The organism is Providencia sp. 21OH12SH02B-Prov (assembly GCF_027362595.1).
Taxonomy (GTDB): Bacteria; Pseudomonadota; Gammaproteobacteria; order Enterobacterales; family Enterobacteriaceae; genus Providencia; species Providencia zhejiangensis.
On the sequence record NZ_CP114797.1, the window covers coordinates 57,672 to 114,947 of the forward strand.

Annotated in this window: 56 protein-coding genes and 4 pseudogenes (2 of these 60 running past the window's edge); 20 read left to right on the top strand and 40 right to left on the bottom strand. The window is 49.5% G+C overall.

The window, feature by feature from the left end; genetic code table 11:
• Positions 1–4: the 5' end (the start) of a hypothetical protein gene (locus O7C57_RS20325; RefSeq protein WP_000849069.1), read on the bottom strand. Its footprint begins 605 nt before the window's first position; the window shows 4 of its 609 coding nt (coding positions 1–4); it begins with the start codon at positions 2–4; the stop codon falls past the left edge of the window.
• A gap of 267 nt (positions 5–271) precedes the next feature.
• On the opposite strand from O7C57_RS20325, the gene O7C57_RS20330 reads away from it, so the two are divergent.
• Both O7C57_RS20330 and O7C57_RS20335 read left to right on the top strand, forming a co-directional pair.
• On the top strand, positions 272–1,387 hold the full coding sequence (locus tag O7C57_RS20330) for a phosphoadenosine phosphosulfate reductase family protein (RefSeq protein WP_000946104.1): 1,116 nt from the start codon (positions 272–274) through the stop codon (positions 1,385–1,387).
• Between the two features lie 17 nt (positions 1,388–1,404).
• Entirely contained in the window at positions 1,405–1,839 is a 435-nt protein-coding gene (locus O7C57_RS20335) for a hypothetical protein (RefSeq protein WP_004201092.1), read from the top strand.
• An 85-nt stretch (positions 1,840–1,924) separates the two neighbouring features.
• On the opposite strand, the gene O7C57_RS20340 is transcribed toward O7C57_RS20335, so the two are convergent.
• The 4 genes from O7C57_RS20340 to mobI form a co-directional block, all read right to left on the bottom strand.
• Positions 1,925–2,089 (bottom strand): hypothetical protein, encoded by a 165-nt coding sequence (locus tag O7C57_RS20340; RefSeq protein ID WP_032427622.1) that lies wholly within the window; start codon positions 2,087–2,089, stop codon positions 1,925–1,927.
• A gap of 786 nt (positions 2,090–2,875) precedes the next feature.
• Entirely contained in the window at positions 2,876–3,976 is a 1,101-nt protein-coding gene (locus tag O7C57_RS20345) for a RepB family plasmid replication initiator protein (RefSeq protein WP_001348532.1), read from the bottom strand.
• Positions 3,961–4,248, bottom strand: coding sequence for a hypothetical protein (locus O7C57_RS20350; RefSeq protein ID WP_000127321.1), 288 nt, complete (start codon positions 4,246–4,248; stop codon positions 3,961–3,963). The genes O7C57_RS20345 and O7C57_RS20350 overlap by 16 nt, the downstream gene beginning before the upstream one ends.
• A gap of 4 nt (positions 4,249–4,252) precedes the next feature.
• On the bottom strand, positions 4,253–4,792 hold the full coding sequence (mobI, locus tag O7C57_RS20355; RefSeq protein ID WP_001447712.1) for a conjugative transfer protein MobI(A/C): 540 nt from the start codon (positions 4,790–4,792) through the stop codon (positions 4,253–4,255).
• Positions 4,793–5,013: 221 nt separating this feature from the next.
• Between mobI and O7C57_RS20360 the strand changes: the two genes are divergently transcribed.
• The 4 genes from O7C57_RS20360 to O7C57_RS20375 are packed head-to-tail and all read left to right on the top strand — an operon-like array spanning position 5,014 to position 7,005.
• Complete coding sequence (locus O7C57_RS20360) at positions 5,014–5,355, top strand: hypothetical protein (protein WP_131728116.1); 342 nt, start codon at positions 5,014–5,016, stop codon at positions 5,353–5,355.
• On the top strand, positions 5,291–6,274 hold the full coding sequence (locus O7C57_RS20365) for a ParM/StbA family protein (RefSeq protein WP_000077457.1): 984 nt from the start codon (positions 5,291–5,293) through the stop codon (positions 6,272–6,274). Before O7C57_RS20360 ends, O7C57_RS20365 begins: the two co-directional genes overlap by 65 nt.
• A 16-nt stretch (positions 6,275–6,290) precedes the next feature.
• Positions 6,291–6,584: a hypothetical protein gene (locus O7C57_RS20370; protein WP_000919078.1), complete on the top strand. Its 294-nt coding sequence runs from the start codon at positions 6,291–6,293 to the stop codon at positions 6,582–6,584.
• Between the two features lies 1 nt (position 6,585).
• Complete coding sequence (locus O7C57_RS20375) at positions 6,586–7,005, top strand: H-NS family nucleoid-associated regulatory protein (protein ID WP_213899780.1); 420 nt, start codon at positions 6,586–6,588, stop codon at positions 7,003–7,005.
• A gap of 59 nt (positions 7,006–7,064) precedes the next feature.
• Here O7C57_RS20375 and O7C57_RS20380 read toward each other — a convergent pair whose 3' ends face one another.
• The 4 genes from O7C57_RS20380 to O7C57_RS20395 are packed head-to-tail and all read right to left on the bottom strand — an operon-like array spanning position 7,065 to position 9,037.
• Entirely contained in the window at positions 7,065–7,616 is a 552-nt protein-coding gene (locus tag O7C57_RS20380; RefSeq protein ID WP_001020646.1) for a FlhC family transcriptional regulator, read from the bottom strand.
• Positions 7,613–8,221 (bottom strand): hypothetical protein, encoded by a 609-nt coding sequence (locus tag O7C57_RS20385; protein ID WP_000891157.1) that lies wholly within the window; start codon positions 8,219–8,221, stop codon positions 7,613–7,615. The genes O7C57_RS20380 and O7C57_RS20385 overlap by 4 nt, the downstream gene beginning before the upstream one ends.
• A gap of 10 nt (positions 8,222–8,231) precedes the next feature.
• Positions 8,232–8,765, bottom strand: coding sequence for a transglycosylase SLT domain-containing protein (locus O7C57_RS20390; RefSeq protein WP_000790610.1), 534 nt, complete (start codon positions 8,763–8,765; stop codon positions 8,232–8,234).
• Positions 8,765–9,037: a helix-turn-helix domain-containing protein gene (locus tag O7C57_RS20395; RefSeq protein ID WP_000356489.1), complete on the bottom strand. Its 273-nt coding sequence runs from the start codon at positions 9,035–9,037 to the stop codon at positions 8,765–8,767. Before O7C57_RS20395 ends, O7C57_RS20390 begins: the two co-directional genes overlap by 1 nt.
• A 715-nt stretch (positions 9,038–9,752) precedes the next feature.
• On the opposite strand from O7C57_RS20395, the gene O7C57_RS20400 reads away from it, so the two are divergent.
• Positions 9,753–10,115: a hypothetical protein gene (locus O7C57_RS20400; RefSeq protein ID WP_000683483.1), complete on the top strand. Its 363-nt coding sequence runs from the start codon at positions 9,753–9,755 to the stop codon at positions 10,113–10,115.
• Between the two features lie 37 nt (positions 10,116–10,152).
• Here the strand turns inward: O7C57_RS20400 and O7C57_RS20405 are convergent, their stop codons facing one another.
• The 8 genes and pseudogenes from O7C57_RS20405 to O7C57_RS20440 form a co-directional block, all read right to left on the bottom strand.
• Positions 10,153–13,767 (bottom strand): conjugal transfer protein TraG N-terminal domain-containing protein, encoded by a 3,615-nt coding sequence (locus tag O7C57_RS20405; RefSeq protein ID WP_000534551.1) that lies wholly within the window; start codon positions 13,765–13,767, stop codon positions 10,153–10,155.
• 12 nt (positions 13,768–13,779) lie between these two features.
• Positions 13,780–15,213, bottom strand: coding sequence for a conjugal transfer protein TraH (locus tag O7C57_RS20410; RefSeq protein ID WP_000256129.1), 1,434 nt, complete (start codon positions 15,211–15,213; stop codon positions 13,780–13,782).
• A gap of 1 nt (position 15,214) precedes the next feature.
• Positions 15,215–16,255, bottom strand: coding sequence for a conjugal transfer protein TraF (gene traF / locus O7C57_RS20415; protein WP_001326396.1), 1,041 nt, complete (start codon positions 16,253–16,255; stop codon positions 15,215–15,217).
• Positions 16,256–16,365: 110 nt separating this feature from the next.
• Positions 16,366–16,518, bottom strand: a pseudogene (locus O7C57_RS21765) (hypothetical protein); the annotation flags it as partial.
• A gap of 228 nt (positions 16,519–16,746) precedes the next feature.
• Complete coding sequence (gene tyrS, locus O7C57_RS20425) at positions 16,747–18,000, bottom strand: tyrosine--tRNA ligase (protein WP_048822804.1); 1,254 nt, start codon at positions 17,998–18,000, stop codon at positions 16,747–16,749.
• Positions 18,001–18,087: 87 nt separating this feature from the next.
• The gene (locus O7C57_RS20430; RefSeq protein ID WP_048822805.1) at positions 18,088–18,891 is read right to left on the bottom strand and encodes a LuxR C-terminal-related transcriptional regulator; all 804 of its coding nucleotides are present in this window, start codon (positions 18,889–18,891) and stop codon (positions 18,088–18,090) included.
• A 176-nt stretch (positions 18,892–19,067) separates the two neighbouring features.
• Positions 19,068–19,997, bottom strand: a complete 930-nt coding sequence (locus O7C57_RS20435) for a DMT family transporter (RefSeq protein WP_114139812.1) — start codon at positions 19,995–19,997, stop codon at positions 19,068–19,070.
• A 104-nt stretch (positions 19,998–20,101) separates the two neighbouring features.
• On the bottom strand, positions 20,102–20,821 hold the full coding sequence (locus O7C57_RS20440; protein WP_213899779.1) for an AraC family transcriptional regulator: 720 nt from the start codon (positions 20,819–20,821) through the stop codon (positions 20,102–20,104).
• A gap of 27 nt (positions 20,822–20,848) precedes the next feature.
• On the opposite strand from O7C57_RS20440, the gene O7C57_RS20445 reads away from it, so the two are divergent.
• Both O7C57_RS20445 and O7C57_RS21770 read left to right on the top strand, forming a co-directional pair.
• Positions 20,849–21,037, top strand: coding sequence for a hypothetical protein (locus O7C57_RS20445; protein ID WP_215941799.1), 189 nt, complete (start codon positions 20,849–20,851; stop codon positions 21,035–21,037).
• 163 nt (positions 21,038–21,200) lie between these two features.
• Complete coding sequence (locus tag O7C57_RS21770) at positions 21,201–22,352, top strand: GGDEF domain-containing protein (protein WP_048822807.1); 1,152 nt, start codon at positions 21,201–21,203, stop codon at positions 22,350–22,352.
• A 13-nt stretch (positions 22,353–22,365) separates the two neighbouring features.
• Here O7C57_RS21770 and O7C57_RS20455 read toward each other — a convergent pair whose 3' ends face one another.
• Together O7C57_RS20455 and O7C57_RS20460 are read right to left on the bottom strand one after the other, a co-directional pair.
• A complete protein-coding gene (locus O7C57_RS20455) occupies positions 22,366–23,427 on the bottom strand; it encodes an ATP-binding protein (RefSeq protein ID WP_065800145.1) in 1,062 nt (353 codons plus the stop codon).
• Positions 23,424–24,161, bottom strand: coding sequence for a response regulator (locus O7C57_RS20460; RefSeq protein ID WP_048822864.1), 738 nt, complete (start codon positions 24,159–24,161; stop codon positions 23,424–23,426). Before O7C57_RS20460 ends, O7C57_RS20455 begins: the two co-directional genes overlap by 4 nt.
• Positions 24,162–24,289: 128 nt before the next feature.
• Here O7C57_RS20460 and O7C57_RS20465 point away from each other — a divergent pair, with 128 nt between their 5' ends.
• From O7C57_RS20465 to O7C57_RS20495, 6 genes are all read left to right on the top strand, one after another.
• The gene (locus O7C57_RS20465) at positions 24,290–25,450 is read left to right on the top strand and encodes an efflux RND transporter periplasmic adaptor subunit (RefSeq protein ID WP_048822808.1); all 1,161 of its coding nucleotides are present in this window, start codon (positions 24,290–24,292) and stop codon (positions 25,448–25,450) included.
• A 5-nt stretch (positions 25,451–25,455) separates the two neighbouring features.
• Positions 25,456–28,602, top strand: a complete 3,147-nt coding sequence (locus O7C57_RS20470) for an efflux RND transporter permease subunit (RefSeq protein ID WP_048822809.1) — start codon at positions 25,456–25,458, stop codon at positions 28,600–28,602.
• The gene (locus O7C57_RS20475; RefSeq protein WP_048822810.1) at positions 28,602–30,005 is read left to right on the top strand and encodes an efflux transporter outer membrane subunit; all 1,404 of its coding nucleotides are present in this window, start codon (positions 28,602–28,604) and stop codon (positions 30,003–30,005) included. The genes O7C57_RS20470 and O7C57_RS20475 overlap by 1 nt, the downstream gene beginning before the upstream one ends.
• Before the next feature lie 5 nt (positions 30,006–30,010).
• Positions 30,011–31,282: an MFS transporter gene (locus O7C57_RS20480; protein ID WP_065800143.1), complete on the top strand. Its 1,272-nt coding sequence runs from the start codon at positions 30,011–30,013 to the stop codon at positions 31,280–31,282.
• A 143-nt stretch (positions 31,283–31,425) separates the two neighbouring features.
• Entirely contained in the window at positions 31,426–34,443 is a 3,018-nt protein-coding gene (locus tag O7C57_RS20485; RefSeq protein WP_021740570.1) for a Tn3-like element IS3000 family transposase, read from the top strand.
• A gap of 198 nt (positions 34,444–34,641) precedes the next feature.
• On the top strand, positions 34,642–34,833 hold the full coding sequence (locus tag O7C57_RS20495) for a hypothetical protein (RefSeq protein WP_000951934.1): 192 nt from the start codon (positions 34,642–34,644) through the stop codon (positions 34,831–34,833).
• 481 nt (positions 34,834–35,314) lie between these two features.
• On the opposite strand, the gene O7C57_RS20500 is transcribed toward O7C57_RS20495, so the two are convergent.
• The gene (locus tag O7C57_RS20500) at positions 35,315–35,857 is read right to left on the bottom strand and encodes an AAA family ATPase (RefSeq protein ID WP_257697249.1); all 543 of its coding nucleotides are present in this window, start codon (positions 35,855–35,857) and stop codon (positions 35,315–35,317) included.
• Positions 35,858–35,869: 12 nt separating this feature from the next.
• Positions 35,870–36,730 (bottom strand): aminoglycoside N-acetyltransferase AAC(3)-IId, encoded by an 861-nt coding sequence (gene aac(3)-IId / locus O7C57_RS20505; RefSeq protein WP_000557454.1) that lies wholly within the window; start codon positions 36,728–36,730, stop codon positions 35,870–35,872.
• Positions 36,731–36,872: 142 nt separating this feature from the next.
• Here aac(3)-IId and O7C57_RS20510 point away from each other — a divergent pair.
• A pseudogene (locus O7C57_RS20510) lies at positions 36,873–37,559 on the top strand (IS4-like element ISVsa5 family transposase); the annotation flags it as partial.
• Positions 37,560–37,612: 53 nt separating this feature from the next.
• On the opposite strand, the gene O7C57_RS20515 reads toward O7C57_RS20510, so the two are convergent.
• The 10 genes and pseudogenes from O7C57_RS20515 to O7C57_RS20560 form a co-directional block, all read right to left on the bottom strand.
• Complete coding sequence (locus O7C57_RS20515; RefSeq protein WP_001067858.1) at positions 37,613–38,317, bottom strand: IS6-like element IS26 family transposase; 705 nt, start codon at positions 38,315–38,317, stop codon at positions 37,613–37,615.
• Positions 38,318–38,935: 618 nt separating this feature from the next.
• Positions 38,936–40,300 (bottom strand): annotated as a pseudogene (locus O7C57_RS20520) (UvrD-helicase domain-containing protein); the annotation flags it as partial.
• A gap of 8 nt (positions 40,301–40,308) precedes the next feature.
• Positions 40,309–40,587 (bottom strand): hypothetical protein, encoded by a 279-nt coding sequence (locus O7C57_RS20525; RefSeq protein ID WP_000101263.1) that lies wholly within the window; start codon positions 40,585–40,587, stop codon positions 40,309–40,311.
• Positions 40,587–41,627, bottom strand: coding sequence for a DNA-binding protein (locus tag O7C57_RS20530; RefSeq protein ID WP_000101568.1), 1,041 nt, complete (start codon positions 41,625–41,627; stop codon positions 40,587–40,589). Before O7C57_RS20530 ends, O7C57_RS20525 begins: the two co-directional genes overlap by 1 nt.
• A 152-nt stretch (positions 41,628–41,779) precedes the next feature.
• Positions 41,780–42,655, bottom strand: a complete 876-nt coding sequence (locus O7C57_RS20535; protein WP_001097010.1) for a DNA replication terminus site-binding protein — start codon at positions 42,653–42,655, stop codon at positions 41,780–41,782.
• 316 nt (positions 42,656–42,971) lie between these two features.
• Complete coding sequence (locus O7C57_RS20540; RefSeq protein WP_000139717.1) at positions 42,972–43,463, bottom strand: hypothetical protein; 492 nt, start codon at positions 43,461–43,463, stop codon at positions 42,972–42,974.
• Complete coding sequence (locus tag O7C57_RS20545) at positions 43,460–44,329, bottom strand: 3'-5' exonuclease (protein ID WP_000997323.1); 870 nt, start codon at positions 44,327–44,329, stop codon at positions 43,460–43,462. The genes O7C57_RS20540 and O7C57_RS20545 overlap by 4 nt, the downstream gene beginning before the upstream one ends.
• Before the next feature lie 4 nt (positions 44,330–44,333).
• Positions 44,334–45,344 carry a tyrosine-type recombinase/integrase gene (locus O7C57_RS20550; protein WP_000543934.1) on the bottom strand — a complete coding sequence of 337 codons (1,011 nt, stop codon included), beginning with the start codon at positions 45,342–45,344 and terminating at the stop codon, positions 44,334–44,336.
• 2 nt (positions 45,345–45,346) lie between these two features.
• Positions 45,347–45,883, bottom strand: coding sequence for a hypothetical protein (locus tag O7C57_RS20555; RefSeq protein WP_000949433.1), 537 nt, complete (start codon positions 45,881–45,883; stop codon positions 45,347–45,349).
• 298 nt (positions 45,884–46,181) lie between these two features.
• Positions 46,182–46,463: a hypothetical protein gene (locus O7C57_RS20560; protein ID WP_000575657.1), complete on the bottom strand. Its 282-nt coding sequence runs from the start codon at positions 46,461–46,463 to the stop codon at positions 46,182–46,184.
• A 261-nt stretch (positions 46,464–46,724) separates the two neighbouring features.
• Between O7C57_RS20560 and O7C57_RS20565 the strand changes: the two genes are divergently transcribed.
• Entirely contained in the window at positions 46,725–47,327 is a 603-nt protein-coding gene (locus O7C57_RS20565) for a hypothetical protein (RefSeq protein WP_000278322.1), read from the top strand.
• 15 nt (positions 47,328–47,342) lie between these two features.
• On the opposite strand, the gene O7C57_RS20570 is transcribed toward O7C57_RS20565, so the two are convergent.
• From O7C57_RS20570 to O7C57_RS20610, 9 genes and pseudogenes are all read right to left on the bottom strand, one after another.
• Positions 47,343–47,795: a hypothetical protein gene (locus O7C57_RS20570; RefSeq protein WP_000791469.1), complete on the bottom strand. Its 453-nt coding sequence runs from the start codon at positions 47,793–47,795 to the stop codon at positions 47,343–47,345.
• A 170-nt stretch (positions 47,796–47,965) separates the two neighbouring features.
• A complete protein-coding gene (locus O7C57_RS21775) occupies positions 47,966–48,388 on the bottom strand; it encodes a hypothetical protein (protein ID WP_001165345.1) in 423 nt (140 codons plus the stop codon).
• On the bottom strand, positions 48,378–52,523 hold the full coding sequence (locus O7C57_RS20580) for an RHS repeat-associated core domain-containing protein (RefSeq protein WP_011872905.1): 4,146 nt from the start codon (positions 52,521–52,523) through the stop codon (positions 48,378–48,380). Before O7C57_RS20580 ends, O7C57_RS21775 begins: the two co-directional genes overlap by 11 nt.
• Positions 52,524–52,763: 240 nt before the next feature.
• On the bottom strand, positions 52,764–53,489 hold the full coding sequence (locus tag O7C57_RS20585) for a hypothetical protein (protein ID WP_000988731.1): 726 nt from the start codon (positions 53,487–53,489) through the stop codon (positions 52,764–52,766).
• Between the two features lie 113 nt (positions 53,490–53,602).
• Positions 53,603–53,977: a hypothetical protein gene (locus O7C57_RS20590; protein WP_000868820.1), complete on the bottom strand. Its 375-nt coding sequence runs from the start codon at positions 53,975–53,977 to the stop codon at positions 53,603–53,605.
• Between the two features lie 120 nt (positions 53,978–54,097).
• Entirely contained in the window at positions 54,098–54,214 is a 117-nt protein-coding gene (locus O7C57_RS20595; protein WP_000338626.1) for a hypothetical protein, read from the bottom strand.
• A gap of 9 nt (positions 54,215–54,223) precedes the next feature.
• A pseudogene (locus O7C57_RS20600) lies at positions 54,224–54,343 on the bottom strand (permease); the annotation flags it as partial.
• 276 nt (positions 54,344–54,619) lie between these two features.
• Complete coding sequence (locus O7C57_RS20605) at positions 54,620–55,624, bottom strand: IS110-like element IS4321 family transposase (RefSeq protein WP_000427623.1); 1,005 nt, start codon at positions 55,622–55,624, stop codon at positions 54,620–54,622.
• Between the two features lie 99 nt (positions 55,625–55,723).
• Positions 55,724–56,158, bottom strand: a complete 435-nt coding sequence (locus tag O7C57_RS20610; RefSeq protein ID WP_000414383.1) for a mercury resistance transcriptional regulator MerR — start codon at positions 56,156–56,158, stop codon at positions 55,724–55,726.
• Between the two features lie 71 nt (positions 56,159–56,229).
• Here O7C57_RS20610 and O7C57_RS20615 point away from each other — a divergent pair, with 71 nt between their 5' ends.
• The 3 genes from O7C57_RS20615 to merA form a co-directional block, all read left to right on the top strand.
• Positions 56,230–56,580 carry a mercuric transport protein MerT gene (locus O7C57_RS20615; protein WP_001294666.1) on the top strand — a complete coding sequence of 117 codons (351 nt, stop codon included), beginning with the start codon at positions 56,230–56,232 and terminating at the stop codon, positions 56,578–56,580.
• Positions 56,581–56,595: 15 nt separating this feature from the next.
• Positions 56,596–56,871, top strand: coding sequence for a mercury resistance system periplasmic binding protein MerP (merP, locus tag O7C57_RS20620; RefSeq protein ID WP_000732290.1), 276 nt, complete (start codon positions 56,596–56,598; stop codon positions 56,869–56,871).
• A gap of 71 nt (positions 56,872–56,942) precedes the next feature.
• Positions 56,943–57,276, top strand: partial view of a mercury(II) reductase gene (gene merA, locus O7C57_RS20625; protein ID WP_000149288.1) — the start only. It continues 1,352 nt past the right edge of the window; only the first 334 of its 1,686 coding nucleotides appear in the window; it begins with the start codon at positions 56,943–56,945; its stop codon lies beyond the right edge, outside the window.

Genomic DNA, 57,276 nt, shown 5'->3' on the forward strand with positions numbered 1-57,276 from the left:
TCATGTGCGGCCCCCTTTAACCGTGCAACGTTCCCACATACTCACCCCCTCAAACCGTAACCACACCAAAAAACCACTTCTTGATGATTTTCAATCAGCAAGACAGGTTGCCCCTGAACTAACCTCACCGAAAAACCACCTTTAGATTGCTTTCTGGTGCTTATCAAGTTCTCCTGAGTGACTGGTCGTTCTGAAAACTTTACTTTTCACAGCATCATTTTATAATACTGTAAATCATAAAAACAACCCAGTAAAGAAAAAAGAGCGACTTATGTTGAGACGAGAAAACCAAGGAGATTTGTTCGATGACCAGGTGGTGTTGCCATCACTGGAGTCGGTTCTTACCGGTATATCTTCCAGTCAGCGTTGTGACGATAGAACAACGTACTTCTCAGCGCCGGATGTGGACTTGAGTTTGTACGACCACATCATTGTTTGCCTGTCTGGAGGCAAGGACTCGATTGCTGCGTACTTGCGGCTGGTGGACATGGGTGTTGATAAGTCAAAGGTGGAGTTCTGGCACCATGATGTTGATGGTCAGGAAGGTAGTTCGTTGATGGATTGGGCCTTCATGCGTGATTACTGTCGTCAGCTCGGGGAAGAACTGGGTGTCCCAATGTACTTCTCGTGGCTTGAGGGCGGCTTTGAGGGCGAAATGCTCAAAGACAATGCCTATAGCCACCCCCATCGTGTAGAGACGCCTGAGGGGCTTCTGGTGCTGCCTAGAGACCATAAGCGCTCTAAGCCTGGTACACGCCTTCGTTTCCCTCAGCAATCGCCATCACTCCAAACAAGGTGGTGTTCATCAGCCTTGAAGATCGATGTTGGCCGCAGAGCTCTTAATAACCAGGAGCGCTTCAAGGGGAAGAAGATCCTTTTCATCACTGGTGAGCGCCGGGAGGAAAGTGCAAACAGATCCAAGTACAACCAGCTTGAGGCTCATGCCTGTGACAGAAGATATGGGAAGACTGCACGGTTAGTTGATGCCTGGAGGCCCGTTCTTCATTGGACTGAGGAAGAGGTATGGGAAGTAATCGAGCGTCACCGCATTCTGGCCCCAGTCCCTTATCGCCTTGGTTGGAGCCGGTCTTCGTGTATGACCTGCATCTACAACTCACAGCGTATCTGGTCCACTATCCGTCACTACTGGCCTGAACGAGCTGGGAAGATTGCTCAGTATGAACAAACCTTTGGTGTGACGGTATCAAGAAAAAAAATCGACGTAATAGATTTAGGTTCTGCTGTTGCGCCGATACAGATTAGTGATGTTGAGGCATTGGAGCAGGTATCCAGAGAGGATTACACGCTCCCGATTTTTGTGCCGGAGGGGCAGAAGTGGGTTCTCCCTGGTGGCGCATTTGGCCGAGAGGCCTGTGGTTCTGATTGATTTGTGCAGAGGTGGTAATGTTGGATTTTGTTTTTTTGGTGTTTTTGGGGCTGGGCATATCTATGGTGCTGGTGCGTCGGTCTTCCCGTAAGGGGATGGATCTTGAACTGACATGGCTCCAGTCGTTGAAGGTTGTGCTGGTTCGTGGAGCTGTTGCATTGGGTCTGGGGTTTGGCATTGGCAGGCTTGTATTGATGGGGATGCAGTATGGTTTCCTTAGTGAGTCTGTCCTGAGGGAACATGCACTTGTCTCCGTAGCGGTGGTGCTGATCTGTGGGCTTGGTTCGTTCGTTGCGTTTCACTGGATCATCGGGAGGATCTCTGGAAGATCGATCAGCGTCGTTTCTGTGATCAAAGCTGTGGTGTACGAGTCTGGTTACTTTGTGCTGTCGATGCTTATCTTGTTAGTGATACTCGTCCTGTTCGGCCTTGCATACGAGACTTTTCTCTAAAAAACAGTGTTGATTATTTTTTGCTCAGCGATCAAAAGGATAAATATAAAGATCTTTAGATCTTTGTATAAAGGATTAAAAGCGGTTAAAAACAGGTTAGGCGCTCTGAGTTGTCATTCAACGCATTGATATTGCTGGCATTTTCATATTTATTCCGTGCAACGAACCCATAGGTTGCCGTGCAGCGAACCCATAGGTTGCCGTGCAACGCCCCCACATACCCTTGGATCTTATCCACTGTTATCCACACGGAACCCCTTTTTTTTCCACAAAATCCTTACAAAACAGAGCTTTCGTGCAGCGTTCCCACATATCAGAACTGGTGTTCGTGCAGTGTTCCCACATGTCTAAGGTTATACGTGCAGTCAGCCCATATATTCTCTTCTTAACGTGCAACGTTCCCATATATCAATTTTGGTCGTTTTTTGCTCCGTGCAGCGTACCCACATGTGATCGTGCAGCGCTCCCACATACCAAAACCCCGTTTATGCACAGGAAATGTGGATAACTTTTGGCCTCTTTTTATGTGAGCACGATCACTTTATGGACTATTGGAGTCATTTTGACTGCCTTTTTAGGTTTGTCCTGATCTGTCAATCTTTGTTCTGCTTCGTCAATCGTGCAGAGTTCCCATATATCGAGAGGTTCAGAACCTGCTTTCGTGCAACGTACCCACATATCAAATCTCATAACGTGCAGGTCCCCCACATCCTCACCCTTTAACTATCAATACCTTACGGGAACCACTCTACGGGAACCACTGGAGCAGCATGGCACTTATCCTTCGTCGTGGCTTACGCTTGCACGATACTGAGACTCGGCTTGCAACTACCGTGCAACGTTCCCATATATCGAGCCTCAGCCCACGAAGCATCTGGGGTCACGTTCGCTCTATCCGTGCAGCTCCCCCATATGCGGAGGCATTCCGTTTCCGGTCTTTCCTTGTGGGCGTACCTTGTGCGCTTTCTTCTGGCATAAAAAAAGGCGCTGACGCGCCTATCTTTCTTTTCCCTGGGGTATTGGGAGCTTCTGGTGGCTACCTCCCCTTACGCTGGGGTTCATCAATGATGTCGTGGTCGATCATGCCTTGCTTGATGGCCCGTAGCTCTGTCTGCTGCTTACGCTTGTTGGACGCCATCACCTGCTTCACGAAGTTCTCATGAGGCCTTATGACGTACCGCACGTCGATGACTCTGCGGCCATCCTTGATCTGGTTCGCGTCGTAGTCGCTTATGACCTCTTGTTTGATGAGGGCCTCCAGAGCGAGCTTCATAGCTCTGACGTTCTCCGGCATCCGTGGGCTCAATTCACGAGGGCTCTGTGTCAGGAAGCTGATAAGCGATGGCGTGTACGGCGAATCTGGCGATGCTTGAGTCCAGTAGTGGCTCATTCGCTTGTAGATGTACCGTGCAAGAGGGGAGCGGATTTGCATTCCGATTTTGTAGTTGTACTGACGAAACGACAGATTCATGATCGATTCGTTTACCAGCGGGTTGAACTGCACATAGCACCTGGCGTTCCCGCCTTTCTTGCGAAACTCACCTCTGGTGGTAAGTCCCACCATCGGGAAGAAGCTGGAGCTGATGAAGGCTTCGCCGTCATCACTGATACATTCGAGTGTTGCGCCACGACAAACCTGGATTGCTTCCTTGATTTCGTTCAGGTTGTAACCGTGACCCATCTTCGAGAGCTCTTTCTGGAGTTCGTACAGAGTGAACATGACTCCAGCCTTGCCCTCGATGATATGGCCTTTCCCGTTCACTGCGAGCTTGCGTAGAGCATCCTCAAGGATTTCCTCTCGCTGTCCCGCGTAGATCAGCACGGTTCTTCCGTCATCCTTCTCGATGATGGCTGGCTTCACCTTCACCGTGAAATGCTGGCCTCTGATGGTGCATTGTCGTGTCACTACAGCGTTGGATAAATCTTCATGCTCACGCTTTTGGTCCCAAATGTACTTCGGCAGCGCATCGTAGATCTCGATGGTGTTGGAGTAGTCGTCTTTCTTGGCCGGAGATTCAATGATCTCAAACAGGCTCATTTGCGGTGAGTCTTTGATTACGTCGAGTTTCTCCAGGTCTTTGTCTTTGGTTCTCTTGCTCATGATTGTTCCGTCGATACTTTCTAGCTGGTGGTCCATGCCGCCAGCATTGTCAATGCTCCCGCTGCTACCGTCGCTGAAAACACTAGCTGGTAGATGCGACGCTTAGCCCCCGCAGTGCCGCTCATAAAACGCAGGGCTGCCGCTTCATATCGGAAATGAGCGAACTCACCCCGAAGGGTGCTATCTGTCCCCTGTGGCGATTGTGGGCGCTTTGACAGGGCAGGGCGAGGATGGCTGGCGACTTTCTTGATCATCGCTTCACATTTCCCCAGTTTCGCCAATTCAGTGGCCGCTACAGATGCTGTCATGTTGTCACACCTCGTCGCTATGTGTCTTGTTTAGCTGGCGCTCGTACTCGTTTAGCGCCCGGCGAATTTTTGCTAAGGCAGTGGCGCGTTGTCTTAACACGGCATACCTGGTTTCAACTTGCTGGATCAACTCTTGTGCCCAGACAGGCTCTTTCTTGAAGTGCGACATGCTGTAGGCATGACCGCGACCCTTCTTGATATGTGTCGATAGAACCCTTTTCTTTTGTCCGGGAACTTGTTCGACAAATCTGTTGCGATACCACTCTGCAACGAGTGATACGCCTAGAATGCGAACCCGTGTACCGACACGCCCTTGTTCGTCCTCTGACGCTTCTTCACGCGCTGATTTGTGCGCGTTCCAGTACATGTCCGCTTCCTGCTGCGCCTCGACAGCAAGAACCGCTAAGGCGTGATCCAGTTTGCTCCGTACCTCTGCAACAAACTCTCGTCCCTCTGCCTCTAGCAGATCCTCTGTTATCTCGGATCGTTCTTCTTCGAGCTTCGGATCTAGCAGATCTAGCCATCGCTCTGTTGGTAGACTCACCTCAATACCCTCCCAATTCCTATCCAATTCCTATCCACATAACTATCTATCTGGAATTTAAAGCTGATTATTCCAATACTGGAATCTAGTTCTGTCACTAGGCTAACCCATCTTTGGAATTTGTCAAATTTCCCTCTATCTATCTGGAATCTTGATGCTCTTATTCTTTCACAGCCTCTTTAAATATGAATCTATATGTAAAGATTCCAGATATATTGGATATGGCATCAAAGATTCCAAATGCCTCTTTACCACCGTCTCTCGATGCTGGAGGGCAAGCGGTTCTCGATGCGAGGGTAAGGTCTGTTTATCTGAGCCTATCCGTGCAGCGTTCCCATAGGTTCCCTTACTCAACGATCAAAAAGCCACCGAAAAGCAACCTATATGCCCCTTTTGGGCAATTACACAGGCCATCTGTCCCCGCTTTTAGCCTTATTCTCTATCCAACACGCGGCAAGCAATCGAAAAGCAATCTAAAAGCAATCTTTGGAGGATTTCATGAGTCAATTTGTTCTGGGTTTGGATATTGGTTACTCCAACCTGAAAATGGCAATGGGGTATAAAGGTGAGGAAGCTCGCACAGTCGTCATGCCGGTGGGGGCAGGTCCATTGGAACTGATGCCACAACAGTTAACTGGCGGTGCAGGGACCTGCATTCAGGTTGTGATTGATGGAGAGAAATGGGTTGCAGGCGTCGAGCCTGACCGATTGCAAGGATGGGAGCGTGAGCTTCACGGCGACTATCCTTCGACCAATCCATACAAGGCTCTTTTCTACGCTGCACTCCTGATGTCCGAGCAGAAGGAGATCGATGTGCTGGTGACTGGCCTGCCTGTTAGTCAGTACATGGACGTAGAGCGCAGAGAGGCGTTGAAAGCTCGGCTTGAGGGCGAACACCAGATCACGCCAAAACGATCGGTAGCGGTTAAGTCTGTCGTGGTTGTACCTCAACCTGCCGGTGCTTACATGGATGTTGTAAGTTCAACCAAAGATGAAGACCTCCTGGAGATTATCCAGGGAGGAAAAACCGTTGTAATTGACCCTGGGTTCTTTTCTGTAGACTGGGTAGCTCTTGAAGAGGGAGAGGTCCGCTATCACTCATCTGGCACCAGCCTCAAGGCGATGTCGGTGTTGCTACAGGAAACGGACCGGCTAATTCAGGAAGACCACGGCGGTGCCCCTGGCATCGAAAAGATCGAGAAAGCTATTCGTGCCGGTAAGGCCGAAATCTTCCTCTACGGTGAAAAGGTATCGATCAAAGACTACTTCAAGAAAGCCTCAACCAAAGTCGCTCAAAACGCCTTGATCCCTATGCGGAAGTCAATGCGTGAGGACGGGATGGATGCTGACGTAGTTCTGCTGGCTGGCGGCGGTGCCGAGGCTTACCAAGATGCGGCCAAGGAGCTTTTCCCTAAGAGCAGGATCGTACTGCCCAACGAATCCGTGGCATCCAATGCCAGGGGCTTCTGGTTCTGCGGCTGATAGATAGGAGGTCGTTGTGGCTGGTAGCAAATGGGATGGAAAAATATCTAATCTGAACATATCGGAGCAAGCCTTTCCGGAGCTCTATCGTGAACTGTCCCAGATGCAGCATAAGGCGCGTAGTGATCGGCTCCGCGCCCTTGCTCTATTGGGTCTTTATTCTCTTCGATTTTCTGGCAACATTGGGTCTTTTGAGCAACAGAGTTCAGAGAGTCAACCTGCACAGCATCAAAATTCGCCAGTGCAGACTGACGCAAAACTGAACTCTCAACGTGATTCACTTAAAGGAAAACTGATGGGCTCCGTATGACATGAAAGACCACGAGGAGTCCTCTACGCTATCAGCGGCTGAACGTAGAGAGTTAATAATCGCAGAGTTAAAGCGTAAAAGCCGCATTCGCACCCTGTTGCGAGGACTCCCGTTAGATGAAGTTCGGGAGATCATTGACAGAATGAAGGGCGTTCTCAATGAACTGGAGGAAGAGTACAAAAAGCGAGAAGAAGAAGAAAAAGAAAAGCGAGCTCAGGCTGAGCGAATAATGAGCGACATGGAATCCTGCGGTGTGGACATCGGCTTGCTCAACGAAATGTTCACGAGCAGATCAGAACCTGATAATGCTAAATATTCAAAAGACGGAGTTTCGTGGAGTGGGCAAGGACGTCGCCCGGATGCTTTCAAGGGGTTGGGAGCTGTCGAGCTGGAGCGCTACCGTATCCCACAGAAGAAGTAAAAAAATGAGCGCCGCAAAGTTTGGGCGCTCATCTTCTGGTCCGAAATGTCATAGTCTACTCAAGCACACTCTTTCTCCCCACCACCATGCCTTCCTTGTTCTTTGCAGAACGGACATTCAACGCAGGTTCTTTGATTAACAGAGGTGAAGTACGTACACTTGCAGTTGTCGCACACCTCCAGCATTGCGTCCCCACTTCTCAGCTCCGAAGCAAGACACCAGGCATCAGTAATATCAAACGGAGCCCACCGAGCACCTTTCATTCCGGGCACTTCTTTGCGGATTGCGTGATACATTCTAAATGCCTTGTTCAAGGCTTTGATGTTCACAGACCGCAACACGGCTTCTCCACCAATGTTGAAGTAGAGCTGCATTAGAAGAGAGGCCTGTATCTTGGATGTGTGACTATGAATCAGTGTCGCACCACCCCGGAAAGTTCTGGATTTTCGTTCCAGAGTATATCCGTCCCTCTCCAGATCCTGGTAAAGCCGTCTGACCTGTTTGTAGGTCAGGCCAGTCTCGATCATGATGATTTTTGTGATGTACCCAGCAAGGGCCATGTGTCGAGCTGTAACCCAGCGACCCAATGTACCAGAGTTGCCAATGTTCATCTCCACCTCCCACGTCCCTGTAGAGACTGTTGCAGTTTTTTCAATACCGGGTGTGTTAACTCTTCCCGGCTGTCATCGAGAATTTCTTCAATGATGCTCGGAGCAAAACGAAGCGTAAAATGCGTAACCGTTGTTCCAGACATGTGGCGCAACTGGCTGTCTGTTGCCTTAGCCACCAGCTCCGCAAGCTCTCTCGAAACCCCGAAAACTTCCTTTGCCATCTCCGGGTCTCTCGATGCGACGCGGTTAAATAGCAACCAGTAGGCAGCATCAAATTCATCAACACTATGGTTGATAAAAACTACAGGGTCGTAGTCGCCAGAGAGTCGCGTGATGATGTTCTGCTCTGCTGTTTCGAGTTTGAAAGAGATCAACACGCCAGAGGCCAGAGCTTCCAATTGGGAAGGTGTTGCCAGTGACAGCTTTTGAACGGTGTCCATGCCCAAAGAAAATTGTGAGGCCGCATCATCTGGACGTTCTTTTGCCAGAGTGGATAGCAGGTTCCACAATGTCAGATCGAACTCGTAGACGTTTCTATCAGCTTCTTCTTGATCGAGGTTGACGGCTCTTGCATCCCACGCACCAATAATATCCAGTTCCAACATTCCGCCCCCCTCACAAATCACGAAGGTTGCGATAGATAGCCAAGACTCGGCTACCATAGTTTCTGGCTCGGATTTCGTCTTCCCAGGCGTGATAGCGGCCAACGCCAAGCTCCAAGTCATTTGGAGATGACTGAATGGCTTCTGATAGCACCTCTGCCCCAACCATGACGTTGGTCTCTGGGTCGAGAAGATCTGCTGGAGAAGAAACTCTATGACCATTCCACCGGATGCTCACTTGCATAAACCCGACATCAATGGCACGACCGTACTGCTGCTGAAACTCAGCGAGCTTAGCCTTTGCCTGATCTTCCGACTTAGCATAGAAAGGAAGCCCAGGAACGCGAAGCGTCCAAGGCCAAGGACTTATAGAGCCATTACCTCTCCCTGATGCAGATTCGGCCAATGCGACCGAATACACTAGAAGAGGGTCGAGGTTATATGCTTTCGCTGCTTTGTCGAAGATGGTTCCGCTCAGGTCAATAGCATTCGCTGTTGATGAAAGGAGAGCCGCAGACAGAACTAGCGCCTTGGCTTTGTTCTTCATCAGCTTGCCTCCTTATGTCTGAGGGGTATTTCGTGTTCTTCGTCGTACCGCTCCGGCCAAATCTCAGACGGCTTCACACCCAAAGCTGTAGCTATCTCATGTTCCCAGCGTGGACTGGGCTTATAGAGTGCCGTAGACACCACCTGCCGAGATGTTTTGTGTTTTCTGCCCAATGCGGCCAGAGAAAGCCCCTGGATCTTGAGTTTGTACTTGATCCACTCACGTTTCTTCTCTGGGTCGCTTGGGATGTCTATCAATTGGCATTTATCCATTGTTTGCCACCCTTTAAACTGCGTTGTTAGCCATACAAAAAGTGCGTTATTCGATGAACGCTTTTAGAGTTCTTCTATTGTCACAAACTGACACATTTTGCGCCTTTACAAGCCCAAATAATGATGCTGTCAACAATAAAAAACCTTTAAAAACATGCACTTAACTTTGTACCGACGGAACAAAGTTACAATACTTTTAGTAATCAATGGGATACGGATATTTTTGCGATAGCAATGGAAAGTGCGCCAAAAGAATGGCGGAAATAGCGCACGGGGAGTGCGGTATTTTGTGATATTAAATAGCGTTTAGGTATAAGTGATTTTAGGGATACAGCGAGGGCTGAAATTGCGAATACAGCAGGAGCTGAGGAGGGCAGGGAAGGCAAAGGCGCATCCCGACCACACAAGGATGATGGTGTTTACAGAAAGAGATATTTGAGAAAGAGAACTCTGCGGTGTTGCAGATGGGGACCAAAGCGTTAGCAATGGCCTATTCCATAGTGTATGCGATTTGTTTGACATGTTCAACTATGTAATGCTTTGTCAATAAACGCCTTGTTCCGTAAGGGCAAACTTTCACATGTGAAAGTTTGAGGGCAAATTCTAATCGAAGAAGTTGCCAATGGAATGGTTGTTTAGCAAAAAATAGTCAAATTTTCACAGTTGCATTTTTTGATGCCGTGGTAAACTGGAGGTAAAGAGTAAGGGGGTTGATATGAAACATGTGGTCAATATTCTTCTGCTGGGAATGGTGCTTCTGGGAATAGCCATGATGGCTGACACACCTTGGGGACTTGGTGTGGCGCTGGCTCCCTTCGGCGTTTGGGGTGCTCGTTTCCTATTTCTGGTTCACAAAAGCCTTTGGGCTGCTGTTATCTTTTGGGGAGGGATCGCTTACTTCCAGTGGCAAGTTGCTTTGGTTGTCGGGGCTCTGTTTGGACTAACGTGCTTTATCCGCGTTGCGCGGTCAGCATATAAAGAGGCACCACCTACCCGGCGCAGAAAAAAACAAACTGGTGGGTTTCAAGATTCCTATGATTTTGACCAGCGCTTCCATATTGGAGCTGGAGACGAATAAGGGGGCCTGCTGGCCCCCTTATTATTTGGTTGGTCTTTTAGAACCTTTGATTTGCTATGTTGTACCCCCTGACGGCAGTCAAATAGCTACCTGAACGGTCTCCAGCTTCCGTCGAGTTCTGCAATACGTTTACCAGCTTGTCCGTAAACTCTTCGTTTTGCTGAGAAAGAACAGGCTGACCTCCTTGCATCATCGGTGAGCCATCCGGGTTACGTTCTGCATACTCCATTTTCAGATTCTGAACAGCCTGGTTCATGCGACCTTCGTTTGTGTCAAACGATTCGGCATAAACAGCGGCTTGGGATTCAGTCAGCCCATAACGGCTTTGAGCGATAGACTGCATCGTTTCTTTGAACTCATCACCGTACTGGTTCATAAACTGCTGCGCGGCTCCACCACCAGCTTCTGCGGCAGAGGATAGCGCTGCTGCATAGAACGCGCCGCGTTCCTCAATGCTCATCCCTTTAGCGGCTTCCGATAGATCAGATTTACCAGTTAACCACTCCTTCGCTGCATCATAGCCGCTTGCAGCAGCTCCCATGACGTTGCGGCCAAGTTTAGCCATACCGACCATCGCATCACCGGCCCAGCCAAACTCCTCTTGCACGGCCTGGTCGCCGCGTTGAGTGGCCGCGATGAATTGGTCGCGTTGTTCAGGTGTCATCGTTCTCATTTGATCCATCGCTCTTGAGAACGCATCAGCGCCAGCTTGACCACCAGCAATGAGAGCTCCACCTGCTTGTTCAGCTCTGCGGCCCATCCAATCACTGGAGTTGTCCCACGCTCCCCACGCCGAAGCGCTCCAAGACATTTCCGGAAGCGAGTTCATAAGGTTATCTTGGGCTTTTTTCAGTTCAGGAGCAGATACATTTCGCTCTGTTTGCTGTGCTTGGTTATGAAGAGCTGACGTACCGGCTGCATGTTCATTTTGAACAAGGGGGCTATTCGTTGGTAACTGCCCAGCTTCTGATGCCGGATTAGTTCCAGCCATCCCAGCCACATTCTCCCGGAATCCGGTTGGGATGTTAGGTCCACTGCCTACAGCCCCTTGAACCTGACCTGGTAGGCCTTGAACATTCGGGCCTTCAATGCCGTTATTTCCGTAAGCATCACCACTAAATGCTCCGTTGCGACCGGACGCGGTATTGATCGCCTGTAGTGCGGCTTGATACCCGCCAAGCTCCTTACCCTGTTCGTAATTTTTGGAGTTGGTCATTGCTGTCATTCGCGCTGCTGCCTGGGCCACTTGAGGAGACATTCCGTAGGCTTGGTATCTTTGCTGTAGTGAAGCCGCCTCGTCTTTAACCGATTGCGGCGCGGCATTTCGGAAATAGTCATTCAGTTGGTTCATGGCCGCAGGGGTTTGTGCTACTGCACCACCGAGAGTTTTAAAGTCGGTATTAGTCATGGAGCCCATTTGGTTTTGGAGCTGACTCATTGTTGTGAAGGTGTCCGATGCAGACACCAGTTCCGAAGCGGACTTGGATAGGTTCTGGGATAAGCTATCGCCCCAGGTTTGCTTGAATGACTCGCTTCCAGAACGGCTGAAACCCTGCGCTAATTGATTTGTCAACGCCTGGCTATCGGTTTGCGAATAGCTCACACCCTTCATGAACTGGGACACATCACTCGCTGACCAGCTTGAAGAGTCTTGAGTTGATGACTCTGTTGCTCCCTTCGCTTGCGCTTTGATGTCCAGGACATCACTGCCGCCGCCTGATTCGCCATTACCACCAGCAGGAACTAGGGCTGTACTGTTTGATTTCACACCAGCAGCGGCCTTCATTGCTGCCCTGGCCTTGCCAACCATAGGCATAAGCATGGACGCAGCTTCGTCAACATCGAGTGTGCCCATAGCCTGCATGGCAAAAGCACCTTTGACAGCATCAGAGTGGCTATCATCCACCTGGAACTTATCCATGAAGTTCTTGGCTTGCTGGTTGATCAATTGGCTTTGAGCTGTGTTTTGCGACGAAACGTTGCGCCCGACATTGGAGAGTCTTGAATAGGCTTGATCCTGACTTACTCCATCAGAAAAACCTCGACCAAGAGTGCTTTGGAAAGCCTCCGATTTCTGACTTTGTAATGCCTGTGCGGAGCTCACGCCTGATGCTAAGGTGGAGCCAAGCGAGAAGGTACTGATCATGCTTTCTGCGCCGTTTGCAATCGCACCACTGAACTGGTTGTGATTGTACGCTGGCTGACTTTGCATAACCGGACCTTGCTTGAGTAGATCTGGCGTTTGCATCTTTTCGTCAACGTGGTCAGAACCACTTATTCTCGATGCCAAGCTGGTGAAGGCGTAGGTGCTACCTGTGACGATAAACAGGGAAATCACCGGAGTGGCCGCAGCCAACATGCCGCCGGTTGCAATCCAGTGTTGCAGAACATCTCCAGTTGAGGAAAGAGCGTACATGGAGTTGAGACCACCAGCACTGAGGCTAGACATCTCATTTGACGCGGCGGTATGAACAAACAGGTTTATAATTGAGAGGACTGGCATCCATAGCTGAATCCAGAGGATGGTTTGTACATATTTCCCGGCTAACTGGAGGCCGAAGCTGCCCATCACGATAATAAAAGCAATGATCGGGGTTATAGCATAAATAAAGCCTTCAAAGAACGTCAGCATTGGTCGGACGACGGTCATGAACATCGACTGCTCTGCGGCCCACTGTGTGTTCCGTTGCTGAATAGCCTGGTTGACCATCAATGCAGAGCCATAATCCTGGAGGTCCTGATAACGTCCTGCTGCGGCTTCATAATAGAGGGGCTCCAGAACGGCGGCTTTCAGATAGTCGATTGATGACGTAGTTGTGGCACCCATCGCTTGAAGCGAATCGGTCAGCTTCGTTAGAGCGTTGTCTCCAGTTGACGTGTCAATACCCAGTAGGCTGTTAAGAGCATCAACAACAACCGGGCTGCTTAGGTTGGCGGTTGCAGTGCTAATAGCCACCCATCCGTCAGTACATGTGTAGTCAGCGCCGTCAGGGTTTGCTGTAGACAAATACAACCTAGTTCCGTAGAGCTGTGAGTTGAATCGCAAAGCTGAGTCAGTTGAACGGTTCATCAACTCATCAAGGGACATTAGGTTGAGATCGACTTTGGTTAACGTGCATTCCCGAATGTAATTGTTCCAGGAACGCCTCACGTCAACATAGCCGCCTCCATTTGCTGAGTTAAGCGCAGTAAAAACTCCTGTGTCATAGGCTCGCCGTCTGACGTCATTCAACAGTTTCAGTGTTTCGGAAAAGTGGCTTTCCGTGACATTGGGTACGATTACCCCATATCCAGTTTCAAACAAATTGGTGATGGTGTATCCCACGTTGGATATGACACCTCCAGCAAAGCCTACCCCAATAGGGACATTGGCGACGACTCGAACCTGCCCTGTATAAGCGTCCTCGATAGTCACAGTTGTGGTTGGGCCGAAGAAACAGGCATATAGAATCCAACCTACCAGCACTTGCTGGAGGTTGATTTGCTTTGCGCCCTGAAAGACGGACTGAATACAGATCATCAAGACCCCAAGAAGCAGGCCAATACTGACCATCTTCTCGAAATCCCCGGTGCCGGTGATCATTGATACTGCAATCAGGATTTGCTCCAGAAAAGCAGAGTCACCGATAGAGTGGATTGAAAAAGATCCCATTCCAATAGCTCCTTAGTTCGTGCTAGGAGGATTGGACAAAGTTGCCAGCATGTATTTTTGCTTGCGGATGTTGTCCAGTAGGTTGTTGTATTTCTCAATTTGGCTTGCCAGATCGCCGTATTGAGAGGACAGGATTGTGTATTCAGCACGGATTTGCTGTTGCGATTGCGCGAGAAGCTCTAGTGCCTCTTTCTTGTAGGGTGATTTGCTGTTAGCCATCGCAATGCGAGCTGCGCGGAAGAACTCTTCCGAGAAGCTATACATCATGGTCAGGGCTATCGCTCCTGATGACTCTGTTGCGAACAGGTTAGCGCCGTCCTGTGAAAGGACAGACAAGTTACGAACAATGGTGCCAATCCCTCCGGGGAGGTTAGAAACAAAGGCCTTTTCTGGGTCGGTTAAGGTTCCAGAGTTCGTTGCGTATTTGTAGATCACACCAGGTGTAGAGCTTGTTCCTAACAGCATATCGGTGATCTGGTTCTTGATACCTTTGAGCACGACAGTTTTATTGCTGGAGCCAGCACTCAGGCAGTTGGTCGTATCAGAATCACAGGAATAGATCTCAACAGAACCGCCTGAAATCAGGTCTGACAAGGTGATCTTGTTACCTGGTAGGGTCGTCAGAGGGGTTGTTTTCGCACCAGTGCCGGTTGAGTTCGGGTCGTTTACCAGATCACCAATGATGACTGTGCCGGTTAAAGACATGATCGCTTCAAGAAGGGTGTTATCCCCGTACTGGAACCAGGTGTTGGCGTTGTTGCTCTTGAGTTGCTTCCAGACGATGTTGCCAATCATCTTGTTGTATTCGTCAGGTTTGTTGGCTTTCAGTTCTTCCAGAGGACTCTTGCCGCTGGTTTCCTGCTTGGACCCGAAGAAGTCTTCATACAGGCCGGAAGTTGTCGCGGTTATAGAAGCATCAGTTTTGTGTTTAAGGTCCATGCCGCTGGTTAGGTCGTTCACGAAACCTTGAGCGAGCTGGCAGGAGTTGCCCAGATGTTGGTTGAGCGCTTGCACTTTCTTCTGGAAGTTCTCTATCCACTTCGCTCCGTCCGGGAAAACGTTATCGAGCGCAAGCTGGAAGGCATAGCCCTTGGCGTTGGCTGCTACAGCCCGAAGGAGTTGGACAATTTGATCCGCGTTAATGAAGGAAAGCGAACCGCCGAACAGATCTACACCACCGCAACCAGCTTTCCATGATGGAGGGGCAAAGCTCACCAGGTTCTCGTCGAAGATTCGTGTCTTTGCAGTGAACCGGCCACCAGCTAAAACGCCACGTCGTTGGCTTTCATAAACCCCAGGTGGTGTTGTGTTGCTCATTTCATTGAAGAGTTTGTCCATCTGTGATTGGAGGCCGTTAGCGGCTATCGCCCCTGTCGGTGCCATGACGAGACTGGCCGCCACACTCAGGGCAAGCAGGCTCCTTTTTAATGTCTTGTGCGTGACCATCTTAGTTCTCCTGTAATTTGTCCCGGATGTACTTCATGAGTTGTTCCGGTGGCACAAAGTTGTCTTTATCGCCGCTCGCTTGAGATAGTTGTTTGAGGTCAGAGCCCAGCTCTGGTGAGGCCAAGCGTTCGGCTATGTTGTTTTCTAGGTTGAGTACCGGACGTGTACGGTTAAACTCTTCGTCTGTGACCCAACCATTGCGTTTTGCTGCGACCAAAATCCTGTGATTCAGCTCAGGAAGAGACATTGGCCCTTGTCCTATAGGAGCGAACTGACCGTCTGGAGATGCGAGGTAAACAGCAGGGAAAGTTACGATACCAAGTTGTTTGGCATGGCCTTCATCGGTTTTGTAATGGGGGAAAAGCCCACTGGGGAGTGGTTTGCCGTCCATAGATACAGGAATGATCGAGAATCCTTCTCCTTGTTCCAACATCTTGATGAGCGGTGCTTGCAAGTCACTGTAGTCATCGTCGGACTTGTAGAAGAAGAATATCCCTACGCGTTCGGCTACGCTTTTGAGTAGCATGTTTTTGGCGTTACCAGCGTCACGATCAACTTGTTGTGAGGCAAACGTGGCAGCAGGACGTCGAGTAATTTCATCCAAGAAAGGATCACCTACGACCGCCAGCTCTGTAGCATCGGAAAATTGTTCAGAGCGATCTATCGCAAATCGTTGCAAGTAGAGAAACGTCCTGACGTTTTCAACGGTAGGATTGTTCCAAGCAAGGTCTTTGTACTTGGGTAAGTTTTCCCGGAACCATTCCGCTGAGAACATTTCTGGGCCGCTCGGAAGCGGAGCAGCAGGCTTAGGCTGTGTAGGCTTCGCTTCTGCCACAGGCTTTGGTTTGGGCTTTTCGGGTTTTTTCTCTGGTTCTTTGGGCTCTTCCTTGTACCAGAACCAACCCTCTTCCTTTCGCTCATAAAAACCAGGTCTTGTGCCATCTTGAGCCCAAGCCTGGTGTGATGCCCCCAGCGTGAGCGCTGCAAGGAGCAGTAAATTCAAAGGTGATTTTTTCATAGTCTCACGCACGTATTTTCCCATGCTCGATATGGTAGAGGTGGGAGGCGTGAAATTAGGCAGGTGTAAGCGCCCATTTAGGGCGCTTAGAGCGTTTTATTTGTCAACTTTCACATGTGAAAGAATTGACCAAACTATTTGGTCGTGTCCTCTTCAACTTCTGTCGCTTCTGCGGCCATCTTCATCTGCTTCTCGACCATGCGTTTTTGGGTGATGTAGCGGATAACCATCTCGACAGCGCTGTTCAACGCAAGGATTCGCATCGCTCTGGTGGATGCAACGTAGAGTGTAAAACGGCACCCGAATTTACCACCGCGATCACTGGTTGATTACCACCCGTTGCATTTTCACGGAACCACCATGTTCAGCAATCATCCAGTTACTTGATCGTCTGTTATGAGCGAATAGCTGACGAAGAAAGAACTAAATGTCGTAGAAAAATAACTGTCCGCAACGTCTTAATTGCGGACATTGATGCAGATCAGACCTGCAATGCATGCCCTGAATTTGCTGTTTTAACGTTTAAGCAACGCAAAGTGTTTTTTACCTTTTTGCAGGATCCAGTACTGGTCAAAGAGCGCAAATCCCAAATCGTTTTGCTCAGCCGTAACTTTTTCACCATTGACTCGAATCGCATCACTTGCTAACAATTCTCTCGCGGCACGTTTTGACGCTGCCAACCCACTTTTTATCAGGGCTTCGGTTAAATCATGGCTACTTATATGCCATGTTGGTAAACCATCCAGTTCCAACTGCTTTAACTCGCTGAGTTGAAGCTGCCGAACCCTACCTGTGAACAGGGCTTCAGTGATCCGTTGCGCATGCAGGAGTCCGTTTTCACCATGCACAAATTGAGTCAGTTCTTTCGCCAGAATATATTGGGCCTGAGGCTTCTGGTGGTTAGCTTTATCCTCATTTTCAATACGGTCAATTTCATCGCAGCTCAAAAAGGTGTAGTACCGTAGAAAACGATAGACATCGGAATCTGCTGTGTTTAACCAGAACTGATAAAACGCATAGGGCGAAGTTTTGGCTGCATCAAGCCAAACAGTTCCGGTTTCAGATTTTCCGAACTTTGTGCCGTCGGATTTTGTGATCAAAGGCAAAGTTAAGCCATGAACTTCACGCCCATTTCTGCGCCGGGTGTAATCAATACCACTTAAGATATTACCCCACTGATCATTACCACCTATCTGTAAGCGACAATCATACCTTTCATTGAGTTCAGAAAAATCGAAAGCTTGTAGCAAGCTGTAACTGAATTCTGTAAATGAAATCCCTTGATCTGGTCGCAGCAAACGTTGTTTTACTGAGTCGCGGTTAAGTAAGTTATTGACCGAAAAATGCTTGCCTACATCACGAAAGAAATCGACCACGTTCAGTTGATGGATCCAATCGGCATTATTAACAAGTTGCAAAGGTTGATTTAGCCGTGGTTGTAGTAAATTCAAAATTTGCACAGATAAATCGTTGACCCAGCCCGCAACTGTCGAAGTACTGTTGAGGCTGCGTTCAGAGGCTTTAAAACTTGGATCACCGATAAGGCCTGTAGCACCGCCGATTAAAGCAATAACTTTATGCCCGGCGTCTTGAAATCTCTTCAGGAGCAATAGCGGCACTAAGTGACCAATATGCAAGCTTCCCGCTGTCGGATCAAAGCCACAGTAAAGGGTTTGCGGTGAGCTTAATAATACTTTTAGTGAATAGATATCTGTCGATTGCGCTATCAAACCACGCCGTTCTAAATCGCTCAAGAGTGCCGTATCCATAATTTTTCCCGCTTAGTTCTGTTAATACGGCAACACTAATGAGTGCACTTTGATATGCCTATGTCCCTTTAGGGATGGTTTCGAAAATTAATCAGGGGCATGTGTCAGGAGATGATTGAGGAATAATTGGAAAAGCTCACCTAAAGAATTGATATGTAATTGAGCGTAGATCTGTTTGCGATAATTTTTCACAGTGCCAATTGATAGCCCAAGCTGTGCTGAAACTTCACTGCTATCCAAACCCTGTACCAGCAGGCTAGCAATTTGTTGCTGTCGTTTCGTCAATACAGATTGAGCGAATGTCTGTATTGATTCATCCACATAGCTTCTCATTGTGGCTCGGCTGATAACTATCTCGTTGAATGATTGCGCCAAATTAAAGGCAGCATGTTGCCAGTGTTGTTGGCATAAAGCTTTGATCACAGCAAAGTGTTGTTTGAAACAAACGAGCTGGTCAGCTGTAAAACGACTCTTTTCATTGGTAACGCCGAGAAATATCAACACATCGCGTTCTGCACCGATGTTAATCAAAAGACATAACTCATCCTGCCAGCCTGTTTGCAAATAAAATTGATGCAAATAATCCTGATGTTCCCTTTGTTTGATGACCTGCTTAAGGCTGAAAACACCTTCTTGGCGCGTTAGTAATTGGTGATAAAACGGGTCTTGTTGAAAAGTGCTCGTGAGGTACTGCTGAAACAGCAGGTGTCTGTTGGATTCAAGGGAATCAAATAGGTATACCGGATGTTTACCAGCTGCATATCCCAGAATCACAGCGTTATCGTAGGAGCCTAGGAGCTTTAAAAATCGCATCAGACTTAACGTAAATCGTGTCGAACTTATAGATGAGATCGCTTCCGCGAGTAAGGTATTTAGTTGCGATTCGGACATAAGACAAGGTTCGCAATCAATAGTTGTAAAACGTCGTCTTAATTTATCACCTTAATCACTGGCTGCACTATCTCATAATCACAAGTTTGAAAGGTCGTTAAGTCAATCGATCGTTTTCTTAGATAAAAAATGGGAGTCAGTAGATTAAAGGATATTTACAACCAAATTATAAATCTTTAACCAACCTTTCTTAGTTGAGTGTTTTGATGTTTTAATTTTACATTAACAGATTGAATTAACAGGCATACACAAACAAGCCCCATGCCCATCCAACCTATTGGTTTAAACTCCTCTCCGATAATCCATACTGCCAGAATCGAAGCAATTAAAGGCTCAATTAAAGTGATGATTGTTGCAGTACTTGCATCAATGGTGCGAAGGCCGAATCCGTATAATAAATAACCAAGAAACATCGGGACCACAGCCATGTAGATAGCAACCATGGAATTTTCTACGGTGGTAAATAGGTTTTTTCCGGTGATAAATAGAGATGGCAGCAAAATTATTGCTGCAATACCAAATAAGCTAGCCATGGCAGATCTAGAGTTCATTCCTTTGCTTATCATGTTTTTCACTGCAAATGAGTAACCAGCATAAGTCAGTCCAGCTATAAGCCCCAAGAATATTCCTAATTGCTGAGTTATTTCATCTGCTTCGAGAGCATCTATTTCAGCTCTACCTATACTTAGCAATACAATTCCACTTGCACCAAATACAAAGCTCAATAGCCATTTCAAAGAGAACGTCTTTTTACAAAAAAGACGTTCGATGATTGCGGCAAATAGAGGCGCACTCGCAATCGAAACGACAGTACCAATAGCAACACCGGACCAACGCATAGAGGTATAAAATGCCAAAGGATAAAGTACGACACACAAGCTTCCTAGCATGAGGCTCAAAGGAGTTTTTCGAATACGGGATAAGTCTTGAGCTAATCTCTCTCTAGCATTAACACACAGTAAAATACCGCCAAATCCCATAGAAAATGCACCAATAGCAAAAGAACTGATATCAGGCGCAAAGCTAGCAGCAGTGCCAGTTGTTCCCCACAAAAAACTCGCAATAACAATTGCTAGCATTCCGTTTGCACGCGTTGTCATAAACATCTTCATCACCTGCATAGACTGACTATCAATTCAGATAATGGTATAGATATCCGTCTGGGAAAAATTGACAAAAAGGACGCATTTGTTAGAGATATAGACGCAAGTTATTTTTTTGATAACAGCGGCGAGAGTCCGTAATACTGGGAGAATTTGCGACTAAATGTCGAGCTTTCTGGGTAACCCACCATCTCACCAACTTGCTGAACGGAGAAATCTGTATGTCTAAGGAGCGCCTGTGCTTTCTCCATACGTAATTTGGTAACATAATCATGAACAGTAAAACCAAGCTGCTTCTTGAACAGAAGTTTAAACTGAGTACTGCTTAAACATGCAATTTTAGCAAGCTGATTTACAGTTAAAGTCTCTTGTATGTTCTGTTGAATGTGATGCACAGCTTTGGCAATTCGATTATCCAGTCTCGGCAGTAGCTCTTGTTCAGCGAGCAAAAGGTAAAAAGTACTGAACATCGCATATTCAAGGTCACTATTGAGTTGGTGTTGTAATTGCTCCTCTACAAAAGTCAGATAACAAGACAAGGATTTTGAAATTGCGAAAACACTACTTCCATCAAGCTCAATATTTTCTGGAAGTTTGTCCATATCCGCGACAACAAACAGAGCATCAGGATGAGCATTAAAAAGATGCGCTTCGTGTTTTCTAACGACAACGCATTCACCTGCAACAACTTTCCCGCTGAATTGGCCTACCTCAATTACAATTCCGCCACGTAATGGTAGAACTAATTGGTAATAACCATGTGAGTGATTGGTCGACTTAGTGCTGTATGAGCGTATAGATAAAAGGTTGGGCATAGGCGTAGACACATATTTAGCACCGCACTGCTATTATGCATGGAAGGAATCATCAAACAATACCAAGCGACTATTAACTTAGTTTGGGTTAGCTTTTGGTGTATTGCGACGATCCATACTTTAGCCTCAAACCCACGATGCAAAAAAATGGTACTTTCTGAAAGTGATGATTCTACTCATGTCAAGGCTGGAAGCTGGTATCGCAATCGAATGGTACATAAAGTGTAATTAATGAGTGATAATTAGTTAAGGATGACACAACCAGATTTGAGCTAACGTCTTCGTCGCATTTGGCATGACACCTTAAAATCAGTTTATGCCCACAATCACCTCAGAACAGCATTATACTTCGTTATCTTGATAGACAGAATTTAACTGTAGATGGAGCAAAATGAGTCCAAAAGATGCGTCAACTTTTGTGAGTTACATCCTCGATGTTCTGCGATTGGAAATGAACAGCTCCTATCTTCAAAAGAAGATGGATGATCACAGATCTTACACCGCCCTCATTTTTATTGGACTGATACCTCTCGGGCTTGCCGATTACCTGATTGAATGGGGAGTCTCGGACCAGAAATCAAAAATACATTTTGGATATTATGCATTCTACTTTTGGCTAGCAATACCAGCATATGCGCTCTGGAAGACCAATAATTATCTTGTTTCAGTTTTCATCATATTGCTGACGCTTGCTATTTGCAGTTTACAATCGGCATTCATCTTGGGAATGGACGAGATAAGCTTTCTGACAATCATCAGCTCTATCGTGACAACACCTTTTTTTGTACTGTTTATCTTGCTTGGCCTCTCGCTTTACCTTCAGATTGCTTCATTAGCTTTGATACTCCTGATCCCATTTTATCTGGGCAGTGGTGGTATTGTTGGCGATGTTCCTGATGATGCGTATATTCAGTTATCTCTTCAGTCTTGTTTGGCAACCGTGTTTGTAATGGGCATTTTTTCATGGAGTTATTATCATCGCCATATCCTAGAAAACGCACTTGAGAAATCAACCAGAACTGATCCGCTTACAGGTGCGGCTAATCGCAGATTTTTTGACAAGTTTATCAAGCTTGAGGTGTTGAACAGTGTGAGTTTTAAACGGAGTTGTTCGTTGATTATGCTGGATATCGATCATTTCAAGCGGATCAATGACACGTACGGCCATCCCACTGGTGATAGAGTCATCCGGCAATTATCGGATTTGTGCGTTCACAGCTCCCGTAAAAATGATTTAGTTGCCAGACTCGGTGGTGAAGAGTTCGCAATTGTGATGCCTGAGACAAAATCTAGTGAGGCTGAAAAACTGGCAGAAAGAATAAGGCGTAGTGTAGAAGAGACAACAATTTTAAGTGACGATGGCCAACCTGTTAAATGGACGGTGAGTTTAGGCGTGACTGAGCTTGTTTCAGAGTCCGTCAGCCGTGAAATTCAGGTAAGTGCATTTGTTGAAAAATTTATTCAATCTGCCGATTCTGCACTTTATCAAGCAAAAAATAGCGGACGCAACCAGCTCATCGTGCGCAACTTAGTCTTGGGTTGATTGATAGACCACATCATTCGATATGTTCTGGCTCAGGCCAGCACAAGGAGATAATTGTGCCGCCATCAGCTGATAATGTGCAGGTTGCATAACCTCCATGCGCTTTGGCAATCGCTGAGACGACAGCTAACCCCAAACCACTGCCATTGCGTTTACTATCAGGGGCTTGCATGAATGGTGTAAAAATATGCGGCAGAAAATCTGGGGGGATCCCCGGACCTTCGTCTTGCACACTTAACTGATAATTATGGTTTTTCTTCTCCAAACTGATATAGATCCGGCCTGAACTAGAGTACTTTTTTGCATTGTCCAGCAGCGCAAGCATTGCTTGCCTAATTCTAACGGGATCACAAGAAACAATCATTGCGTCGATATTGATACAGGGCGTGAATTTACTGTCGTCAGAAAAAATCCCAGAGAACTGTATTGCAGAGTCAATTTCATCTTTGATATCAGTGTTGACTCTATTGAGATACAGGTTGCCACTATCCGCCAAACTGATAACCCTCATGTCCTCTATCAGCCTATTTAACCCTTCAACCTGAGTTAATAAGCTTTTAAATTGCATTATGTCCGGCTGGAAAACACCATCAACAAGACCTTGCAGCCTGCCACGTAAAATCGTGACAGGTGTCCGTAACTCGTGAGCAATTGCCGCATTCCAGAAGCGTTGTTCTTCCGTCATTTTTTGCAACTTTTCAGCTAAATGATTAAAGTCTGCTGCCAACTGGGATGCTTCACCCATAGACTCATCATCGGCAACAGCTCTCGCGCTCAAATCTCCTTTGGCAAGGCTTCGGATCCCGGCTGCGAGTGAATTTAGTGGAGTGAGGATCCGTTTGGATAAGCTCAAAGCAACCCATACGGCCAGCACCAGTCCAGCGATTGTAGTACCCAGCATCCAAAATAGTTCCGGCACAGTCGGCACTAAGCTGTTGACCGGAACATTTTCAGGCCAATATTTGTCCCAAAAGTAGTAAAAAATATATGCAGTAAAAATGACTAAAAGTATCACCCCCAAGGCAATTGCCATCATTGAAAATGCAATTTGCCGACTCAAACCAACCAACTTCATTCTTGGCTCCATAACCGATAACCGGCACCTCTTAAACCAGACGGGATCCCCTTTACACCAAGGTTTTCTAGCTTTTTCCGAAGCTTAGAGATGTGGCTATCGACAGTTCTTTCTAAAGCGTCACTCTCAGGTAAGCAATGACTTAGAAGCTCTGCCCGGCTAAATACTTTTCTTGGTGATTTTGCAAGTTGAACCAATAACTTGAACTCCGTCATGGTCAGCGATATTTGTTTTCTATCGGGGTTGTCGATGAATACCTCGTACGTTTCCAAATCAATATGAAATGGGGATACTTTGAGCACCTGATTGTTGGATTTTTGCGATTCAGGGGATACACGACGAAGCACCGCCAGCACTCGCTCTGTCACTTCGGCAGGATTAAATGGTTTCACCACATAATCGTCAGCCCCCATCCGTAACCCCATCAACTTATCAATATCCTGATCCATAGCGGTGAGCATGATGACAGGTGTATTACCCCGATTTCTGATCTCGGATAGGACCTGCCAGCCATTGAGTTGCGGCATTTGAATATCCAGCAATACCAGTGCCGGTTTTAGTGTTGCATGCAGGTCTAGCGCTCGTCGGCCATCCTCGGCAATCTCACATCGCAACCCACTTCTTCGCAAGTAACCGGAGAGGATATCAGCGATATCAGCCTCATCTTCAGCAATAAGGATCAAGGGGGAACCAAGCGTTTTTTCACCTCGGCTAGATAGAGCGAGAGTCGTCATTTTAAAGTTTTCTGACATAAATACGGTTTCTCCATCATTCCTCCACATTGGCTCCCTCAAACGCCAACACTCTTTGTCTACACTGAGATGTAAACAGAATTCCGGACTATAGCTCAAGAGGACATTTGATGAAATCAACTAAGCAGCTGAATGTAATACATGCTTTGTTACTGCTCACCTTAACAGGGTGTAGCCCCGAAATGCCAGATATGACAACACCACCGCCACCAGTTTCTATTCTGGAAGTAACGCCATCGCGTGTTGCACTGACCGATGATTTAACCGGGCGTGTTGCGCCTGTTCGTGTTGCCGAAATCAGACCACAAGTCACTGGTATTATTCAAGAACGCTTATTTGTTCAAGGTGCAGAGGTTCATGCTGGCCAGCCACTTTTCCAAATCAATCCAGCGCCGTTTAAGGCTGACGTAGAAACATCTGCTGCGGCTTTGATGCGTGCCGAGGCTGCACTGAGCAGAGCGCAAATTCAAGTCAAACGCTTGCAACCGCTGGTTGAAGGAGATGCCGTTAGCAGGCAAACCTACGATGACGCCGTGTCTGCCAAAGATCAGGCTGCTGCCGAGGTTGCTCAGGCTAAAGCAGAGCTATCCCGTCGAAAATTGGATTTACAATTTTCAACAGTGGATTCGCCGATCAACGGTCGCATCGAGCAATCAATTGTTTCTGAGGGAGCTTTGGTCGGTCCGAGTGACAACACTTCACTGGCAAAGGTACAACAAATCAACGAGGTTTACGTCGATGTACGCCAGCCTGCTGAATCACTGGATTTGCTAAGAGAGGCGACCGAGGCTGGTAAAAAAGAATTGCATGTTGAAATTCTAAAAGCCAGTGGCAAGCCATTCGATGTTAAAGGCAAAGTCTTGTTCTCGGGATTGACCGTTGATGAGGCAACTGGCGATGTGTTGGTGCGTATTTTGGTGAGCAACACAAAGCGTGAGTTACTACCCGGTATGTTTGTAAGAGCCAGACTCACACTGGCCAGTTTCGACGATGCCTTACTCGTACCACAGGAAGCGGTAACCAGAACCGGAGACGAAGCATGGGTTTGGCTGCTGTCTGAAGGCAATAAAGTGCGTCAGGTCCATGTTCAGCTCGGAGAGTTGATTGATCGCAGCTATCGAATCGAAAAGGGTATTACGGCTGGCGACAAGGTGATTGTTAGCGGCCTCGACCGAATGAGTGAAGGTGCTGAAGTGACTCCGTCGAACGCAGTTCAACCAACTGTCGATACTGCAATCAGCAGTAATACCTCAACCGGCGAGCGGGAGTAGTTAAGATGCCGCAATTTTTTATTAACCGCCCCGTATTTGCTTGGGTTGTTGCACTTTTTATCATCATGTCTGGTTTGATAGCATTACCTCAGCTACCGATTGAGCGCTATCCTTCAGTTGCTCCGCCTCAGGTGACCATCACAGCCGTATATCCCGGTGCAACTCCCCAAACGATGAATGATTCTGTGCTCGGTCTTATCGAACGAGAACTGTCGAGCTTAAAGAATCTACTCTATTTTGAGTCATCTTCTGATACGTCAGGGGCAGCTACTATCACTGCTTCTTTTAAACCCGGAGTGAATCCTGAGTTAGCGCAAGTCGATGTGCAAAACAGACTAAAAACCATCGAAGCCCGTTTGCCGCAAACTGTCAGACAAAATGGTCTGATTGTCGAAGCTGCATCCTCGGGCTTTTTGATGCTTGTCAGCCTTAAATCCGATGACAATCGCTTCGATAGCACGGCGCTTTCTGATTACATGGCCAGAAACGTCATCGAAGAGTTACGCCGAATTGAAGGTGTTGGTCGCGTTCAATTGTTCGGTGCCGAGCAAGCGATGCGGATTTGGGTCGATCCAGTAAAACTCACTGCTTATAACTTGTCGATGGCCGATCTTTCTAATGCGATCACTCAGCAGAATATTCAGATTGCACCGGGCCGTCTTGGCGATGAACCAGCGCCTGCGGGACAGAAAGTTGCAATCCCATTAATGGCGAAAGGTCAGTTAGAAACTCCGGAAGAATTTGCAAACATCGTGCTTCGCGCTGAGGGAAGTGGTGCAAAACTGGTATTGGGCGACGTTGCTCGTGTTGAGTTAGGTGCTCAATCTTACGCATTTCTGACGCGAGAAGACGGAAAAACAGCAACAGCAGCTGCTATACAACTTGCGCCCGGCGCGAACGCAGTACTGACCTCTGAGCGTGTTAAAGAGCGCATGCAGTTGCTTCAGCAGACGATGCCCGTTGGGATGAGTTATTCAGTTCCCTTCGATACTGCGCCATTTGCAAAAATTTCGATTGAGAAAGTCGCTCATACGTTAATTGAGGCGATGGTTCTTGTGTTTCTCGTAATGTACCTGTTTTTGCAGAATGTCCGCTACACCTTAATACCAGCAATTGTCGCTCCAATCGCGTTGCTGGGTACATTCGCCGTTATGATGTTAACCGGTTTTTCTATCAATGTCCTCACGATGTTCGGGATGGTGTTGGCTATCGGTATCATCGTGGATGATGCGATTGTTGTTGTCGAAAACGTCGAGCGTTTAATGGCAAAAGAGGGTCTGTCGCCACGTGATGCTACCGTTAAAGCAATGAAAGAAATTACCGGGGCAATTATTGGTATCACGCTGGTGTTGACCGCCGTATTTATTCCAATGGCTTTAGCAAGCGGTTCCGTTGGCGTGATTTATCAACAATTCACGCTCTCAATGGCCATCTCTATTTTATTCTCTGCCTTTTTAGCATTAACTTTCACGCCTGCTCTGTGCGCCACATTGTTAAAGCCAATCAGCCATGGCCATGCCGAGAAAACGGGATTTTTCGGTTGGTTTAATCGTCGGTTCGACCGGATGACAGATCGCTATGGTGTGAGAGTCAGCAAACTGACCAAGCGGATTGGTCGGGTAATGCTGATGTTTGCGCTGCTGGTCGGCATGCTGGTGTACTCTTTTGGTAAATTACCGTCAGCCTTTTTGCCTGAAGAAGATCAGGGTTATTTCATTACCAGCTTTTTACTGCCTTCAGATGCAACCACTGAACGCACCTCTGCGGTGGTGAAATCTTTTGAAGAGTACGTAGCAACAAGACCGGGTATTAAATCGAATATATCGATCCTAGGTTACGGCTTGTCTGGCTCTGGCACCAATGCAGCGGTTAGTTTTACCATGCTGAAGGACTGGGATGAACGAAATGGTGCAAATGCGTGGGAGGAAGTCTACTACGCCTACATGACCATGGCCGAAACCGCTGGTGAAGGATTGGTGTTCAGTATCATGCCACCTGCTATTGACGAGTTAGGCAATTCATCAGGCTTTTCTATGCGCTTGATCGACCGCAGTAATCAGGGGTATGAAGCCCTTCAAGCTGCACAAGCCAAGCTGTTAGAGCTCGCTAACAACAGTAAAATTGTTACCGGGGTCTATGCCGACAGTCTTCCTGCGGGTACTGGGATCACTCTTCATATTGACCGGCAGAAAGCAGAGGCTTTGGGTGTGTCCTTTGCTGCAATCAGCGATATGCTCTCCACGGCAATGGGGTCGAGTTACATCAATGATTTCCCTAACCGTGGGCGGATGCAACAAGTCATTATTCAGGCTGACTCAAAATCTCGGATGCAGATTGAAGACATTCTGAAATTACGTGTCCGAAATGTCAGTGGTGGCATGGTTGCTCTATCAGAAGTCGTTACACCTAAATGGGGGGCGACACCATTACAATTGATGCGTTTTCAAGGACTACCCTCGGTCAGAATCGCCGGTGGTGCTGCTCCGACATTCTCAAGTGGCGAGGCGATGGACGAAATGGAGCGCCTCGCAGCTCAGCTTCCTCCGGGTTTTGATATCGCTTGGACAGGACAGTCTTTGCAAGAAAGGCAGTCAGCCTCTCAAGCGCCAATGCTCATGGCTCTTTCGATGTTAGTCGTATTTTTGGTACTTGCAGCCTTATATGAAAGCTGGGCTATTCCGGTTTCAGTAATGCTGGTGGTGCCATTAGGCCTGCTCGGCGCTGTAGGTTCGGTATTGCTGCTTGGAATGTCAAATGACGTGTTCTTCAAAGTTGGTATGATCACCGTTATTGGCTTATCGGCCAAAAACGCTGTTTTGATTGTCGAGTTTGCGAAGCAGCTTCGTGAAGAAGGTCATGGGTTAATTGACGCAGCGGTGACAGCTTCCAGACTGCGATTAAGACCCATCCTGATGACGTCACTTGCATTTGGTCTTGGTGTATTGCCACTAGTTTTCGCTTCTGGTGCAAGTGCAGAAACACAGGCAGCTATCGGTGTTGGTGTCTTTGGAGGAATGGTCACAGCCACAGTGCTTGCAATTTACTTCGTTCCGGTATTCTTCGTACTTGTCATGAGTATCCAAGAGCGTTTTTCTGCATCCCGCAAGAAAGCAACTAGCAAACCTCAAGCGAGCAACGAGGAGTCGGTGTAATGAAGTTAAATATTTTTAGCCTGCTTTGCGCATCTTTGCTAACCGGATGCACACTGGCACCCGATTATCAGAGGCCACCAGTAGATACGCTGAACTACAACCAGCTAAATACCGAAAACGTGTCGCAAAAATCGGCAGTGGATTTGTCTTGGCAATCTGTGTTCAAAGAGCCAAGGTTGCAGCAGTTAATTGGTTTAGCGCTGGAAAATAACAAAGACTTGCGGCTGGCTACTTTAAACGTGGCCGCTGCAAAGGCTCAGTATGGTATCCAGCGTTCATATATGTTGCCCTCTGTTGATGCCACAATCAGCGGAACTCGCCAGCGTGGAGAGAATGATACCGGAGGTGTAAGTACAACCTCTGAACACGGAGTTGGCTTGGGGACGAGCGCTTTTGAAATAGACTTGTTCGGTTATGCACGCTCAATGAGTGAAGCAGCCTTTTACCGGTATCTTGCAACGGAACAGGGGCAAAAATCAGCAGAGTTGGTTTTAATAAGTGCGGTTGCAGATGCGTATCACGCACAGTTGCTTGCTCAAGAGCAACTTTTGCTTGCACAGCAGACTTTGGCTGATTGGGAGCATTCACTGCTGTTAGCTCGCCAACTGAGAGCCGCTGAACAAAGCAGTGGCTTAGATGTTGCGCAAGCCGAAGGACAGGTTGCGAGTGCTGAAGCTGATTTGCAGGCCCGGCTGCGTGTGCTGGCCCTATCTAACAATGCTCTTCAGCTGTTGATAGGAAAAACACTACCTGAAGGTTTATCAAAACAGTCAGTGTTAGAAACTCAGCCACTTCAGGTGATGCCTGCCAACTTAACGTCAGAATTAATCCTTAATCGTCCAGATGTAGTACAAGCCGAGTTAAATCTGAAAGCTGCAAATGCAGATATTGGCGCAGCTCGGGCTGCATTTTTTCCACGGATTTCGCTGACGGCTTCAACAGGTTATAGCAGTTCAGAAGTGAAGAATCTGTTTGATAGTGACAGCCGGGTTTGGAGTTTTGCCCCGCAAATTAATATACCGATATTTAATGCTGGTAAGTTGAAATCGGAACTCCGCTTGGCGGAGATCCGAAAATCCGGAGCCGTCATATCTTATGAACAGACCATCCAGACGGCATTCAAAGATGTGGCTGACGGATTAAGCGGTTTGGAGACTTTTGGACTGCAAATAATGGCACAAAAGAGAGCCGTAAGTAGCGCGTCTAAACGAGCGGAGTTATCCCTGCTTAGATACCGAGCAGGTGTTGATGGCCGCTTAGAACTACTTGATGCACAACGTCAACTTTATGCCGAACGTCAGGTTCTGATTGATTTGCGTGGTGCGGAGCTCGCGAACTATGTGGCTTTGTATAAAGCCCTTGGTGGCTCCTTTTTAAATAAAGCAGAGACGGGAGTACACTAAGTATCATGTTGAATCAGGCAGCGTCTGAACCTACTCGGGATCTTTCTGACCGCGATACATGTGGTCAAAGTGACCCCGGTCCCGATTGGCCGTTAAGGTTTTGGGCTATTTTTATTGGGCAGGCGCTTTCTCTGTGTGGATCGGCCCTGACTCAGTTTGTGCTGCTATGGTGGATCACGGATACCACCGGCAGTGTCAGTGCGTTGGCTATTGCAGGTATTGTGGCTTTACTGCCACAAGCCTTGCTTAGTCCTCTGGGTGGAGTACTTGCAGACCGTTACAGCCGCCGACTTTTGATGATCATTCCTGATGTTGTCAGCGCGATATGCATGGTGGTGCTCATCGTGCTGTTTAATACCGAAAGTATCGAAATATGGCATATCTGGGTGATGTTGGGGATCCGCAGTGCGATGCAAGCATTTCAGGCACCAGCTGCGGCGGCGAGCACATATATGCTAGTCCCCAAAAGTTTCTTGATGCGAGCCGCTGGACTTAATCAGGCTTTACAAAGCATGACAGTGGTCATTGCAGCGCCGCTGGGGGCCCTTGCTATAAGTGTCATGCCAATCGGCTGGGCCCTATCTATAGATGTGTTCACTGCACTTTGTGCTGTGATACCACTGTTGATATTCGCAATTCCTCAGAGTCGTGCAGTCCGTAAGGCTGATACAAGTATGGTCAGTGAGTTCAAAGAAGGTATTGATACCATTCGCAACACGCCGGGACTAGCCCGATTATTCCTGCTGCTGGCGACGACGGTGCTTGTGATTATGCCGTCATTTACATTATTACCGCTGTTGGTTAAACAATATTTTGGCGGCGGCGCTAATCAAGTGGCTTTGATGGAGGGCTTGTCGGGTGTAGGGATGGTCTTGGGTGGCTTAGCTGTTGCTGCTATGCAATTAAAAACCCCTATTTACTGGATTCTGGCAGGGTTTGCTACGTCTTGTTTTGCCGTCGCATTAACGGCACTGGTTCCATCCAGCCTATTTGGCGTTGCCGTTGCGTGGTGGGTCATCAGTGGTGTGTGTTTTGTTTTCGGTAGTGCGCCTCTGACGGCATTGTTGCAGACCATCATCCCAAATTATCTTCAAGGGCGTGTTTTGTCCATTATGAACTCGATGATGAGCCTTGCGGCTCCCATTGGGTTGTTGCTGATAACACCTCTGGGAGAAATTTTTGATGTCAGAGCTATTTTTCTTGTAGCGGGGATTTTAGGCGGATTAGTCAGTGTAAGTGGCTTCTTTTCGCCAAAGTTACTGAAACTTGGACGTTGAAGGGGTTCTAGGGATTTTCCGTCCAAAAACGACAAAGTGCTCTGGAGGCCCCGCCGTCTGTGGCCTCCAGAGGGGTATTACTTTTTTCGAGATCCCTATTTGGGCTCTGTTTGAGTAAGATTTAGTCTTTTTGGGCTAAATCCATGGCATTCGAAGAACGTGTCCAAATCTTGTCCGAGGCAGAACAAGATGAGTTATATGGACCCCCCGCTTTCACCTCCGCCGACCAACGCTTCTTTTTCTCGCTGAACGATAAGGAACTGGCGATCGCTAAAAGCCTCCGTCATCGGGGCCAGCGTTACATGCTGGTGGTACTGCTGGGCTATTTCAAAGCCAAGCCGGTGGTGCTGAATCCCGGCTTTCATCAGATCAAGCAGGACCTCAAATACGTTTATCAAACCGTTCTACCAGGCCCAGGCTGTAGACCCTTTAATCTCACGCCAAAAGAGAACGAACGGATTTACCAACGTGTTTTCCAGCTCTGCAACTACCAGCGCTGGAATGTCAAAGACCATGGAGCGGCGTTGAGAGATTACTTATCCCAGCAAGCCAGAGCCTGGACAGCGCCTAGGCACCTCTTCGATGCGGCCATTGAATATTGTTCGGGGCAGAAGATCGCAATCCCTGCCTACAGCACGCTGCAAAAGATCATCAGTCAGGTGGTGGGAGACGAACAGGAACACATGGCCGCGCACCTTGAGCGTGCAATGTCACGCGGTCTTAAGCAAGCACTGGCGGAGCTCGTGAACGGCACAGGTCCACTGCCGTTCCGACAGTTGCGACAATCGGCTCGTAACTTCACCGGAACCGAGTTGGAGAAAGAACTGATTGTCTATCGCCATATCCAGCATTGGATGCCGGAAGTGGATCTGCTGTTGAGCACGCTATCACTGTCGCAGAAAAATCTGCAACACCTGGCAGAGAAAGTCGACTACTACGGTGCCAAACTGAAACGTCAAACCGTAGGCAGCCAATGGCTGTATTTATTGTGCTATCTTCAAACGCGATGGCAGCAAGCGCTGGAACGTATTGCCGATGGCTTTGTGCATCATGTCAGACAGACCAAACAGAAGGCAAAGGATTATGCGCAGGAAGCGGTGTTTAAGGATTGGCAAAAAGCAGCTAAAAATGTCAGCAAGGCAGCTGAAGTACTGCACCTGTTCATTGATGACAGCATTGATCTGCAACTACCGTTTGCAACAGTAAGACAGCAAGCACTGAGCCTGCTGACCAAAAGGGATCTGGAATCTGTATGTCTCTTCCTGAACGAGCAGCGACGATCGGTCGATGAAGCCATGTGGCAGTACTGCGACGAGAAAGAAAGTCTGCGGAAAGGTTTGCTGCGAGAGTTGTTCCTATGTCTGCGCTTCGAAGGCTGCGACGGCACCCAGCACTTAGCGGCCGCCTTGGCGAAAACACAAAACGAACTCAACGGCCAGGACGCTCAGTTGCAAACTGCCGACACCAGACTCCTTTCCAAAAAATCACGTGAATTCCTGCTGGATGGTGAAGGGAATATCCTGATCGATCGTTATGAGTGGTTCCTCTATCAACAGATTCCTGATCGCCTGAATGGCCAGCTGACGCTGCCTGATATCACTAAATACCGGGCACTCGACGCCGACCTGATCGACGGGGAACATTGGCGAAAAAACAAATATACGCTGCTTCAACAGAGCCATTTTACAAAATTAGCGGAGGAGCCTGAAAAGCTGATCAAACAGATGGCCATGGAATTGGATACCCGTTTGTACGAAGTCGGCGAATATCTTGAACAGGAAGACAACCGGAATATCATCTTGCGTAATCCGCAGGGTAAACGCTTCTGGCGCCTGCCTTCGGCCAGCAAACATCATCTGGTCAACAATCCCTTCTTCCAGCAAATTCCCACAACGGGGATTGCGGATGTACTGCGCATGGTTGATCGTGACACCGGTTTCATTGACTGCTTCGCTCATGTGCTGGGTTCCCAATCCAGAAGCCGTTCCCATGAATATGACCTGTTGGCAATTCTGGTCGGCAATGCAACCAATCAAGGCATTTACGGCATGGCACAGATCTCTGATCGTACCTATGATCAGCTCAGCACTATCCAGGCGAACTATCTTCGCCTGGAAACATTGAATGCTGCTAACGACAACATCAATAACGCGACAGCCAAGCTACCCATCTTCCGGTACTACAACATCCAGGAAGATGTGATCCACGCCAGTGCCGATGGTCAAAAGTTCGAAGCCCGGCGCGAGACCTTCAAAACCCGTTATTCGTCGAAGTACTTTGGCACTCAAAAAGGTGTTTCTGCCATGACCTTGATCGCCAATCACGCTGCGATCAACGCCAGAGTGATCGGCGCCAACGAACATGAATCGCACTACATCTTTGATTTGTTGATGAGCAATACGTCAGACATCATTCCGGATGTGCTCTCAACCGATACCCATGGGGTGAACCATGTGAACTTCGCGTTACTGGATCTGTTCGGATACCAGTTTGCCCCACGCTATGCCCAGGTTGGCAAAGTGATCAATGACATGTTTGATGTCAAGGAAGACAAAGAACACCGAATTCAGCTGTGCTTAAAAAAGCCAATCAATACCCATCGTATTGCGCAGCACTGGGATACCATCCAACGGATTGCAGTATCACTTAAGCAGCGGAAAACAACGCAAGCCACCTTGGTGAGAAAGCTCTCGGAGTACAAGCGCAATCACCCGCTGCTGGAAGCCCTGACGGAATACAATCGCCTGGTGAAAGCGAATTATCTACTGTGCTACATCGATGATGCCAGTTTAAGAAACTATGTTCAGCGCGCGCTGAACCGGGGAGAGGCCTATCACCAACTGCGTCGGGCCGTGAGCAGCGTCAATGGGGATCAGTTCCGGGGCAGTTCAGACGAAGAAATCCAGCTATGGAATGAGTGCGCTCGCCTGGTCACCAATGCCATCGTTTACTTCAACTCCAGGATACTCAGCCAGCTGTTGACCAGCTTCGAATACCAAGGAGATACCAAGAGAATAGATATCGTCAAACAGGCATCCCCTGTGGCCTGGCACAACATTAACCTCAAGGGGACTTACCACTTCGAATTGAGCGAAAAATTGCCAGATCTGGAGGAGCTTATGCGCTCAATCGAGGGATATTTACCCGTCAGCGAAAAGTAATACCCCTCTGGAGGCCACGGACGGCGCGGCCTCCAGAGCACTTTGTCGTTTTTGGACGGAAAATCCCTAGAACCCCATTGAGGTACGAAAACACCGCCTGACCGAACAAAAAATGCGTGATAGCCGCCGCAGCCATGACGCCGGAATCGTCAGACAGGCTGTAGCTGTTGACCATTGCCCTGTACGCCTGCATCTGAAATGGCTATTGCCCTGATGGGAGCCGGCTTTTCAGCCACCGACACCAGCGATGCCGTCAATATTCTTTACCCGATAACCATGACCGTACAAGCTAACAAGGCCTGGCAAGCCAGCGGACTTAAAAAGTCTTTTTTTCTACCATCCCACAAAAAAGTTCGTGGTGGAGAAAAGATAAGCTATGCAAGGCTTTAGGAGACGTGGTTTTTCAGGATGACGAAGAACGATTCGGCGCTAGGTGCAACATAGGTGCATCGCACGAGCGCTAGGAACGGCGAAAAAAGGCGGACGTGGCGAAATCGGTAGACGCAGCAGACTTTAAAATTGGAGTGCCCGCGGGGAAATCCGCGGAGTAGAACCGCTCAAAGTCGGGGAACGCTAACGGGCAATACCCTAAGCCAATCCCGAGCCAAGCCCCTTCGGGGGAAGGTGTAGAGACTGGACGGGCGGCGCCTAAAGCCTTCGGGCAATGGCGAAGGGACAGTCCAGACCACGAACGTCATCAGACGGCGGCGAAAGTCGAGGTGGTACGAAAATCTGCTTCTCTGTGAGAGTACGGGTTCGAGTCCCGTCGTCCGCACCACAAAGCCAAACATCCCTGCGATGATCGACCTCTGGGCGTTTGGTCGTGAGCCCGCCACCCTCGCGCTACGCTTTGCGCAGGCGTCGAAGGCGATCAGGTGCGCCCATCGATTCCGTCGAGCACCATCGCTGCGAGTTCATCGCTGGTGTGTGCACCACTATCGAGAACACGGGTTGTGCATGGAAGCCGTTCCCTTGCGGCCAAGCATCGGGCGACATTCGCTAATCGCCACTCTCGAATCTCCGCATTTCGATTCGGGTCAGGATGCATGGTCTGGTTCACGATCCGGTGACGCAATAGGTCCTCGTTGAGCGTCAGAAAGATGTGCAGCAGCTGATCGTCGATCCGCCTTACCCCGTCGAGTATCTCAGTCAGATAGTCCGGGTGCACGAGCGTCATTGGGATGATGATGTCCTGCGAGTAATTCCTTCGAATCTCCCTGACCGCCGCGATCGTAAGTCCCCTCCACAAGGGGAGATCCTGATAGTCTCCGCTCGCTGGCATGGGGACCGTTTCTTTCACCACGAACCCGATTTCCTCGGGGTCAAAGATCAGCGATTTGGAACGCCGATCGCGCAGCCGCTTAGCGAGCGTCGTCTTTCCGGCGCCGAAAGGTCCGTTGATCCAGATTATCATTGTCGACGGCCTCTAACCTGAAGGCTCGCAAGAGCGCTCGACGGCCTCGTGCGGAGGCACGATCGGAGTGGTTCCGAAATGCTTCTCAAGATAGGTGACGCCGAACGTCACGATGTCCTGCGCGTCGAACAGGTAGCACTGAGCAAAGCCCACGACACCTTCTCGATGGCGACCGAGCTTCACGTAAGCATTTGCTATAGTTTCAACCGCATCCGGCTTTCCTTCGATAGCAAAGCAATCGAGAATGCCGTTTGAATCGTAATCCGATGCCGTTTTCCAGGCGACTTCACCGTCTCTTCCAAGCATCGGCATCTCATACGTCACCCACCGTTTGTTGGGGATATCGGCAACCGCCTCGGCGTAGTGCAATGCGGTAACGGAGTTTAGCGGCGCACCCAACAGCAGGGCCTTCCCGCCAAGGCGAACGAACCGCTCGACGGGCGATCCTTCCCCCAAGGCGTGACCGAGTTCGTGAGGCTCCGTCAGCGTTTCAGCCAGCGGACCAACCGCGACCATCGATGCATCGGGGTGCGCGCTGCGCCGCGCGCCGGGGGCTTGAACCAGAAATTGATTCAGCAGGCCGAACCCACGGTAAGTCCCGGCTGTTGCGGGATCGAACGGCAGCCAGGTACGGCGGGCTTCGTCATCCAGCCGAGCGCCATTCAGAGTCTCCTCGTAGGGTGATCGGTCCCACGACGCGTATCCCATCACAGTGCCAGTCGGCCCAACCGCGGAGCGTAACGCGGCAACGACCGTCTCCGCTCCTCCTTCGACCGGACCAATCGCTTTAAGTGAGGCATGCACCATCAAGAGGTCACCGGTTTGGACTCCGAGTTTTTGAAGCGCCTCCGTTATTGCCTTCCGCGTATGCATCGCGATATCTCCTCTAAACTGCAAAACACTATACGCTGATGAATCCCCTAATGATTTTGGTAAAAATCATTAAGTTAAGGTGGATACACATCTTGTCATATGATCAAATGGTTTCGCGAAAAATCAATAATCAGACAACAAGATGTGCGAACTCGATATTTTACACGACTCTCTTTACCAATTCTGCCCCGAATTACACTTAAAACGACTCAACAGCTTAACGTTGGCTTGCCACGCATTACTTGACTGTAAAACTCTCACTCTTACCGAACTTGGCCGTAACCTGCCAACCAAAGCGAGAACAAAACATAACATCAAACGAATCGACCGATTGTTAGGTAATCGTCACCTCCACAAAGAGCGACTCGCTGTATACCGTTGGCATGCTAGCTTTATCTGTTCGGGCAATACGATGCCCATTGTACTTGTTGACTGGTCTGATATCCGTGAGCAAAAACGGCTTATGGTATTGCGAGCTTCAGTCGCACTACACGGTCGTTCTGTTACTCTTTATGAGAAAGCGTTCCCGCTTTCAGAGCAATGTTCAAAGAAAGCTCATGACCAATTTCTAGCCGACCTTGCGAGCATTCTACCGAGTAACACCACACCGCTCATTGTCAGTGATGCTGGCTTTAAAGTGCCATGGTATAAATCCGTTGAGAAGCTGGGTTGGTACTGGTTAAGTCGAGTAAGAGGAAAAGTACAATATGCAGACCTAGGAGCGGAAAACTGGAAACCTATCAGCAACTTACATGATATGTCATCTAGTCACTCAAAGACTTTAGGCTATAAGAGGCTGACTAAAAGCAATCCAATCTCATGCCAAATTCGGCACTGTTGCAAAGTTAGCGATGAGGCAGCCTTTTGTCTTATTCAAAGGCCTTACATTTCAAAAACTCTGCTTACCAGGCGCATTTCGCCCAGGGGATCACCATAATAAAATGCTGAGGCCTGGCCTTTGCGTAGTGCACGCATCACCTCAATACCTTTGATGGTGGCGTAAGCCGTCTTCATGGATTTAAATCCCAGCGTGGCGTTGATTATCCGTTTCAGTTTGCCATGATCGCATTCAATCACGTTGTTCCGGTACTTAATCTGTCGGTGTTCAACGTCAGACGGGCACCGGCCTTCGCGTTTGAGCAGAGCAAGCGCGCGACCATAGGCGGGCGCTTTATCCGTGTTGATGAATCGTGGGATCTGCCACTTCTTCACGTTGTTGAGGATTTTACCCAGAAACCGGTATGCAGCTTTGCTGTTACGACGGGAGGAGAGATAAAAATCGACAGTGCGGCCCCGGCTGTCGACGGCCCGGTACAGATACGCCCAGCGGCCATTGACCTTCACGTAGGTTTCATCCATGTGCCACGGGCAAAGATCGGAAGGGTTACGCCAGTACCAGCGCAGCCGTTTTTCCATTTCAGGCGCATAACGCTGAACCCAGCGGTAAATCGTGGAGTGATCGACATTCACTCCGCGTTCAGCCAGCATCTCCTGCAGCTCACGGTAACTGATGCCGTATTTGCAGTACCAGCGTACGGCCCACAGAATGATGTCACGCTGAAAATGCCGGCCTTTGAATGGGTTCATGTGCAGCTCCATCAGCAAAAGGGGATGATAAGTTTATCACCACCGACTATTTGCAACAGTGCCCCAAGGAGATACCAAGAGAATAGATATCGTCAAACAGGCATCCCCTGTGGCCTGGCACAACATTAACCTCAAGGGGACTTACCACTTCGAATTGAGCGAAAAATTGCCAGATCTGGAGGAGCTTATGCGCTCAATCGAGGGATATTTACCCGTCAGCGAAAAGTAATACCCCTCTGGAGGCCACGGACGGCGCGGCCTCCAGAGCACTTTGTCGTTTTTGGACGGAAAATCCCTAGAACCCCTTGAACTTAGTTAAATTCAACAGTGCGGATGCAGCTCGAATAGGTACTTTCTAGTCGATATGTTCATCCGCATATGTTCGCCTTAATCTCAATAGTTAATTATTAGAAACGATGAAACTGAGCAGAGTTATCAAGAATGTCGGCTCTATAGCCGAAAGAAGACCATTAACAAGAAGGAATTGTAATCGCCGCTTTTGGCACAAAGCCACGCTCCGACGAAGTGGTACTTTCCGTGAAAGTGGTGGTGCGATTAATTTGCAACACGTGGTAAGGAGCGGTTGCAATGAGGTGGTAAAGTAAATGCAATTAACCAGTAGAGCAGGTTTATTTCATCGTCACGGGCCATTGGGTCGAGCTCTGGGTCCAGGACATCCGGAAAGTCGTCATAGAGCTGAACAAAGTCCCACTCCAACCCTTTGCACCGATGAGCTGTTGAGACCGTAATGTCAGCCCCAAACTCTTCTTTGACTGTATTGCGTCGTAGAGTGGTGAGTCGTTCAGGGATTTCATCGTAGCTGTTGATGATCTTGACAGCCCTCATCATCTCAGGGTCTTTGGTCGCCTTCGCTACTTCTTGATACTCGAAGTAGTCTTCATACTCATCAAGCAGTTTCTTATTCTTTACCCGGTCTGGCTCTGCCATCGAAAACCAGTACAAATCCTGGAGCTCATTGATCTGGTAAGCGTCGATTCCACCGACCCAGAATACCTGCGCTCCGGATTCGGTCGCAGAGAGCGCCGTCTCTATAACCCCCATGACGGTTCGGTGAAGTATTGCGCGGTGGCCCACGTCACCTGGTAAAAACATGAGTACCTGATCTGCTGGTCCCCGGCCAACAACAGGTCGTGTTTCACCTTTGAGTTCAAGAAGGGCGTTTGCCACCAGCGAAACGTTGGGGCCAAAGCGGAAGCTATGAGTGAGATAGAGTTGGTCGGCGTTCATGAGCTCTTTGCTATCAAGGGCGTTGTTTGCGCCTCTGAACCTATAGATCTGCTGGTGGCGATCTCCAACCAGGATTACCTTGCAGTTCTGCTGTAGGACGATGCTACTTGTTACGGGGTTAGCGTCTTGTGCCTCATCAAAAAGAATGGTGGTGTACCGGCGAGACAGATTCGGCATCCCGAGCTGATACTGTTTGAGGTAGCAATCGTGTACGGTCGGGAACGGATCTTGAACGTTTGTCATCCGTTTCCATATGAGCTCAGCACCTTCGACCACCTGGATTTGGTATCTCTCCTGTTTGGACGTAAGCACTTTACCCGTATCGGCGCGAGCAAAATGCGTATAAAGAATCCGCATGTCTGCACTACACATAAAGGCGTTGAGCGTATCGAGAATATCTTTGGCAAACGTCCAGTTCTTGGTATTCACCGCTTGGGCAATATCGGTGAGCCTTAGGTTGCCGGAGAGTTTGTGCTGGTAGCCCCTTCCTATAGTGGCGTAGGCAAGCTGGTGGGACGTTTTGCAGTCTACGTTTGCAGGAAACTTTTCTCTTGCCTCGTCGCGGATAGCCCTGTTGTATGCCAAGTAGAGGATACGTGAATCGAGGTTGTTGTGGGCGTACTTCACCAGTGTCGTGGTTTTACCCGTTCCAGCGTAGGCCTTAACGACAAGGCGAGGCCCTTTGTACTGAGTGATCAGTGATTGTTCTGGTGTGTCAGGAGGAAGTTGTTTCATGAGGCCCCCTACGACAAACACATCTGGAGAGTGATGCGCTTCTTTTGTGTCGAGAGGAACGTACTGATCCGCTTTTCTTCTCGGGGGAGGGATACTTCACAATCCAGATCTGTCCACCAGTCTGGGGCTTTACCTTGAGCCACCTCCGTAACCCAACTATGGAGACGGTGTAACCAGCGATAGTCGCCAATAGATGAGGTGGCTAGTGTCATAGCCTCCTCAATCTTGGTTTGAAGAGCCGCAGCTCTGTGTCGCCACTCTTCTGAATATTTAGCCTTTCGCGCCATCAGTTTTCCTCTTTCTTTTTCCCTCCCTTACCAGCTTTAGCGAGCTCTTGCTCCAACCCAGAAATTTTGGTCAGTGCATCATTGAGTCTTTGTTCGAGGCTCTTGGCCTGCTGGTCTTTTTCCTGCAACTGACCAGCCATCATGCCTTTGTCTTGAACAAGAGCGCGAGCTTCTGCTTCGGCGCTGGATAATTTGGCGTCCAGCTTTTCTACCTCTCCAGATAGGCGCTGGCACTCTCGTTCAGCGGATTCGCCATGAGCTTTGGCTGTGGCAAGGGAGTCCTGTGATTGGGCCAGTTTGGCCTGTACATTTTCGAGCTGCTCTTTCAACGATGTTTTTTGTTCCTGAGCGGCCCGGAGCTTTTCTGTCTGCTCTATACTCTTGCCTTTTTGCTCCTCCAACTCACCCTCTGTAGTTGCCAATTTTTGGCTCAAAGAGCGATTTTCGCTTTTAGCTTGCTCCAGGTGATCCTGTGCTCGGGTCAGATCTGCGGCTTTCGCCTCCAGCTTGCCCTCCAACTCAACGATCCGCTTTTCCAGCTTATCAATGTCAGCCAGTGAGCGTTCTAGCTCCGCAGACTTGAGGGATAGCGAGTTTTCTGCCTTACCAAGGGCCGCATCGAGCTCTGATTTTTTGTTGGTGAGAGCTTCAAGTTGTTCTTCCAGTAGCTCAGCCCGTTCGGTGGCATCATTTGCCATGTCCACGGCTTGCTGCATATCTTCCTGGTACTCAATTTCTTTCTGTCGTAGCAGTTCACGCTCGCGCTCAAGCTGTTCATCGGCGCTTGCTTTGGCTACCGTATAGATCTTCTGTAGGAAGAGCTCAGCATCGCTCATAACCGATTCTGGAAGGACTACCTCTACCAGCTCTTCATCGAGGGAGTGTTCCTCTGACCACTGTTTGAGATACGTTGAAATGGTGGTAAAGCTCCCCTTGCCAATGATGTCTCTGATAGCGATGACCGTTGGGCGTTTACCGGCGTCCTTGAGCTTTTGGGCCGCAGCCGCTACATCGTCAAACTCAACCAATTTTCTTGCCATGAGAACGTTCCTTTTAATTTGTAATGTTTACGATAATTACGATAATACGGTAATTATCATAATTATATATCATGCTGCTGTCGATTGGAATTGTTTGTGTGGGACAAAGCCCTTCCGGCTGCGGAAAAGCCTTGTTACGCGGTCACGCTGATTCATCCAGGGAAGGATTCGATAGTGACTCCACCGAAGGTGCCAAGGATTTCCGATGCCGCTTTATCAGATCGAGTTTTGCGTTGTTCTGAGGCGTCAAAGTTACGAAGCAATTTGAGCTGAACATCCTTATCCTGGAGCACGATCAGGGGCATTGGCGCGGTAACGGTTTTGAGTACCCCTGCGGCCATGACGTTTGCCACCGGTTGAACCTTTACTTCCCTTCGCTCCCGGAGATAAGGCTCCGGGGTGCTGGCGATCTTCTGGATAAGCTGCTCCAGGGGAAGTTGATAGTCTGGCCCAGATCGCTCCAGCTCCTCTCTGATGCGTTGCAAAAGCTCCTCTTTTACGGGCTTCTTCAAGGAGTCCTTCCGTTGCCAGGTGAAGCGGATAGAGTCGATGTCGCCATTGGTATAGCACCGAATTTGTCTGTAAAGGTGGAGAGTCATGACACCAGGGCAGTCCGCTCGAAGTGCTTCAAACCTCTCTTGCCTGGTGGGGTACGTCGAGATAATGAACTCCTCGATACCAGCTTTGGCCGCGTTGATGCGTTCAACCGTCGCCGCAATTTCGTCAGCTACACCAATCCTGGAAGGGGAGAACCAGAGTACCCCCACGGTGCGCCTGGCAGACTTCTGCGAATAGTCTGGGTTGATGTGAAGATCTCTGTAGCTGTGCGCTGCCAGCTCAAGAGCTTCGCGCCCAGTTTGTTCAGTTACGACAATCTTGTTGACGGGCTCGTTCTCCATTCCTTTTCCGGTAGGAGGGATGGCCGCAACTTTTGCGTACCGTGGCGGTAGTCGTTTGATAAGAGAGGACAGGTTCGTTAAGTCGCGGCACATGGCCGAGAATTGTTCTGATATGAAGTTTTTAGCCATGCTGCCGCCTATGTGTGGGTTTGTTCTAACAGTTCATTGGTTACATAGTAGACAGATTTAGACCATCATGCAATGAGGGGGAGGGGCAAGAATACGCCTCCGCTTCGCGTCGGCGGGTGCCCTGTTTGACCTTCGTGTGTGAGATTAGATTGAGAAAGAGAGAGAAAAAGAGAGAAAGAAGAAAAGCGCGGGGCAAGCCAGAAATGTGGCTGAGGGGGACTGCTGGGGTGGGGCTGGCACCCTCTATACCCCACTTTGCATGATGGTCTAACTTTGTGGTTATAGGACGACTTTTAGGGTGCCTAGATTTGCTCGATTAGGACAAATTTCGGTCCATCCACGCTGATTGGCGTAGCAGCGCGATGGCATCAGAAGGGGTAACTTTCCATGCGTTGGAAAGCTGGCGAACTGCGAAGACTGCGAGCTCCATTCGGTCGTCATCATTGATGAAATTCTGGAGCTGGTTTCCTCGCTCACTAAGGATGATCGCAACACCGGCCTTGCCGTTGTTGTAAACCGCAAAGCTCTTATTCTTCGCGTCGCCGTGATAGGAACCCTCAGCCTTGCTACGCAAACCAAAGAGAACGCTGCAAAACGCCGTCAGTTCGCCGCGAGTGAGCTGCACCGTGATCTTGCTTTTCCAGTCTGGGCTGGACCCCGATGCCCTGATCGGCGCAATCTCGATGCTGACCGTAGGATATTCACCTCTGGTTAGCGTGTGTTGCACATTCAGGCCGGTGCGTTTCGCGGGGTCCTTCTGCCAGTCTGAGAAAAATTTGAGGCTTTCGCCGTAGGATTGTTCTGTCATTCCAAATTACCTTTGCTTTGAAGCTCCTGGAGCTGGACCACGAGGTCACGTTGGACTTTGGCTATCTCTGTCACCAAGTCGGCGGTGGCAATAGCGTCGGTCGCTGCTGAATGGGCTCGACCTTTCCAGCTCACACCTGCCTCGCAGGTGGCATCCGCAAGTGAGATTGTGCCGTGCCGGTTGGTTGAGCCAAAGGCATCAGCCGCCAGCTTCATCGCGCACAGACAGTTCTGCTCTTGCCACCAAGAGAGTTGGTCTCCAAATGCACTGGCTGTTTGCCTCAACATCCTACTGTCGAAACTGGAGTTAAATATCACCAGATGACGGCCCGACAAAAGCCGGGCGAGAGCTGGCGCAACTTGAGTCCACGTAGGCTCATTCGACAGCTCAGTCTCGGTGATGCCATGAACACCCATTGCCTGAGGGTCTATTTCCACGGTTGGCCGTAATCTGGTGCAGAGGAGAACCGCGCCTCTGATGTCAGTAACAGCCAGCTCGATCACCTGGTCTCTTTCACCAAGTCCGGTCGTCTCGGTATCGAGAACCAGAGGTTCCAGAGCGACCCACCTTTGTGCCATGACAGAGGCCTTTGCCAGGTTGCTACGCATTCTTGCCTTGACCGAAAGGATGGATTGCGCCCTTATTTGCTTTTGTGATGCCGGTGAACAACCCCTTCTCCGCATTGGTTGGCAATCTGCTATCCGGTACACTCCAAATTGGCCACCATACCCGTTTTTGTAGAACGAAACTGGCTCTACTCCTGGCTTAGGCTTCATCCGAAATTCGTCCCTGAGCCGTCCTTTTGAAAAGCACCTATCGGCTTTCATGGCTTCGGCTCTGGCAAGTTCGAGTTCTTCATCATTCATGCTGTTAATCCGCTATATCGAGGCGTTGGCTCGCTCTCTTCAAACGCTCATCGCCGCGTCTGTCATATTTCTGGGTAGTTGCAATGCTTGAGTGGCCCATTGCGTCCTTCACGGTCACAATATCCTCACCGTTATCCAGCATCGAGGAGGCAAAGGTGCGTCGCAGGTCATGGGGCGCAAACATCTCCAGACCGGCTTCAACTCTTCTGGTCTCCAAGATGTGGTAGATGGCCTGATCCGACATCCGCTCTCCAGTCACATCATCAAACCGCCTGATCCTCGGGAATAAAGGCCCTTCATGCGTTCCTCGAACCTCTTCAACCCACTTATCCAGTCTTTTCCATGCGCCACCAGGCACATACGCCATTCTCTCTTTGTTGCCCTTGCCAAGAACCTTGAGAGCGCGGTCCTTGTAGATCATGCTTCCCATGTCCAGCGCAACGATTTCCGAGCGGCGCAAGCCACACCCGAGGAGCACCCCGAGAATGGCCGCATCCCGAAGCCCTTTGGCGCTTGAATCACTTTCACATGTGAAAAAGAGGCTGCGAATCTCATGGCGTTCAAGTGCCCGCCCTTTAGGAAGTCGAGATCCACGTACTGAACGGACTTGCTTAATGTGCTGGAAGCTATCCGTATCAATTTGCTTCATCGTCCAGGCTTCAAGAGCCACCCCTTTGAGCGCTGACAGGTAGGTGTTGATCGTTGCCGGAGCCTTCCCTGCATCCCCCAGCATTTCCAGCACCGCCAATATGTGGTGCCGCCTCATTGAGCTCCATGCACAGTCACGAAGGTTCTGAAACCCGATCATCTTGGCGACAATGTTGAGGAATGAGCTCATGGTCTGCCTGCTTCGCTTTGACCCGAGGCTCACCAGATAGGCGACGGCGGGGTTGTCCTGGATGTTCCGGAGCGAGCTCGATGACGGCAACAGTTCACCGCGAATGCTTTGTTCTGCCGGAACATTTACTTTCGCATGTGAAACTAGCTCTTCCTTGTCATTGTTTGTGTCGTGCAAAGTCACCTCCTAAGCCCGACCGCAACGAGAAGAAAATCCCATATTTTGAGGTGAAGAGGTAGTTCCTCCTCCATATGTTGCGTTTCGTAGCTTTGCATCAGTGGTTCAAACTTGGTTGGATTGCACAGCAATTCGTAAACTGTTCGGTTGGGCTTGGTGATCGGCTTATTCGGAGTGAATCCATGTTTGTTCTGGAGGTACAGCGCTACCGCGCCACTTCTGGATTCTCCGTAATAGCAATGAACGAAGATCTGATCGATACCGCTACCAACCAATCCATCCAGGAAGGTGGACAGCTTTTCAGCCTGGGATGAGTCAATGTAAGAGGCGTAATTCATCCGGAACGCTGCCTTCATCGTGTGGATGGTGTTCTCAGAATAGCCGCCGTCATAGAAGCTATCGCGGTACAACTGCCCCCACTGTCCGAGAGCGGCAGGGGACTTGTCTGGGTCAGTTATGGAGATCATGGCCGCACCGGGAACCGGCTCCAGTCTTTCGGCCTCCGCTTGACTAATGAAAAAGACTTTTTTGCTAAGCATGCCCCATCATCCCCTTACAAGGATGTGTTGCGAGTAGCTCATGCGCCTGACTTTGCCCCTCTTGAGTATCTACAGGAGCGGTCGTATACACACCTCCATGCCGCAAGTCCACAATACTGGTCCGACAGCAAGAACCTACGTTCTGAACTTTATTGTCCGAATCCAAACCAGCAAAAGTATGGCACGGTCCAGGGAATGGTTTCCTGCAAATAGAGCAGCGCTCAAAGTTCTTATCGAGGATTCTCTTTAAAACTTTCTCAAATTTGTTTTTGTTTAACATCGAGTTCTCCACACAAAGTTACTGGCCGAGCATCCCAGCCAAGGTGGTCTGCTGGCCTTCGCTACAAGGTGCAAATCCGGCAAAAGCACCGGCATTAACCTTGAGCTCATCAAAGCGTCCATCGGTGTCCCGGTAGTACACCTTACGTTTTCCAATTCCACCTTCGAGGTTTGCGGCCAACCAGGCGATCACTGCATCAGCATCGTTCGTAACTGATGCTCCCTGATCCAGATCGATAAGTACCAGGTGGGTGTCCGTCTGGAGTGCCACTTCAAAGGTCGCTCTTACATCAAAAATCACTGGTCGCGCTCCTTGTAAAAAGTGGGCATTCAGCACCACCTATCCTATTCCAAAAACTCTACTTTTTCAAAGATACATTTTAATAAGTAGAACAACAGCAAGAAGAACTTAAATTTATTTACCGTAATTATCATAATTACGGTAATACGGTAATTTTACAGATTTAGATGGAATGGTATAAGATGTCTCGCTGGAACATACTTGCTGAAAAAACGCTTAACAACGATAGTGAAAACATCATGTACAGGTGCGAGAGATAATATGTATAAGAGCCTTGAAGATCTGATGGCGGGTATTTACGAGATGGCAGCGCCAGATGGCATCATCTGTAACGAGGTTTCCAAATTCCTTGCGGCCAACCAGGTCAAGCCGGAAGACATAAGCTCTGGGATCTGGTTTTTCCTGTGGCTGAAATCAGCTCCCAAGGATGCGAAGCCAATCCAAAAAGAAATCCCCGGATTTGGAGTTGTTCTCAACATGCCGACTTATGGCGGAACGCTCAACGAAGCAATCACAGGGTTGATCGAGAACGAGTGCCGTCAAATAGAGCTCGCTGAGGGACATCCGAGCCTTGAGGCTTGGGTTGAATCAGTATTAGCCGGTCGAGATGACGGAGAGGAAAATGAAGCTGCGGCCAATATCGTGGATCTGCTTAATGGGTGTCACGACCTACTGGATACAGCAATAATCAATTACCTTTTTAAGGTGGGAAAAATCAACGAGCAAGAGATTTTGTCGCTCATCTATTATGGAGAGCTATGTGACCACTCTCTTGTCGGTACGCCTTTTTCAACGTTACATATCCCGAGTGAAAATAACGTCCACGAACGTAACATCATCCCCATTAAAAAAGGAGCCAGTTAGGCTCCTTTTTGTTACTCAGGGTTTGCTTTGAGAAACAACTTCATTCCAAGTATGCAGCACCTTCGATAGGTGCTGATGCTTTCTGGTGAAGTCCTTATCATCCAAGAGTGCTTTAAATGGCGCGTTCAGGTCACTGCATGTGACGTTCTTGCCGATCACAGACAGGGTATCCTGGAGTGATCCACCAGCAGCATCAAGCCCCATTCTATCGACGGTCTCACTACTCACCATTGCCTGGACAACATTGGTGAATGCCTTTGAGTTGAGCTGCTCAACGCTCAGGGCTGTATTGCATTTCTGCTCAACCGCTTGCTTGTACTGGATGGTGTACTTTGCAGTGATAGGTGACATGGTGTTCATCGCAAGTATGTATGCGTCTACCTCACTGGTCGGTAATGTCGCGGCGTAGACTGACGAGCATGATGCGGCTGCGGCCATTATCAAAGTTATTACCTTCTTATTCTTCATTTCTCTGAAATCCCCCTTTAAAATATGGAGCTACAACTCATTTGTACCAATCATAATACTATTGATTTCCAAAAGTATCTCTCTCTACTGACTCTATGATGGCTCGCCTTCCAAACACTTGGCCGCTGGCGTCGGTTAGCTAGACTAACACCAGCGTATTCAATGAATAACTAGCCAAAAACCTTTATCAATTCTTTAATTGTTCTGGCAGACTCCATTTCCTCCATAATCTTTTCAATTCCGACGCCGGAATCCAAATTACTTCTGTACTTTTTAGCCAAATCACAAAGTTCAGATTTTAACTCCTTGCAATCCAGATTAGAGATAAGAACAGCATTGAAATTAGCCTTAAACAGTCGAGAACCATACATCACAATTTCTACAGGCCAGTACCAGAATGGACTTAGCGGCTTGTAGCTCGCAACCTCGTCTATTTTGTAGTGACGACCTTCCGAATCATAAATGTCCATCAGCTCAAAATAACCGTTCCTCAAAGACTGAATAGTACATTTCCCGAACTCGGATTCTGATGCCACTACGAAGAGCGACCTTTTCTTGCTGCTCACAAGCAGCGCTGGAAATTCAATTTGCACAACCGCATCCCTCATCATTTATTGAATCAGCTAAACCACCACTAACAGGAGAGGCTTGAGCTACTTTTGCCCATTCAGGCGTCCCGTGCCACCAACGACCAAATGCGCTATATGGGGTAGGTCCATTGCCGTGAATGTTTTGGTGAATATCTCTTGGAATGGACTTCAAGTTCCAAGGATGGTTTTTTATTGAGTCAGGAACATATTTGCCAAACTTGCCATTTCTCTGAATAGCCCAATGGTGAAGCTCATTACCTCGTGGAACCCCTTGAACTTTCCTTACTCTGGGTGAGACATTGCTCCATTTTTGGCTTAATTTGAACCACGATTTACCGGAGCTGGCATGTCTGAAAACTCCTGACGCCCAGCCGCCACCTATAGCCCCAATCGCTCCGGCGATTCCAACTTTTGACCAACTAACACATTTCCAACTCCCATTATTTTCGATTAGTTGGCTAAGTAGCTCCAACCCAGCTCCAATACCTGCACCAACAAACGCAAATTCACCCGTCGGGTCGGTATTGGACATAGGGTTTCCATGCACATACCCGTAGGTGTTTACTCCATCGATCAGGCCAAGAGGGTCGCTGGTAATGTACCGCCCGGTCGCTGGGTCGTAGTAACGCCGCCAGTTGTAGTGGAACCCGGTCTCCGCGTCGTAATACTGTCCTGGGAATCGCAGGTTGAAGGTTGGCCCCTGGATGATGATGCTGGCCTTACCGAACGGGCTGTAGCTCGCCTTCCAAACGACTTGGCCGCTGACGTCGGTCAGTGCCTTCGGGGTGCCCAGGTGATCGACGTGGACTTGGTAGGTCTGTCCTGACTGAACAAAGCCCAAGGGTGTCCCATCGAGCCAGATGTACTCCGCCAGCACGTCTCCAGTGGCCGCGTCCAGCTCCTCGATGAGGTTTCCTGCCAGGTCGTAAACCAGCAGCCGGGTATGCCCGTTTAGGGTCTTGGTTACACGCTGATCCAGATGGTTGTATGTGTAGCTTACAGTCACTCCCGCGACCGTTGCGGCCACCAGCCGGTTCTGGCTGTCATAGGTGAAGGTATCCGCCCCCTGCTTCGTCAGGTTGCCATTGGCGTCATAGCTTCTGGAGGTTTGCCCGGCCTTCACCAACCAGTTGTTCATGTAGTTGATGGTGTAGCTTTGGCTCAGGCCATCGGTCGTGATCGAGGTCCTGTTGCCGGTGGCGTCATAGCCATAGCCCAAAACGCCATAGATCCCCTCAGCAGAGGTGATGCGGCCAACCGCGTCATAACCGAGTGACTGATTGACTGATGAGCTGAGATTGTCGTCTATGGCTGAAATCAACGAGTCTGGCGTGTACCGATAGACCAGCGAATGCACCCTAGCAGCGTCGATGCCGGTGACACGGTAATCGAGATCCAGAGTGCGGCTTTCTGAAATGCCGTTCCCTCTGACCATACTGGTGACGGGGCCAAAGGGCGCTCGCTCAATCTGGCTTGCCAGGTTTGTTGTGGTGCCTGCTTGTGTCGTTGTCACCTCGATGACGTCACCGGCTGAGTCACGGGTGTAGGAGACCTCACGGCCACTGGGATACGTGATCTTCGTGACGAGGCCTGCACCATCGTATTGGTACTGGGTAGTCAGGCTCTGCCCGTGGGTTTCCCAGGTTTCGTAAGCCAGCCATCCTTCGGGGGTGTAGCCAAATCTCCGGACACCGTTGCCATCATCGACTGAGGTCAAGCGGCCTATGCCGTATGGTGAGGTTGCTTCGTCGTACCCGTACAGAATTGGCGATTCGCCAGCGACATCGCTGGAGGTTTCGATGATCCGGTTCAGCGCGTCATAGCTGTAGCTTGTGGTTTGCCCCTTGGCCGTTTTGCGCGTTGCCACGTTACCGGCTTCGTCATAGGTAATGTCGGTGGTGCCGGTGTCCGGGCTCCGGACCTGGGTCACTTCGCCAAAGCCGTTGTAGCTGTAGTAGGTCAGGCGCGAACGAGGGTCGGAGACACGGTAAACATCGCCGGTATCCTTGTAGAGCACCTGCGTGACCTTCCCGAGGGGATCGGTCGTTTGTGTCCGGTGATGGAAGCCGTCGTACTTGTAGGAGTGTGTGTTACCAGAGGGACTGGTCTCCTGTATCAGGTTTGCCACCACATCGTAGGAAAACGATGACTGATTGCTATAGGCGTCGGAGACACTGGAGAGCCAGCCGATTTCGTTGAAGATCCGGCGCTCTATCCAACGGGTCTGGCCCAGCGCATCGAGCAGTCGCTCTTCTACTGGGTTCCCGAGGTCATTGAGCTCAAGCTCGCGCCGGTTGCCCTGTGCATCTGTTTCCGCCACCAGCCGATGTGCAGCGTCGTACTCATAGCTGACGGTTGCACCATTTGGCTTGGTCAGCGAACTCAGGAGGCCCACAGCATCATAGTTGTAGACCGTGGTTCCTTCTGGCCCAGTGGAGCTGACAAGTCTTCCTCTGGCGTCATAGGTGAGGGTTTGGGTTACACCATTGACACCCTGAATGGTCCCGGCGCGACCGTTCGCGTCGTAGTCACCAAACTGCGTCACCTGCCCCAGCGCGTTCGTTGTCCGGATCAGGTTGCCCTGGTCATCGTAGTCAAATGTCGTAACATCGCTGACGTCGGTGCGCGGACCATCAACCGAGGCCAACAGGCTCGGCTTTCCTGTACCAACAGGGGCATAGGTGTAGGTCCATGTCCGGGAAGCGCCCGAGCTGCGATCAGTGACCTTGCGGCTTATCACCCGGAGATGAGTGTCGTAGGTGAGCTCAGTGATCCTGGTTGGTTCTGTGATTTTTGCCGGGAGCGACTTGGAAGGAAGCCAGTCGGTCGTAACCTTACCCCCGTCCTGGTCTATCTGGGTGGTTTCCAATCCCCGGTCGTTATGGGTGAACGTGCGCTTCTGCCCAGCGCGGTCAGTAATGCTGGAGACGAGGCCTTTGCTGTCGTAGACGTAGGTTTCCTTGCCGCCCACAAAGCCGGTACACGGCGCACCCTCAACCACATCAGGCTTGAGCATCCCATTGTGGCGACTGTAGGTGTATCGCTGAACGTGGCCGAGGGCATTGGTGACAGAGACGCTTCCGTCAGCGTTGTAGCTTACCTGAGTTTTCTCTGCGCCCCCGGCGTGTTCGCTTAGAACCGCTCTCCCCTGAGTATCATATCCCCATGTGGCGAAACGGTTGCCGTTCTCGTCCACCAGCCCAGAGAGCAAACCCGGTGCATTCGGGTCATCGTAGAGATAGCTGCGGCTCGTATTGTCCTGGTAGATCACTTCCGCCAGCTTGCCAGCGCTGTTGTACTGGTACTGAATACTGCCACCAGCAGGATCGGTGACACTGACCATGCGGCCATCTTGATACTGGAACTGGATGGTGCGGCCAAAGCCGTCAGTGATCGAGGATAGCTCTCCGTTCAGATAGCTCAGGGTGATGTGATTGCCGTTGGGCTTCTCGATGCCGGTCAGTCGTCCGGTTTCATCATAGGCCTCGACTACCCCGTCAGATTGAGTGTAGCGCCAGCCGGTAGCATCCTTCGTCAAGGTATCATCGGTTTTCCATGTTGGCACCCAGACAGAGGACGAGTTGTAGAACGCGAGTTGTTGCCCTTCTGGCCGGTGCAGGACAACCATGTTCTCACCGTACTTCGAGGCGTTGACCTCGACGCTCCGCGAGTAGGTATGCCGCCAGCCGCCGAGCTCTTCATCAGGAAGGTGGCTATTGTAGTATCTGGTGAATGTGAAAGGGTCGGAGCCTCCGCTTTGATAATCCAGTTCAGCCTGGAACTTGTTGCCGGTGCCAAGATGGATAGGGTTCCCTACACACATGGTCGTTGTTGGTAAGCCGAGATCCCTGTCCAGGAACGGTGTTTTATCCATCTCACCCGGCAGAACATAGGTTGAGCGCCAGTAGACCGTAGCTGGGTCGCCAGTGCAGGTAGTGGGGTCATAATCGCCAGTAGCACCTAGATACTTAAAACAGATCCTGGAGACATAACGGCCATCACCATAACTGGCAACCGGATAAAGCGCATCCCCAACTGGCGTTCCCTTCCCTTGCTCCTCACCAGAGCGATAATTCTTCATGAAGGAATGCGCGTCTATGATGGTGTTGAAGCGCATTTTGTCTACTTCGGTGCTCACGGCTACAACCCGCCATTGTGCAAAAGCAACGCATGGCAAAGTTGCGAGCACCACAACGGCCAATGACCGCAGGTTTCGCATCAGTAAAAGGGAAGGTCTCGATCTCATTTACAGCTCCAGTTTTTATGCTGGAGCTATTTTCAGGTGGGAGAGTCGTTATCAACGACTGCGTTATTGCCCTTTTAGGGTATGAATACGTGATTTGGAGAGGTTGTGTATTCAGAACAAATGAGAAGCAGGTTACTCATTTCGCTCAAACACTGTGACAAGAACACGTTTTTGGTTGTCGTCGTTGATCACCATCAGGTACTTGAACTTGGAATCTCTATGGCCCCAGACTTCCACGTTATCTACGCGGCCATACTTTCTGGCTTTATGGCGAGCCACTTTCTCGTCAAAGGGCTGAACCTGTAACTCTGGATGCTGGAGGCGGCCAACAAGTGAGGCCCACGGTTTTTTAGGGTCTCCAGAGGTTATCCGGGCCTGATACTGATCGATGGCATGTTGAGTAACCAGGACGGGGCCAATGGCAGGTGTAGATATTTCGTCATGGGTCTGGGTATAGGCTTGCTTGTCCACATCGAGGAGCTCAATGTTGCCCTCTCCCGGCTCATCCATAAACTCCATGCTCTGCGAGACTTCAATAGTAGCGCCCTTTAAACGCCCAGTGAGGCAAGCCGCAAACTTGAAAGCAAAAGCCTTGGTGGATTTGCCCAGCGCCAGCTTCTTGATTGCACCTTTGGATACCACCAGCTTGTAACCAGCACCAGCACCTGGCTCTCTGCAAAAAACCTGTTTGTCCAGCGCCAGATAGCGAATGGCTACGAGCTCAGCCAAAAGATCCGCTTCTTCGTGGTCAAAATCAATATGGACATCAAGGATGCCTTTCCGTTTTGTACCAACGCGCCAGAATACAAGGGCTGAATTATTTGAAGTTTTCTTCGAGACGGTAGTCAATGTCATCATGGTCTATTTCTCCATTGTCGGGATAATGGTCGGCATCGCCGCCAGCCCCCCTATTCGTTTGGGTTCATTTAGATGCTATCACGGGTTTTAAAAATGCAACCCCTAGTGTCACTCTATTTATGGTCCCATGTATTTTTATAAGCTCGGGCTAGGCGTTTCTCGATCACTTCTGACAAACTGCAACCATCGACTTCTGACAACCGCTTCAAAATCCTGTGGGCTTTATCGCTTATAGTTATGCTTTTACCAACACCATATCCCCTTCTGCGACGTTGCCTAATTGATGTCCCGAGTTTATTGATTTGCTCTGCTGTCAGGTATTTATTAATCCATTCAGTGAGTTCTGATGGTGATCGCCCTATGCTGTTCAGGCTGTCCACGGCTTCAAGTTTCTTATCGAATGGGACGTCACGCCAGAAAGCTGGGCGCGAAGCAGCTCTGAGGAGATAGATCGCCGTAGCCTGAGCATCTTCATTGGATACTTTCAAAAAATCACCTTTTCCGTTACATGTCACACTTACCTTATCGTGACATGTAACACCTCAAACTGCAAGTATAAAAAAAGGCCAGCTATTGCTGGCCTTTACGTTCATTGTCGCAGTTACTCTTTAGGCGTTGTGATGCTTTTTTTCCTTCTGTTTCTCATGGTAGAGATACAGACTGCCGCCAGTGACGACAGTGAAAAAAATGAGCAACCCCAACATGCCTAATGTGAAAGCGTCCATTTGACCCCCTTAGGAATTGCTGACCTTGGTTAAGATTATACCATAGATCCACAGGATAACCCCAATGACCAACACCAAACCGGCTTCTTTGACGGTTATAGTGTCCCCAGATACAGCCAATCCTACAAGGGGTCGTCTCAGAAAACGGAATCTATGGTCACTCCCGTTTTTGCAACACCGATTTTGACGACAAGTTGGCTTGCTTGAATCTATCCGGCGTCTGAATGGGATTTTATTCCCGCGCCTTGATGAGTTCCGCGCCTGATGAACCTCCAGAAAATATACGGCTTCAATGAGCCTTTCCGTTTTACAGGTTCCTCAACAGGCCGGTGGGCCGTTAGTATCATCAATATCAGTATTCGCAAAACCAGATCAGTAATTCTTTAAACCGGTGTATTTCTGCCGTTATGCTACATAAGTTTGCTGTCGTGCCGTTAGGGCCCAGGCTATTCTGGCCAGCTTGTTTGCCAGAGCACAAGTGACGACAAAGTTGCTTTTCCGGCACAGTAAATCCCTGACCCAATCGGCCAATTTGCCAGACTGGTGTTCCAGTTTTTGTATGAATACCCTGGCACATTGAACCAACAAAGTTCGGATCTTTTTATTACCTCGCTTACTAATTCCCAGCAATGTCGTCCTACCTCCCGTGCTGTACTGCCGAGGTACAAGCCCTGTTGCCGCCGCAAAGTCACGGCTGCTGGCGTACTGCTTCCCGTCGCCAATCTCAGTTGAAATAGTACTCGCTGTCAGTGTTCCGACGCAGGGAATGCTCAGCAAGCGCTGTCCAACCTCATCTTCGTCCAACTTTCGTTTCAACTGGGATTCCAAATCTTTAATCTGCTCAACAAGATAGTGATAATGCTGTTGTAATTTCAGCAATAACTGGCTGAGGTAAAGAGGCAAACTATTATCCTCAAGAATGGTACTCAGTCGGCTAATAACGGCAGCTCCTCGGGGAACGCTAATGCCAAATTCCAGCAGAAAAGCATGCATTTGATTGGTTGTTTTTACCTTATCCTGAACCAGGGATTCACGGACACGATGCAGAGCCCGCATTGCCTGCTGAGATTCCGTTCTGGGCTGCACAAAACGCATAGACGGACGCGATGCAGCTTCACAAATAGCTTCGGCGTCGACAAAGTCGTTTTTATTGCTTTTAACGAACGGGCGGACAAATTGTGGTGATATCAGCTTTGGGGAATGCCCCAACTCTTCCAACTTGCGTGCCATAAAGTGAGAACCGCCACAGGCTTCCATTGCGATGGTTGTAGCGGGGCATGTCGCCAAAAATTCGATCAACTTTGGCCGGGTAAATTTTTTACGGTAAACAGCCTTCCCGCGACGATCCTGGCAATGAATATGGAAAGAGTTTTTACCCAGATCGATACCAATGAGCGCAATGTTTTCCATGATAGTTCTCCGAATGAAAGCCTGTCCTCAGCATAGTACCGGGAAGGAGGGAGTGACCATCTCATTAAATAAAGCACGCTAAGGCGTAACTACCCTCGGCTACACCGCGTCGGCACCACGCGGCTCTTTCTCCCCTTGCAGCGAAGCAATCAGCGGGCAAGAAACGTTCCCTTGCCGCGCATGGCAGGCGAACACAAGTTCGGATAGCACGGTTTCCATGCGCGCCAGGTCGGTCATTTTTTCGCGCACGTCCTGAAGCTTGTGCTCGGCCAGGCTGCTGGCTTCCTCGCAGTGGGTGCCGTCATCCAGCCTCAGCAGCTCTGCGATCTCGTCGAGGCTGAATCCGAGCCGCTGGGCTGATTTCACGAAGCGCACCCGCGTCACATCCGCCTCGCCATAGCGGCGGATGCTGCCATAGGGCTTGTCCGGCTCCGGCAACAAGCCCTTGCGCTGATAGAACCGGATTGTTTCCACGTTGACCCCGGCCGCCTTGGCGAAAACGCCAATAGTCAGATTCTCCAAATTTTTTTCCATATCGCTTGACTCCGTACATTGGTACGGAAGTAAGCTTAAGCTATCCAATCCAGATTTGAAAGGACAAGCGTATGTCTGAACCTCAAAACGGGCGCGGGGCGCTCTTCACTGGCGGGCTAGCCGCCATCCTCGCCTCGGCTTGCTGCCTGGGGCCGCTGGTTCTGATCGCCCTGGGGTTCAGCGGCGCTTGGATCGGCAACTTGACGGTGTTGGAACCTTATCGCCCGATCTTCATCGGCGCGGCGTTGGTGGCGCTGTTTTTCGCCTGGCGGCGCATCTACCGACCGGCGCAAGCCTGCAAACCAGGGGATGTGTGTGCGATTCCCCAAGTGCGCGCTACTTACAAGCTCATTTTCTGGGTCGTGGCCGCGCTGGTTCTGGTCGCGCTCGGATTTCCCTACGTCATGCCATTTTTCTATTAATCACAGGAGTTCATCATGAAAAAACTGTTTGCCTCTCTCGCCATCGCTGCCGTTGTTGCCCCCGTGTGGGCCGCCACCCAGACCGTCACGCTGTCCGTACCGGGCATGACCTGCTCCGCTTGTCCGATCACCGTTAAGAAGGCGATTTCCAAGGTCGAAGGCGTCAGCAAAGTTAACGTGACCTTCGAGACACGCGAAGCGGTTGTCACCTTCGATGATGCCAAGACCAGCGTGCAGAAGCTGACCAAGGCCACCGAAGACGCGGGCTATCCGTCCAGCGTCAAGAAGTGAGGCACTGAAAACGGCAGCGCAGCACATCTGACGCCCTTGTCTGCTACCACAAACGAAAAAGGATCTGTCGCATGACCCATCTAAAAATCACCGGCATGACCTGCGACTCGTGCGCGGCGCACGTCAAGGAAGCGCTGGAAAAAGTACCCGGCGTCCAATCTGCCATAGTGTCCTATGCCAAGGGCGCGGCCCAGCTCGCCCTTGATCCAGGCACAGCGCCGGACGCACTGACCGCCGCCGTGGCTGGCCTGGGCTACAAAGCGATGCTCGCCGATGCCCCGCCGACCGACAACCGCACTGGGCTGTTCGACAAGGTGCGCGGCTGGATGGGTGCCGCCGACAAGGGCAGCGGCGGCGAGCGCCCGTTGCAAGTCGCCGTGATCGGCAGCGGTGGAGCCGCGATGG

What these genes read in the sequence shown, in the direction of transcription:
- O7C57_RS20540 (WP_000139717.1), bottom strand. Translation starts at nt 43,463, where the DNA reads ATGACAGAACAATCCTACGGCGAAAGCCTCAAATTTTTCTCAGACTGG.
- O7C57_RS20585 (WP_000988731.1), bottom strand. Translation starts at nt 53,489, where the DNA reads ATGATGACATTGACTACCGTCTCGAAGAAAACTTCAAATAATTCAGCC.
- O7C57_RS20470 (WP_048822809.1), top strand. Translation starts at nt 25,456, where the DNA reads ATGCCGCAATTTTTTATTAACCGCCCCGTATTTGCTTGGGTTGTTGCA.
- O7C57_RS20350 (WP_000127321.1), bottom strand. Translation starts at nt 4,248, where the DNA reads ATGACAGCATCTGTAGCGGCCACTGAATTGGCGAAACTGGGGAAATGT.
- O7C57_RS20390 (WP_000790610.1), bottom strand. Translation starts at nt 8,765, where the DNA reads ATGAAGAACAAAGCCAAGGCGCTAGTTCTGTCTGCGGCTCTCCTTTCA.
- O7C57_RS20535 (WP_001097010.1), bottom strand. Translation starts at nt 42,655, where the DNA reads ATGGCTAAAAACTTCATATCAGAACAATTCTCGGCCATGTGCCGCGAC.
- O7C57_RS20395 (WP_000356489.1), bottom strand. Translation starts at nt 9,037, where the DNA reads ATGGATAAATGCCAATTGATAGACATCCCAAGCGACCCAGAGAAGAAA.
- O7C57_RS20605 (WP_000427623.1), bottom strand. Translation starts at nt 55,624, where the DNA reads ATGGAAAACATTGCGCTCATTGGTATCGATCTGGGTAAAAACTCTTTC.
- O7C57_RS21770 (WP_048822807.1), top strand. Translation starts at nt 21,201, where the DNA reads ATGAGTCCAAAAGATGCGTCAACTTTTGTGAGTTACATCCTCGATGTT.
- O7C57_RS20485 (WP_021740570.1), top strand. Translation starts at nt 31,426, where the DNA reads ATGGCATTCGAAGAACGTGTCCAAATCTTGTCCGAGGCAGAACAAGAT.
- O7C57_RS20400 (WP_000683483.1), top strand. Translation starts at nt 9,753, where the DNA reads ATGAAACATGTGGTCAATATTCTTCTGCTGGGAATGGTGCTTCTGGGA.
- O7C57_RS20595 (WP_000338626.1), bottom strand. Translation starts at nt 54,214, where the DNA reads ATGGACGCTTTCACATTAGGCATGTTGGGGTTGCTCATTTTTTTCACT.
- O7C57_RS20360 (WP_131728116.1), top strand. Translation starts at nt 5,014, where the DNA reads ATGGCATCAAAGATTCCAAATGCCTCTTTACCACCGTCTCTCGATGCT.
- O7C57_RS20565 (WP_000278322.1), top strand. Translation starts at nt 46,725, where the DNA reads ATGTATAAGAGCCTTGAAGATCTGATGGCGGGTATTTACGAGATGGCA.
- O7C57_RS20615 (WP_001294666.1), top strand. Translation starts at nt 56,230, where the DNA reads ATGTCTGAACCTCAAAACGGGCGCGGGGCGCTCTTCACTGGCGGGCTA.
- O7C57_RS20330 (WP_000946104.1), top strand. Translation starts at nt 272, where the DNA reads ATGTTGAGACGAGAAAACCAAGGAGATTTGTTCGATGACCAGGTGGTG.
- O7C57_RS20465 (WP_048822808.1), top strand. Translation starts at nt 24,290, where the DNA reads ATGAAATCAACTAAGCAGCTGAATGTAATACATGCTTTGTTACTGCTC.
- O7C57_RS20455 (WP_065800145.1), bottom strand. Translation starts at nt 23,427, where the DNA reads ATGAAGTTGGTTGGTTTGAGTCGGCAAATTGCATTTTCAATGATGGCA.
- O7C57_RS20555 (WP_000949433.1), bottom strand. Translation starts at nt 45,883, where the DNA reads ATGCTTAGCAAAAAAGTCTTTTTCATTAGTCAAGCGGAGGCCGAAAGA.
- O7C57_RS20480 (WP_065800143.1), top strand. Translation starts at nt 30,011, where the DNA reads ATGTTGAATCAGGCAGCGTCTGAACCTACTCGGGATCTTTCTGACCGC.
- tyrS (WP_048822804.1), bottom strand. Translation starts at nt 18,000, where the DNA reads ATGGATACGGCACTCTTGAGCGATTTAGAACGGCGTGGTTTGATAGCG.
- O7C57_RS20515 (WP_001067858.1), bottom strand. Translation starts at nt 38,317, where the DNA reads ATGAACCCATTCAAAGGCCGGCATTTTCAGCGTGACATCATTCTGTGG.
- O7C57_RS20475 (WP_048822810.1), top strand. Translation starts at nt 28,602, where the DNA reads ATGAAGTTAAATATTTTTAGCCTGCTTTGCGCATCTTTGCTAACCGGA.
- O7C57_RS20410 (WP_000256129.1), bottom strand. Translation starts at nt 15,213, where the DNA reads ATGGTCACGCACAAGACATTAAAAAGGAGCCTGCTTGCCCTGAGTGTG.
- O7C57_RS20610 (WP_000414383.1), bottom strand. Translation starts at nt 56,158, where the DNA reads ATGGAAAAAAATTTGGAGAATCTGACTATTGGCGTTTTCGCCAAGGCG.
- O7C57_RS20345 (WP_001348532.1), bottom strand. Translation starts at nt 3,976, where the DNA reads ATGGACCACCAGCTAGAAAGTATCGACGGAACAATCATGAGCAAGAGA.
- O7C57_RS20385 (WP_000891157.1), bottom strand. Translation starts at nt 8,221, where the DNA reads ATGTTGGAACTGGATATTATTGGTGCGTGGGATGCAAGAGCCGTCAAC.
- O7C57_RS20500 (WP_257697249.1), bottom strand. Translation starts at nt 35,857, where the DNA reads ATGATAATCTGGATCAACGGACCTTTCGGCGCCGGAAAGACGACGCTC.
- O7C57_RS20380 (WP_001020646.1), bottom strand. Translation starts at nt 7,616, where the DNA reads ATGAACATTGGCAACTCTGGTACATTGGGTCGCTGGGTTACAGCTCGA.
- O7C57_RS20335 (WP_004201092.1), top strand. Translation starts at nt 1,405, where the DNA reads ATGTTGGATTTTGTTTTTTTGGTGTTTTTGGGGCTGGGCATATCTATG.
- O7C57_RS20525 (WP_000101263.1), bottom strand. Translation starts at nt 40,587, where the DNA reads ATGGCGCGAAAGGCTAAATATTCAGAAGAGTGGCGACACAGAGCTGCG.
- O7C57_RS20435 (WP_114139812.1), bottom strand. Translation starts at nt 19,997, where the DNA reads ATGTTTATGACAACGCGTGCAAACGGAATGCTAGCAATTGTTATTGCG.
- O7C57_RS20430 (WP_048822805.1), bottom strand. Translation starts at nt 18,891, where the DNA reads ATGTCCGAATCGCAACTAAATACCTTACTCGCGGAAGCGATCTCATCT.
- traF (WP_001326396.1), bottom strand. Translation starts at nt 16,255, where the DNA reads ATGGGAAAATACGTGCGTGAGACTATGAAAAAATCACCTTTGAATTTA.
- O7C57_RS20365 (WP_000077457.1), top strand. Translation starts at nt 5,291, where the DNA reads ATGAGTCAATTTGTTCTGGGTTTGGATATTGGTTACTCCAACCTGAAA.
- merP (WP_000732290.1), top strand. Translation starts at nt 56,596, where the DNA reads ATGAAAAAACTGTTTGCCTCTCTCGCCATCGCTGCCGTTGTTGCCCCC.
- O7C57_RS20495 (WP_000951934.1), top strand. Translation starts at nt 34,642, where the DNA reads ATGGCTATTGCCCTGATGGGAGCCGGCTTTTCAGCCACCGACACCAGC.
- O7C57_RS20530 (WP_000101568.1), bottom strand. Translation starts at nt 41,627, where the DNA reads ATGGCAAGAAAATTGGTTGAGTTTGACGATGTAGCGGCTGCGGCCCAA.
- O7C57_RS20570 (WP_000791469.1), bottom strand. Translation starts at nt 47,795, where the DNA reads ATGAAGAATAAGAAGGTAATAACTTTGATAATGGCCGCAGCCGCATCA.
- O7C57_RS20405 (WP_000534551.1), bottom strand. Translation starts at nt 13,767, where the DNA reads ATGGGATCTTTTTCAATCCACTCTATCGGTGACTCTGCTTTTCTGGAG.
- O7C57_RS20445 (WP_215941799.1), top strand. Translation starts at nt 20,849, where the DNA reads ATGGAAGGAATCATCAAACAATACCAAGCGACTATTAACTTAGTTTGG.
- O7C57_RS20375 (WP_213899780.1), top strand. Translation starts at nt 6,586, where the DNA reads ATGAAAGACCACGAGGAGTCCTCTACGCTATCAGCGGCTGAACGTAGA.
- O7C57_RS20460 (WP_048822864.1), bottom strand. Translation starts at nt 24,161, where the DNA reads ATGACGACTCTCGCTCTATCTAGCCGAGGTGAAAAAACGCTTGGTTCC.
- O7C57_RS20545 (WP_000997323.1), bottom strand. Translation starts at nt 44,329, where the DNA reads ATGAATGATGAAGAACTCGAACTTGCCAGAGCCGAAGCCATGAAAGCC.